The organism is Neorhizobium sp. S3-V5DH, from assembly GCF_004343065.1.
Classification (GTDB): domain Bacteria; phylum Pseudomonadota; class Alphaproteobacteria; order Rhizobiales; family Rhizobiaceae; genus Neorhizobium; species Neorhizobium huautlense.
Genome location: NZ_SMCL01000019.1, coordinates 57,672 through 110,432, shown reverse-complemented (window position 1 = coordinate 110,432; position 52,761 = coordinate 57,672). Strand labels below are relative to the sequence as shown.

Annotated in this window: 48 protein-coding genes (1 of these 48 cut by a window edge); 20 read left to right on the top strand and 28 right to left on the bottom strand. The window is 60.0% G+C overall.

Annotation, left to right across the window (positions count from 1 at the left end):
- Positions 1 to 149 precede the first annotated feature (149 nt).
- From EDE09_RS21780 to EDE09_RS21770, 3 genes are all read right to left on the bottom strand, one after another.
- Positions 150 to 629: a GNAT family N-acetyltransferase gene (locus EDE09_RS21780; protein ID WP_132412903.1), complete on the bottom strand. Its 480-nt coding sequence runs from the start codon at positions 627 to 629 to the stop codon at positions 150 to 152.
- A gap of 75 nt (positions 630 to 704) precedes the next feature.
- A complete protein-coding gene (locus tag EDE09_RS21775; protein WP_105373851.1) occupies positions 705 to 1,289 on the bottom strand; it encodes a J domain-containing protein in 585 nt (194 codons plus the stop codon).
- 123 nt (positions 1,290 to 1,412) lie between these two features.
- The gene (locus EDE09_RS21770) at positions 1,413 to 2,567 is read right to left on the bottom strand and encodes an MFS transporter (protein WP_165924253.1); all 1,155 of its coding nucleotides are present in this window, start codon (positions 2,565 to 2,567) and stop codon (positions 1,413 to 1,415) included.
- A 269-nt stretch (positions 2,568 to 2,836) separates the two neighbouring features.
- On the opposite strand from EDE09_RS21770, the gene EDE09_RS21765 reads away from it, so the two are divergent.
- Entirely contained in the window at positions 2,837 to 3,262 is a 426-nt protein-coding gene (locus EDE09_RS21765) for a DUF4864 domain-containing protein (protein ID WP_132412899.1), read from the top strand.
- Positions 3,263 to 3,286: 24 nt separating this feature from the next.
- Here the strand turns inward: EDE09_RS21765 and tgt are convergent, their stop codons facing one another.
- From tgt to coaD, 5 genes are all read right to left on the bottom strand, one after another.
- Positions 3,287 to 4,417: a tRNA guanosine(34) transglycosylase Tgt gene (tgt, locus tag EDE09_RS21760; RefSeq protein ID WP_132412897.1), complete on the bottom strand. Its 1,131-nt coding sequence runs from the start codon at positions 4,415 to 4,417 to the stop codon at positions 3,287 to 3,289.
- Positions 4,414 to 5,499, bottom strand: a complete 1,086-nt coding sequence (gene queA / locus EDE09_RS21755; RefSeq protein ID WP_132412895.1) for a tRNA preQ1(34) S-adenosylmethionine ribosyltransferase-isomerase QueA — start codon at positions 5,497 to 5,499, stop codon at positions 4,414 to 4,416. Before queA ends, tgt begins: the two co-directional genes overlap by 4 nt.
- Positions 5,500 to 5,565: 66 nt before the next feature.
- The gene (locus EDE09_RS21750; RefSeq protein WP_105373775.1) at positions 5,566 to 6,075 is read right to left on the bottom strand and encodes a peptidylprolyl isomerase; all 510 of its coding nucleotides are present in this window, start codon (positions 6,073 to 6,075) and stop codon (positions 5,566 to 5,568) included.
- Between the two features lie 58 nt (positions 6,076 to 6,133).
- Positions 6,134 to 6,706 carry a peptidylprolyl isomerase gene (locus tag EDE09_RS21745; RefSeq protein ID WP_105373776.1) on the bottom strand — a complete coding sequence of 191 codons (573 nt, stop codon included), beginning with the start codon at positions 6,704 to 6,706 and terminating at the stop codon, positions 6,134 to 6,136.
- Positions 6,707 to 6,733: 27 nt separating this feature from the next.
- A complete protein-coding gene (gene coaD, locus EDE09_RS21740; protein ID WP_112798067.1) occupies positions 6,734 to 7,228 on the bottom strand; it encodes a pantetheine-phosphate adenylyltransferase in 495 nt (164 codons plus the stop codon).
- A 432-nt stretch (positions 7,229 to 7,660) separates the two neighbouring features.
- On the opposite strand from coaD, the gene EDE09_RS28325 reads away from it, so the two are divergent.
- A complete protein-coding gene (locus tag EDE09_RS28325) occupies positions 7,661 to 7,816 on the top strand; it encodes a hypothetical protein (protein ID WP_157949089.1) in 156 nt (51 codons plus the stop codon).
- A gap of 33 nt (positions 7,817 to 7,849) precedes the next feature.
- Positions 7,850 to 7,987 carry a hypothetical protein gene (locus tag EDE09_RS28320; protein ID WP_165924251.1) on the top strand — a complete coding sequence of 46 codons (138 nt, stop codon included), beginning with the start codon at positions 7,850 to 7,852 and terminating at the stop codon, positions 7,985 to 7,987.
- Positions 7,988 to 8,105: 118 nt separating this feature from the next.
- Here EDE09_RS28320 and gyrA read toward each other — a convergent pair whose 3' ends face one another.
- Positions 8,106 to 10,922 (bottom strand): DNA gyrase subunit A, encoded by a 2,817-nt coding sequence (gene gyrA / locus EDE09_RS21735; RefSeq protein WP_132412893.1) that lies wholly within the window; start codon positions 10,920 to 10,922, stop codon positions 8,106 to 8,108.
- 226 nt (positions 10,923 to 11,148) lie between these two features.
- On the opposite strand from gyrA, the gene EDE09_RS21730 reads away from it, so the two are divergent.
- Together EDE09_RS21730 and EDE09_RS21725 are read left to right on the top strand one after the other, a co-directional pair.
- Complete coding sequence (locus tag EDE09_RS21730; RefSeq protein ID WP_105373780.1) at positions 11,149 to 11,778, top strand: MarC family protein; 630 nt, start codon at positions 11,149 to 11,151, stop codon at positions 11,776 to 11,778.
- An 82-nt stretch (positions 11,779 to 11,860) separates the two neighbouring features.
- Complete coding sequence (locus EDE09_RS21725) at positions 11,861 to 13,033, top strand: HPP family protein (RefSeq protein WP_132412891.1); 1,173 nt, start codon at positions 11,861 to 11,863, stop codon at positions 13,031 to 13,033.
- Between the two features lie 53 nt (positions 13,034 to 13,086).
- Here EDE09_RS21725 and EDE09_RS21720 read toward each other — a convergent pair whose 3' ends face one another.
- Positions 13,087 to 13,629, bottom strand: a complete 543-nt coding sequence (locus EDE09_RS21720; RefSeq protein WP_105373781.1) for a single-stranded DNA-binding protein — start codon at positions 13,627 to 13,629, stop codon at positions 13,087 to 13,089.
- 245 nt (positions 13,630 to 13,874) lie between these two features.
- On the opposite strand from EDE09_RS21720, the gene uvrA reads away from it, so the two are divergent.
- Together uvrA and EDE09_RS21710 are read left to right on the top strand one after the other, a co-directional pair.
- On the top strand, positions 13,875 to 16,796 hold the full coding sequence (uvrA, locus tag EDE09_RS21715; RefSeq protein WP_132412889.1) for an excinuclease ABC subunit UvrA: 2,922 nt from the start codon (positions 13,875 to 13,877) through the stop codon (positions 16,794 to 16,796).
- A gap of 26 nt (positions 16,797 to 16,822) precedes the next feature.
- Positions 16,823 to 17,641 carry a DUF72 domain-containing protein gene (locus EDE09_RS21710; protein WP_132412887.1) on the top strand — a complete coding sequence of 273 codons (819 nt, stop codon included), beginning with the start codon at positions 16,823 to 16,825 and terminating at the stop codon, positions 17,639 to 17,641.
- Here EDE09_RS21710 and EDE09_RS21705 read toward each other — a convergent pair.
- Positions 17,631 to 19,112 (bottom strand): NAD(P)H-hydrate dehydratase, encoded by a 1,482-nt coding sequence (locus tag EDE09_RS21705; RefSeq protein WP_132412885.1) that lies wholly within the window; start codon positions 19,110 to 19,112, stop codon positions 17,631 to 17,633. The two genes, EDE09_RS21710 and EDE09_RS21705, sit on opposite strands and share 11 nt — an antisense overlap.
- 342 nt (positions 19,113 to 19,454) lie before the next feature.
- Here EDE09_RS21705 and EDE09_RS21700 point away from each other — a divergent pair, with 342 nt between their 5' ends.
- The 3 genes from EDE09_RS21700 to hspQ all read left to right on the top strand — a co-directional run bounded on the left by EDE09_RS21700 (position 19,455) and on the right by hspQ (position 21,895).
- Positions 19,455 to 19,793, top strand: coding sequence for a P-II family nitrogen regulator (locus EDE09_RS21700; RefSeq protein ID WP_003515720.1), 339 nt, complete (start codon positions 19,455 to 19,457; stop codon positions 19,791 to 19,793).
- A 57-nt stretch (positions 19,794 to 19,850) separates the two neighbouring features.
- Positions 19,851 to 21,260, top strand: coding sequence for a type I glutamate--ammonia ligase (gene glnA, locus EDE09_RS21695; RefSeq protein WP_105373783.1), 1,410 nt, complete (start codon positions 19,851 to 19,853; stop codon positions 21,258 to 21,260).
- 305 nt (positions 21,261 to 21,565) lie between these two features.
- Positions 21,566 to 21,895, top strand: a complete 330-nt coding sequence (hspQ, locus tag EDE09_RS21690; RefSeq protein ID WP_105373784.1) for a heat shock protein HspQ — start codon at positions 21,566 to 21,568, stop codon at positions 21,893 to 21,895.
- A gap of 102 nt (positions 21,896 to 21,997) precedes the next feature.
- On the opposite strand, the gene EDE09_RS21685 is transcribed toward hspQ, so the two are convergent.
- On the bottom strand, positions 21,998 to 22,651 hold the full coding sequence (locus tag EDE09_RS21685; RefSeq protein WP_105373785.1) for an invasion associated locus B family protein: 654 nt from the start codon (positions 22,649 to 22,651) through the stop codon (positions 21,998 to 22,000).
- A gap of 288 nt (positions 22,652 to 22,939) precedes the next feature.
- Between EDE09_RS21685 and EDE09_RS21680 the strand changes: the two genes are divergently transcribed.
- Together EDE09_RS21680 and EDE09_RS21675 are read left to right on the top strand one after the other, a co-directional pair.
- Entirely contained in the window at positions 22,940 to 24,745 is a 1,806-nt protein-coding gene (locus tag EDE09_RS21680; protein ID WP_165924256.1) for an extracellular solute-binding protein, read from the top strand.
- Between the two features lie 35 nt (positions 24,746 to 24,780).
- Positions 24,781 to 25,452 carry a DsbA family oxidoreductase gene (locus EDE09_RS21675; protein ID WP_132412881.1) on the top strand — a complete coding sequence of 224 codons (672 nt, stop codon included), beginning with the start codon at positions 24,781 to 24,783 and terminating at the stop codon, positions 25,450 to 25,452.
- 82 nt (positions 25,453 to 25,534) lie between these two features.
- Here EDE09_RS21675 and mfd read toward each other — a convergent pair whose 3' ends face one another.
- The gene (gene mfd, locus EDE09_RS21670; protein ID WP_132412879.1) at positions 25,535 to 29,041 is read right to left on the bottom strand and encodes a transcription-repair coupling factor; all 3,507 of its coding nucleotides are present in this window, start codon (positions 29,039 to 29,041) and stop codon (positions 25,535 to 25,537) included.
- Positions 29,038 to 29,367 (bottom strand): succinate dehydrogenase assembly factor 2, encoded by a 330-nt coding sequence (locus EDE09_RS21665; protein ID WP_112798080.1) that lies wholly within the window; start codon positions 29,365 to 29,367, stop codon positions 29,038 to 29,040. The genes mfd and EDE09_RS21665 overlap by 4 nt, the downstream gene beginning before the upstream one ends.
- A 90-nt stretch (positions 29,368 to 29,457) precedes the next feature.
- Between EDE09_RS21665 and recG the strand changes: the two genes are divergently transcribed.
- Positions 29,458 to 31,566, top strand: coding sequence for an ATP-dependent DNA helicase RecG (gene recG, locus EDE09_RS21660; protein WP_132412877.1), 2,109 nt, complete (start codon positions 29,458 to 29,460; stop codon positions 31,564 to 31,566).
- A gap of 1 nt (position 31,567) precedes the next feature.
- Here the strand turns inward: recG and EDE09_RS21655 are convergent, their stop codons facing one another.
- The 4 genes from EDE09_RS21655 to EDE09_RS21640 all read right to left on the bottom strand — a co-directional run bounded on the left by EDE09_RS21655 (position 31,568) and on the right by EDE09_RS21640 (position 36,292).
- Positions 31,568 to 32,263: a DUF502 domain-containing protein gene (locus EDE09_RS21655; protein ID WP_112798084.1), complete on the bottom strand. Its 696-nt coding sequence runs from the start codon at positions 32,261 to 32,263 to the stop codon at positions 31,568 to 31,570.
- Between the two features lie 93 nt (positions 32,264 to 32,356).
- Positions 32,357 to 34,183 carry a glutamine--fructose-6-phosphate transaminase (isomerizing) gene (gene glmS, locus EDE09_RS21650; RefSeq protein WP_132412875.1) on the bottom strand — a complete coding sequence of 609 codons (1,827 nt, stop codon included), beginning with the start codon at positions 34,181 to 34,183 and terminating at the stop codon, positions 32,357 to 32,359.
- 122 nt (positions 34,184 to 34,305) lie between these two features.
- Positions 34,306 to 35,667 carry a bifunctional UDP-N-acetylglucosamine diphosphorylase/glucosamine-1-phosphate N-acetyltransferase GlmU gene (glmU, locus tag EDE09_RS21645; protein WP_132412873.1) on the bottom strand — a complete coding sequence of 454 codons (1,362 nt, stop codon included), beginning with the start codon at positions 35,665 to 35,667 and terminating at the stop codon, positions 34,306 to 34,308.
- Between the two features lie 214 nt (positions 35,668 to 35,881).
- Positions 35,882 to 36,292 carry a helix-turn-helix domain-containing protein gene (locus tag EDE09_RS21640; RefSeq protein WP_132412871.1) on the bottom strand — a complete coding sequence of 137 codons (411 nt, stop codon included), beginning with the start codon at positions 36,290 to 36,292 and terminating at the stop codon, positions 35,882 to 35,884.
- 152 nt (positions 36,293 to 36,444) lie between these two features.
- On the opposite strand from EDE09_RS21640, the gene EDE09_RS21635 reads away from it, so the two are divergent.
- From EDE09_RS21635 to EDE09_RS21625, 3 genes are all read left to right on the top strand, one after another.
- Positions 36,445 to 37,329 (top strand): SDR family oxidoreductase, encoded by an 885-nt coding sequence (locus tag EDE09_RS21635; protein WP_132412869.1) that lies wholly within the window; start codon positions 36,445 to 36,447, stop codon positions 37,327 to 37,329.
- 80 nt (positions 37,330 to 37,409) lie between these two features.
- The gene (locus tag EDE09_RS21630; protein WP_132412867.1) at positions 37,410 to 38,126 is read left to right on the top strand and encodes an aspartate/glutamate racemase family protein; all 717 of its coding nucleotides are present in this window, start codon (positions 37,410 to 37,412) and stop codon (positions 38,124 to 38,126) included.
- A gap of 58 nt (positions 38,127 to 38,184) precedes the next feature.
- A complete protein-coding gene (locus EDE09_RS21625) occupies positions 38,185 to 39,132 on the top strand; it encodes a helix-turn-helix domain-containing GNAT family N-acetyltransferase (protein WP_132412865.1) in 948 nt (315 codons plus the stop codon).
- On the opposite strand, the gene EDE09_RS21620 is transcribed toward EDE09_RS21625, so the two are convergent.
- Positions 39,129 to 39,881 (bottom strand): pyridoxine 5'-phosphate synthase, encoded by a 753-nt coding sequence (locus tag EDE09_RS21620; protein ID WP_132412863.1) that lies wholly within the window; start codon positions 39,879 to 39,881, stop codon positions 39,129 to 39,131. The genes EDE09_RS21625 and EDE09_RS21620 overlap by 4 nt on opposite strands.
- 333 nt (positions 39,882 to 40,214) lie before the next feature.
- Between EDE09_RS21620 and EDE09_RS21615 the strand changes: the two genes are divergently transcribed.
- Positions 40,215 to 40,901 carry a MerR family transcriptional regulator gene (locus EDE09_RS21615; protein WP_132412861.1) on the top strand — a complete coding sequence of 229 codons (687 nt, stop codon included), beginning with the start codon at positions 40,215 to 40,217 and terminating at the stop codon, positions 40,899 to 40,901.
- On the opposite strand, the gene EDE09_RS21610 is transcribed toward EDE09_RS21615, so the two are convergent.
- From EDE09_RS21610 to EDE09_RS21590, 5 genes are all read right to left on the bottom strand, one after another.
- Entirely contained in the window at positions 40,902 to 42,026 is a 1,125-nt protein-coding gene (locus tag EDE09_RS21610) for an ATP-dependent RecD-like DNA helicase (protein ID WP_132412859.1), read from the bottom strand.
- 130 nt (positions 42,027 to 42,156) lie between these two features.
- A complete protein-coding gene (locus EDE09_RS21605) occupies positions 42,157 to 42,528 on the bottom strand; it encodes a nitrile hydratase accessory protein (protein WP_132412857.1) in 372 nt (123 codons plus the stop codon).
- Positions 42,515 to 43,174 (bottom strand): nitrile hydratase subunit beta, encoded by a 660-nt coding sequence (gene nthB, locus EDE09_RS21600; RefSeq protein ID WP_132412855.1) that lies wholly within the window; start codon positions 43,172 to 43,174, stop codon positions 42,515 to 42,517. Before nthB ends, EDE09_RS21605 begins: the two co-directional genes overlap by 14 nt.
- Entirely contained in the window at positions 43,171 to 43,797 is a 627-nt protein-coding gene (nthA, locus tag EDE09_RS21595; RefSeq protein ID WP_132412853.1) for a nitrile hydratase subunit alpha, read from the bottom strand. Before nthA ends, nthB begins: the two co-directional genes overlap by 4 nt.
- Before the next feature lie 11 nt (positions 43,798 to 43,808).
- Positions 43,809 to 44,402 carry a LysE family translocator gene (locus EDE09_RS21590; RefSeq protein WP_132412851.1) on the bottom strand — a complete coding sequence of 198 codons (594 nt, stop codon included), beginning with the start codon at positions 44,400 to 44,402 and terminating at the stop codon, positions 43,809 to 43,811.
- A gap of 170 nt (positions 44,403 to 44,572) precedes the next feature.
- Here EDE09_RS21590 and EDE09_RS21585 point away from each other — a divergent pair, with 170 nt between their 5' ends.
- Positions 44,573 to 45,415 (top strand): aldo/keto reductase, encoded by an 843-nt coding sequence (locus EDE09_RS21585; RefSeq protein ID WP_132412849.1) that lies wholly within the window; start codon positions 44,573 to 44,575, stop codon positions 45,413 to 45,415.
- A gap of 6 nt (positions 45,416 to 45,421) precedes the next feature.
- Here EDE09_RS21585 and EDE09_RS21580 read toward each other — a convergent pair whose 3' ends face one another.
- Genes EDE09_RS21580 through EDE09_RS21570 form a run of 3 tightly spaced genes read right to left on the bottom strand, consistent with a single transcriptional unit; the run spans position 45,422 to position 48,886 of the window.
- On the bottom strand, positions 45,422 to 46,426 hold the full coding sequence (locus EDE09_RS21580; RefSeq protein ID WP_245505217.1) for a capsular biosynthesis protein: 1,005 nt from the start codon (positions 46,424 to 46,426) through the stop codon (positions 45,422 to 45,424).
- Between the two features lie 44 nt (positions 46,427 to 46,470).
- Positions 46,471 to 47,043 carry an acetolactate synthase small subunit gene (ilvN, locus tag EDE09_RS21575; RefSeq protein WP_105373805.1) on the bottom strand — a complete coding sequence of 191 codons (573 nt, stop codon included), beginning with the start codon at positions 47,041 to 47,043 and terminating at the stop codon, positions 46,471 to 46,473.
- A gap of 49 nt (positions 47,044 to 47,092) precedes the next feature.
- Positions 47,093 to 48,886, bottom strand: a complete 1,794-nt coding sequence (locus EDE09_RS21570; RefSeq protein ID WP_132412847.1) for an acetolactate synthase 3 large subunit — start codon at positions 48,884 to 48,886, stop codon at positions 47,093 to 47,095.
- Between the two features lie 395 nt (positions 48,887 to 49,281).
- On the opposite strand from EDE09_RS21570, the gene EDE09_RS21565 reads away from it, so the two are divergent.
- On the top strand, positions 49,282 to 51,375 hold the full coding sequence (locus tag EDE09_RS21565) for an ATP-binding protein (protein WP_132412845.1): 2,094 nt from the start codon (positions 49,282 to 49,284) through the stop codon (positions 51,373 to 51,375).
- Here EDE09_RS21565 and miaA read toward each other — a convergent pair whose 3' ends face one another.
- Positions 51,376 to 52,266: a tRNA (adenosine(37)-N6)-dimethylallyltransferase MiaA gene (gene miaA / locus EDE09_RS21560; protein WP_132412843.1), complete on the bottom strand. Its 891-nt coding sequence runs from the start codon at positions 52,264 to 52,266 to the stop codon at positions 51,376 to 51,378.
- Here miaA and serB point away from each other — a divergent pair, their 5' ends adjacent.
- Positions 52,267 to 52,761, top strand: partial view of a phosphoserine phosphatase SerB gene (gene serB / locus EDE09_RS21555; protein WP_132412841.1) — the 5' portion only. Its footprint extends 396 nt past the window's final position; 495 of the gene's 891 nt are visible here — the first part of the coding sequence; it begins with the start codon at positions 52,267 to 52,269; its stop codon lies off the right edge, out of view.

The window sequence follows — 52,761 nt, the reverse complement described above, 5'->3', positions numbered from 1 at the left end:
CGGCCCAGCCGGCCGGATCGGGGGCTGATCATCAGAGCCAGTGTCGCGCTTCTAACTGGATAACAGCGTCGCAGCCCTATTCAGCTTTGACATTGTATCATGCAGCGAGTGCGCGGCGAATGGCTTGCCCTCCTCGGGTTACAACGCTCTCAGCTGTTTGCGAAAGACCTCAGCCTGTCGCCGGTCAGCCGATAGCGAATCCACTCGTTCATCGGATCGGCGCCGATCGCTTCGTAGACACGGATCGCCGGCTCGTTCCAATCGAGCACGCTCCATTCGAAGCGGCCGCAGCCGTTCTCCAGTGCGATCTGCGCCAGCCGCTTCAGCATGGCCTTGCCGGCACCCAAGCCACGGGCCTTGGGCGTGACATAAAGGTCCTCGAGGTAGAGTCCGTTCCTGGCCTGCCAGGTGGAATAGCTGTAGAACCAAATGGCCATGCCGACCGGTTTGCCATGGTGTTCACATATCAAAGCGCGCGTCACCGATTTTGGTCCGAAGATCGATTCCTGGATTGTTTCGACGGTCGCGGCAACTTCGTGTTCGGCCTTCTCGTAGATCGCCAGTTCGCGAATGAAACCGAGAAGCGTCGCCGCATCTTCACGGACTGCCTCACGCAAGGTCAGCGTCATGGAAAATCCTTTGGAAATAACCAGCTAAAACTGTTTTTGGAAGCAAGGCACGATGTCAGGTCCGCCCGGCGAACATTACTCGGCGGCACTCTTGATCTCCGGCGCTTCGAGTTCGTAGGAATATCCGTCGAGCATGCCATAAGCCTGCTCGATATTCCCGATTTCCGTCTCCGCCTTGCTAATCGCATCGTCGATGGCTTCGCAGCGCGATTTCAGCATGCGCCCGAGGACGTCCGCATCCGGTTTTCTGCCGATACGGTCGATGTGGTTGCGGATTCTCGCCCTGTGCCGCTCCATTTCGAGAATATGGAAGCGCGCATTGACGATCTTGTCGGTCAGCTTTCGGCGCATGGCCGCGACCGGATCGAAACTGCCCGGTTCGCGTTCGTCCAGGATGATCTCATTGACCAGCGTCTCCAGGATCACAAGCCCCTGCAGGTCTTTGGTATCTGCAAGTTCAGGATCGTAGCCGGTATCGTCATAGACTTTGCGCCGGACCGGGTCCGACAGCAATTCATAGGACATGGTGAGCTTACTGAAGGCGTCGACGTCGCCGCCGGTATCGGGGTGGACGCTTTTCGCACGTCTGCGATAGGCCGATTTGATGGCAGCGCCATCCGCCTCGCGGGAAACACCAAGCATCTCATAAGGGTCGATCACAGTGTCACCTGCTTTCGGCAATCAATTTCATCGTCGTAACGGCTAAGGCCCACGGGCTCAACCCATTATCCATTCTTGTGGCCAATTTAGGGGCACCCGCGCCCTGCCCGCTTTTCCCACACTCTATTTGAACCGCCAAAGCCGCGATGGACGCCGGCCGTCAGAAACGGGTGCCATTAGGAAGCTTACGACAACGCAGGGCAACAGGACCAGGAATGTCGCGACGAGGCTGACGTGCTCGGCAATGAATCCCAGAAGCGGCGGGACACCGATGGTCGAGAGCATCAATGTCAGCGATAGCGCCGCGAGATTTTCCGAGGGCTTCCCCTTGCCGAGCGTGATAGTCGCCGAGACGGCCAAAGGAAAGGCGAGTGCCACACCGCAACCGATCAGAAAAAGCGCTATTCCTGCGGATATAGGGCCGAGCGCGGTCACCAGAAGCGCGATGCCCATGGCAACCAAAACAGCCGACGCCCGCACCAGGATGATGGGGCCGAAACGGTCCCTCAGCATATCCCCCGAGAGCCGGGTCAAGCCCATGCCGATCGTGAAGGCGGCGTAGAGCACGCCCGCGACTGCCGGATCGGCGCCAAGCTCCTCCCGGAGGAAGAATATCCCCCAATCGTAAATCGCGCCTTCGACGATGCAGAGACCGAACACCATCACGCAGATCAGCAGGATTGTACGGTCCGGCAGGACGTAAGCCGATCGTTTTCGGTCCGGTTGGGTTTCGGGAGAGACGTCTCTTGGCGTAACAGCGAATACCAGCAGACAGGCTACGATCACGAACCCAGCCGCCAGCGTCTGCTGGACAAAGGGCGTTATCGCCTTCTCGGCCAGAAAGCCTGAGCACAGGGAGCCGACCAGAAGCCCAACCGACCAGAAGCCGTGGGAGCGCGCCAGCACCTTCGTCCCGCTGCGCTGCTCTATACCCGCCGAAATCATGTTGGCCGCAACATCGAAAATCGTGCGAAAGAACCCGAAGAGAAAGAAGCACAGAACGAAACCGCCGACCGGCAGAATGGTCAGCGCGGGCGTCAGCAAGGCGCAAAGCGGCAAAGTGGCGAGCGCCGTCAGCCTCGGGGTGAATCTATCCGTGACGCGACCGGCGATCGGCAGCGCCAGAAACGTCCCGACGGGCGCACTCAACAAGGCAAATCCGAGAATAGCCTTGTCGATGCCCATCGAAGCCTGGATGGCCGGCAGCCGCGTAAAGAGCGAAATGAACAATATGGCGTTGCTGAAATAAAGCAGCGCGGGAGGCAAAAGAAACTTCATGAAATTGCTGTCCGGGCGAATCACAGATCCCGAACCATTCCTGCCAGCGGCGGAGGAAGCCGACAAGAACTGATAACGGAAGGCAGCCTTGCATCGGCAAGAGAAGAGGAAAATCGGCGAGAGGCTGATTAAGACTCCCTCGCCCGCAGCGGCCATCGTTTTGGGTTCGGCTGCTGTTTCCAAGGCTCTGCTTGAAAAATTTGCAGGCGCCATCTTCCCCTTCCACGGAAAGGCGCTACGCTTCTTATACCCGCACCTGGAGAGAGCCGATGTCCGTTCGATTTCTTGCCGTCGTTCTGAGTTTCGTTTTCTTTTCCTCCACCTCTCCCAGAGCGGAAGACCCAGTTGCGGAAGCTCAGGCCGTTATTTCCAACCAGATCGATGCATTGAAGAAAAATGACGCGGAGAAAGCCTATTCTTTCGCCTCACCCGGCATCCGCAGCCTTTATCCGAGCCAAGATCAGTTCCTGAATATGGTGCGCGAGACTTACGAGCCCGTCTATCACGCGGGCAACTATGCTTTCGGCCGCTCGAAAATGATCGGCGGCGGCGAGGTCGTGCTGCAGGAGGTGATGATCAGCGCCAAGGAAGGCAAGGACTGGACCGCCATCTACGAGATGCGGTTGATGGATGACGGAAGCTACAAGGTCAATGGCGTGCGGATGATCCGCAATACCGCAAGCCAGGGCATCTGATCCTTCCGTTCCTTGCCCGCAGCCTCACACCGGGTCGATATCGCCCTTTGCCCAGGTTTCCTGGGTCTCCGCATAAAAATCGCCAAAACGGCCTTCTGCAATCGACTGGCGAATGCCCTTCATCAGATCCTGGTAATAATGCAGGTTGTTCCAGGAGAGCAGCATGCCGCCGAGGGCTTCGTCGGAACGGACCAGGTGGTGCAGATAGGCGCGGGAATAGTCGCGTGCAGCCGGGCAGTCCGACTCCTCGTCCAGCGGGCGCAGGTCTTCCGCATGACGGGCATTGCGGATATTGACCTTGCCCCGCCGCGTGAATGCCAGCCCATGACGGCCGGAGCGGGTCGGCATGACACAGTCGAACATGTCGATGCCGCGGGCCACGGATTTCAGGATATCATCGGGAGTACCTACGCCCATCAGGTAACGCGGTTTTTCCGCTGGCAGCACTGGCAACGTGGTTTCCAGCATCTTCAGCATGACATCCTGTGGCTCTCCGACAGCAAGGCCGCCGACCGCATAACCCTTGAGATCCAGCTGCTTCAATCCCTCTGCAGAGCGGATGCGAAGGTCCGGCTGATCGCCGCCCTGCACAATGCCGAACATTGCCTTGCCTGGCTGGTCCCCAAAAGCGACGCGGCAACGCTCCGCCCAGCGCAGGGACAATTCCATAGCCCTTTCGATCTCCTTGGGCTCCGCCGGCAGGGCCACGCATTCGTCGAGCTGCATCTGGATGTCGGAGCCCAGCAGACCCTGGATCTCGATAGAACGCTCCGGGGACATATGATGCAGGCTGCCGTCCACATGACTCTTGAAGGTGACGCCCTTCTCATCGAGCTTGCGCAGGCCCGAAAGGGACATGACCTGAAACCCGCCGCTATCGGTCAGGATCGGATGGGACCAGCGGATAAGGTTGTGGAGGCCACCCAGACGTGCGACCCGTTCCGCGCCCGGACGCAGCATCAGGTGATAGGTATTGCCGAGTATGATATCGGCGCCGGTATCGCGTACCTGGTCCAGGTACATCGCCTTCACAGTGCCGACAGTCCCAACCGGCATGAAGGCCGGTGTCCGTATCGCGCCGCGAGGATTGGTGATCTCGCCGAGACGCGCGCCGCCATCGGTAGCCTTGAGATTGAACTGAAACGTCTCGGTCATTTTGAGGCCCGGAAAAGAAGGCTTGCGTCGCCGTAGGAATAAAAGCGGTAGCCGGATTGGATTGCGTGGGTATAGGCCGAGCGCATGGTCTCGAGCCCCGAAAAAGCCGACACCAGCATGAAAAGCGTCGACTTTGGCAGGTGGAAATTGGTCATCAGAATATCTACGGCCTTGAAGCGATAACCGGGCGTGATGAAAATATCCGTCGCTCCGCTCCAGGCGTGAATTTGGCCATCTTCACTCGCGGCGCTTTCGATGAGACGCAACGAGGTCGTGCCGACGCAGACGATCCGACCGCCCCTCGCCTTTACGGCATTCAGCCGCGCCGCCGTCTCGGCGCTTACGTGACCGATTTCCTCATGCATCTTGTGATCAGCCGTATCATCGGCTTTGACCGGCAAAAATGTACCGGCGCCGACATGGAGCGTCACGAAATGTCGCTCGATACCTGCAGCGTCCAGCACCGCAAACAGCTCCGGCGTGAAATGCAGGCCAGCGGTAGGAGCTGCTACGGCGCCTCTCTCCCTGGCATAGATGGTCTGGTAGTCCTTCCGGTCGCGATCGTCCTCGGGCCGCTTGTCAGCGATATAGGGCGGCAGCGGGATGTGCCCTACGGCCATGATCGCCTCGTCGAGCGCAGGTCCGGTGAGATCAAACAGCAAGGTGATTTCACCCCCCTCGCCCTTTGCCTCGACCGTTGCGTTCAAAGTCCCGAGCAGACAGGCATTGCCGGTATGGCCGAAGGCGATGCGGTCGCCGACCTTGATACGCTTGCCAGGTCTGGCAAATGCCTTCCAGCGTTCGGGGCCGGCACGCATGTGAAGGGTCGCAGACACCGGAAGTTCGTTGCCACCCTCCCTGATCCGCTGGCCTTCGAGCTGCGCCGGGATCACTTTCGTGTCGTTGAAAACCAGCGCGTCGCCGGCCCTGAGGAAGCGCGCCAAGTCGGACACGCAGTGATCGGCAAGCAGCGGCTCGCCATCGGGCCGGACGACGAGCAGCCGTGCACTGTCGCGAGGGCTGGCAGGCCGCAGCGCAATATTCTCCTCCGGCAGATCGAAATCGAACAGATCAACGCGCATTGAAAAATCCAGAAAAGCGAAACCCGCCCCGCCGAAAAGGCAGAGCGGGCCTTCGTTCGATTGATATCAGACGTCTGCAGCGACCCGCAGCGAAACGATCGAATCCGGATCCTTGACGGGCTCGCCCTTCTTGATCTGGTCGACGAAGTCCATGCCTTCGATAACCTGCCCCCAGACCGTGTACTGCTTGTTGAGCCACGGAGCATCCGTAAAGCAGATGAAGAACTGCGAGTTTGCCGAGTTCGGGTTTTGCGAGCGAGCCATGGAGCAGGTGCCGCGGACATGAGGCACGGCGGAAAACTCAGCCTTCAGATCCGGCTTTTCGGAGCCGCCCATGCCGGCACGTGCCGGGTTGAAGCTCTCGCCCCCCTGCTTGCCGAACTTCACGTCGCCGGTCTGGGCCATGAAATCCGGGATGACGCGGTGGAATACCACGCCGTCATAGGCATTTTCGCGAGCAAGCTCCTTGATGCGCGCGACATGGCCGGGAGCCAGATCCGGCAGGAGCGAGATGACGACCTTGCCCTTGGTCGTTTCCATGATGAGAGTGTTTTCCGGATCCTTGATCTCGGCCATGTGCCTTCTCCTTTATACGGCGCCCGGGACGTTCGTCCGCGACTGGGCGACCTTTTGCTTACTTCTTGCCGACGGTGACCTTGATCATCTTGTCGGGGTTCGTCACCTCGCCGTTGCGGCCCTGGCCACGCTTGATCTTGTCGACGAATTCCATGCCGGACACGACCTTGCCGACCACCGTGTACTGTCCGTTCAGGAACGAACCCTCATCGAACATGATAAAGAACTGCGAATTGGCGGAATTGGGATCCTGTGAACGCGCCATGCCGACGGTTCCACGCTGGAACGGCACCTTCGAGAATTCGGCCGGAAGGTCCGGAAGGTCGGAGCCGCCGGTGCCGGCGCGCGCCGGATTGAAGTTCTTGCCATCCTGCTTGCCGAACTCGACGTCGCCGGTCTGCGCCATGAATCCGTCGATCACCCGGTGGAACACGACATTGTCGTATGCTCCCTTGGCAGCAAGCGCCTTGACCTGGGCCACATGTTTGGGCGCCGTTTCCGGCATCAGCTGGATCACAACCGGCCCGTCCTTGAGTTGGACGGTCAGAAAGTCGTCAGGTGCTGCCGAAGCCGGCAGGATCATCGAAGCAAAGGCGAAAGCGCCGGCGATAGCGAGACGAAACAGTTTCATGACAAATACTCCGGATTTCGGAAACGATCAGCGTTTCAGCTTGTTGTTCAGCGCGTTAAGGACCGCCGCGGGAACGAAGGCACTCACATCGCCGCCCATGGAGGCGATCTGCCGGACCAATGTGCCGGTAATGGGGCGAGTGGCGACGCCAGCCGGCAGAAAGACGGTCTGGATATCCGGCGCCATCTGGCGGTTCATGCCGGCCATCTGCATTTCATAATCGAGATCAGTGCCATCACGAAGGCCGCGGATCAGGAGCCCCGCACCGTTGGTGCGGGCAGCATCAACGACCAGCCGGTCGAAGGAGACGATGGACAGGCTGTCGGCACGCCCCGGCAACACCTCCTCGAGTGAGGCCCGGATCAGGTCCGCTCTTTCCTCGAAGGAGAACATCGGCGCCTTGCCCGGATGAATGCCGATCGCGACAATGAGTTTATCGGCAACGTTCAACGCCTGCACAAGCACGTCCAGATGGCCGTTCGTCATCGGATCGAAGGAGCCGGGATAAAAAGCGGTCGTCATGCTTTACGTCTTGGCCTGTTTCAACAGAATTTCCTGCGCCTTTTGTCATGGAAGCGGGGCATCCGCAAGCGCCTCCCCCTTTCTGAACAGGAGATGAATGGCCCGTTCAAGCGCGTTTCACAGCGAGTATGGTCTATAGGCATCGTGACGGAGACAATCCGTCCATACCGAGGGAGAAACGAAGGGAATGCTGGCAGTCATGGTATTGACCGCGGTTGTTCTTGCCTTGGCTGCGGAAGCCATAGTCGTTGCTTACGAGACGAGCTGGGCCTGACGAACCCAATTCTGAACGCCAGATGAACAGAGCGTTCAAGGATGCTTCAGAGCGGCCTAGGTAAGTTTCTCTCAAAATGCCGTGGAACCTGTTTGCGCCAGGCGCGTTCAGGCAAACGAGAAGGACAGACGGAGATGATCGCGAAAAGGAAAACGGTCATGCCTGACAAGATCACCATGATCAACCTGGTGTGGACGGCAATGATCGCTGTAATGCTGACGGCAACAGTCACCCTTTATCAAGATAAATCCGATTTGGCAGATCTGAACTATCCGCAGGTGACCGGTCGTTACAACGACCTCTCCTATTACTGAGCGATACGCTCGCGAGAAAGGATGACCATGTTCGTGACGTTGACTGTACTTGCAGGCTTGATCAGCATCATGTTCGTGGCATCCGTGGCCTCCACGATTTCCGAGCTTCGCCGCGAGCGCGACGATATGAAGGATTTTCGGGACTTCGCAAAACGGCACAGCGCGTTCTGACGATTTGACAGTAGCGAACTGAGCTTTAGCAGACTCCCGTCGCAGTCGGTTCAAAGAAAAGCCGGAGGATCCTTGATCCTCCGGCTTTTACTTTATTCACTTTCCGGGACGGGCCGGCCTATTCGGCCGCACCCTCGTCATTTGCCGGATTTTCATCCGCAGCGGAGCCGAGATCGCCGGTTTCGGCGGTTATCTCTTCCGGCAGGCCGTTGCCATTTTCGTCGTCGCTTTCCGGCTCGCTGATGCGCTCGACCGAGACGACCTTTTCATCCTTGGCGGTCGAGAAGATTGTCACGCCCTTGGTCGCACGGCTGGCGATACGGATGCCGTTGACCGGCACGCGGATCAGCACACCACCATCGGATACGAGCATGATCTGATCGGCGTCCTCGATCGGGAAGGCAGCCACGAGCTCGCCGATCTCCGCCGTCTTGGAGGTATCGGTGGCGCGGATGCCCTTGCCGCCGCGGCCCGAGGTGCGGAAGTCGTAGGAAGACGACCGCTTGCCAAAACCCCTCTCCGAGACCGTGAGCACGAACTGCTCGCGCGCCTTGAGCTCCTCATAACGCTCGTCGGAAAGCTGCCCTTCCTCAGTGACTTCCTCGCCCACGAGAGCGATATCCTCTTCATCCACACCAGCGGCGCGACGTTCGGCTGCAGAGCGCTTGAGATAGGCGGCACGCTCCCAGGGCTCTGCGTCCACATGGCCGACAATGGTCATGGAGATGATGCGGTCGTTATCGCCGAGCGTGATGCCGCGTACGCCGATCGAGTTGCGGCCGGCAAAGACGCGCACATCGCCGACGGGGAAGCGAATGCACTGGCCGAGAGCGGTGGTCAGCAGCACGTCGTCCTGATCGGTACAGGTCTCGACCGAGAGGATTTCGTCGCCCTCTTCCTCGAGCTTCATGGCGATCTTGCCGTTGCGGTTCACCTGAACAAAATCCGACAGCTTGTTGCGGCGAACGGTGCCGCGAGTCGTCGAGAACATCACATCCAGGTTATCCCAGGTGGATTCATCCTCAGGCAGCGGCATGATCGTCGTGATGCGTTCGCCGGGTTCCAGCGGCAGCATGTTGATCAGCGCCTTGCCGCGCGATTGCGGTGTACCGATCGGCAGACGCCAGACCTTTTCCTTGTACACGATGCCGCGCGAGGAGAAGAACAGAACCGGTGTATGGGTGTTCGCGACGAACAGGCGCGTGACGAAATCCTCGTCGCGCGTCGCCATGCCGGACCGGCCTTTGCCGCCGCGGCGCTGAGCACGATAAGTGCCTAGCGCCACGCGCTTGATGTAACCAAGATGGGAAACGGTCACGACCATGTCTTCACGGGCGATGAGATCCTCATCGTCCATGTCCGGACCGCCTTCCATGATTTCAGTGCGGCGCGGCGTGCCGAATTCGTCGCGCACCTCGGCCATTTCGTCCTTGACGATCTGCTGGATGCGCAGTCTCGACGACAGAATGTCCAGATAATCGCTGATCTCGGCCCCGATCTTGTTAAGTTCGTCGCCGATTTCGTCGCGGCCGAGCGCCGTCAGGCGGGCCAGACGAAGCTCGAGGATGGCGCGGGCCTGTTCCTCGGACAGATTATAGGTGCCATCGTCATTGATCCGGTGGCGCGGATCGTCGATGAGGCGTATCAGCGCCTCGACATCCTGAGCAGGCCAGCGGCGTGTCATCAACTGCTCACGCGCAGTCTGCGGATCGGGCGCGCGGCGGATCAGAAGAATGATCTCGTCTATATTGGCGACGGCAATGGCCAGACCGACCAAGACATGCGCACGTTCACGCGCCTTGCGCAGCAAATACTTCGTGCGGCGGCTGACGACCTCCTCGCGGAAGGACACGAAAGCCCTCAGCATGTCGATCAGGGTGAGCTGTTCCGGCTTGCCGCCGTTGAGAGCCACCATGTTACAGCCGAACGAGGTTTGCAGCGGCGTATAGCGATAAAGCTGATTGAGTATCACTTCCGCATTGGCGTCGCGCTTCAGCTCCACCACGACGCGATAGCCCTGGCGGTCGGACTCGTCACGCAGATCGGAAATGCCTTCGATACGCTTTTCGCGCACCAGTTCGCCGATTTTTTCGACCATCGCCGCCTTGTTCACCTGAAAGGGAACTTCGGTGATGATGATCTGCTCGCGGTCGCCGCGCATCGGCTCGATCGTGGCACGGCCGCGCATGATCACGGATCCGCGTCCGGTTTCATAGGCCGACCGGATTCCGGAGCGTCCAAGGATCATCGCGCCGGTCGGGAAATCGGGACCCGGGATGATCTGCATCAGCTCGGGTAGTTCGATCGCCGGATTGTCGATCAGCGCGATACAGCCGTCGATAACCTCGGAAAGATTGTGCGGCGGTATGTTGGTCGCCATGCCGACGGCGATGCCGCCTGCACCGTTGACCAAAAGATTCGGGAATTTCGCCGGAACCACGACAGGCTCGGAGAGCGTGCCATCGTAGTTGTCGCGGAAATCGACGGTTTCCTTGTCGAGATCGTCGAGCAGGGCGTGGGCGGCTTTCTCGAGGCGGCATTCGGTGTAACGTTCGGCCGCCGGCGGGTCGCCGTCGATCGAGCCGAAATTGCCCTGACCATCGATCAGCGGCAGGCGGAGAGACCAATCCTGCGCCATGCGCGCCAGCGCGTCATAGATCGCCGAGTTGCCGTGCGGATGGAATTTACCCATCACGTCCCCGGTCACGCGGGCGCATTTGACGTATTTCTTGTTCCAGTCGATGCCGAGTTCCGACATGCCGTAAAGGATGCGCCGGTGGACCGGTTTCAGTCCGTCGCGCACGTCTGGAAGTGCGCGGCTGACGATCACGCTCATGGCGTAATCGAGGTAGGACCGCTGCATCTCTTCCATAATGGAAATGGGTTCAATGCCTGGAGGCAGCTTTCCGCCGCCGGGTGTGCTTTGCTCAGTCAAATCGGATCACGATCTCTGTTCGGAATCAGTTTCTTTTTTATAGCGGAAAGCGGTTCCGAGCGCCAATTTCCACCGTCGTTTTGAACAGCTTTTGCGGTCTTTTCCAGGCATTTCTCCTGGGACGCGACGACGGCGGAAAGCCGTGAGGCGGGCTTTCCTAAACCGTGCGCCTGTCCTAACAATCTTCAAGTCCAACTGCAAGGATCGCAGAGGTCCAGGAGAAGATATGGCAAGCCCCGATATGCTGGTCAATGCGTTGACCACGATGCTCGTAACGCTCGATCCACCGGGGCTGGCGCCGGTCTTTCTCGGCCTGACGGTCGGCATGACGGGAATCCAGCGCCGCCACGTCGCCTTTCGCGGCTCCCTGATCGCGTTCGGCATCCTGGCGCTCTTTGCGCTGTTCGGATCGAACGTCCTGGGTCTGCTCGGAATATCGATCGGCGCCTTCCGCATTGCGGGCGGTTTGCTGCTTTTCTGGATATCCTTCGAAATGGTCTTCGAAAAGCGCCAGGAACGGAAGGAGAAGACGTCCCAGGCCGCAATCACGATCGACCACCTTCACAATATCGCTGTCTTTCCGCTGGCTCTTCCGTTGATAGCCGGGCCTGGTGCGATCTCCGCCACCGTACTGCTCGCCGGCGCCTTCCCGGGCCCACTCGACCGGACCCTGCTGATCGGCGTCATCGCACTCATTATGGGGCTCGTCTACGTGACGCTTCTGGTCGCGGAACGGCTCGACCGTTTCCTCGGCGTGACCGGCCGAGCAATTCTCACGCGCCTGCTCGGCGTCATCCTGGCCGCTCTCTCGGTGCAGTTCGTGCTCGACGGCGTTCGCTCGGCCTTCAATCTGTAATATTTCGAAAACGTCATATGGCGCGACATTGCAGGTTTTTCTGCTAAAAGCCGCGGCAAAGAGAATCAAAGAAGGTTTTGCCATGCGGCGTGTGTTGCGGCGGCTTTTTCCCGAAGCCACCTCCATCAGTGTGAAAGAACGGTTGCGCGCAGCCTCGGGAGCCCTGGCCGGGATCCTCGCAACAGGTTTGCTCGGCAGTCTGGCGCTGCGAGCCGACGCCTCTCTTCCGGCGCTGATCGCGCCGATGGGAGCCTCCGCCGTCCTTTTGTTCGCGGTCCCGTCCAGTCCCCTCGCCCAACCCTGGTCGATTCTCTGCGGCAATATCGTTGCCGCATTTGTAGGAGTCACCACGGCGCTCGCGATAGAGGACCCGTTCCTGGCGTCCGCGATCGCCATTGGCGTCGCAATCGCTGCGATGATGGCACTGCGATGCCTGCACCCGCCAAGCGGAGCCATCGCGCTGACCGCCGTTCTGGGCGGGCCTGCCATTCATGATCTGGGATACGGTTTCGTATTCTGGCCGGTCGCCGGCAACTCGCTCGCCCTGCTGCTTCTTGCCCTGGTCTTCAACAACCTGACGGGGCGCCCCTACCCTCATTCCATAAAGCCGCCGGCAACCGATCACGGTACCGCCGATCCCGCTCCGATGCAGCGGATCGGCTTTACTTCAGCCGACCTCGACGATGTCCTGAAGGAATACGATGAGTTTCTGGATATCGACCGCGAAGACCTGGAGACTATCCTCAGAAGAACCGAACTGCGATCCTACCGGAGACGCGCAACGCATCTCGACTGCGCCAGCATCATGTCTCGCGATGTAGTGGCGGTCGCGCCCGACAATTCGCTGAAAGAAGCGCAGGACGTGATGCGCAGCCACCATTTCCGGGCGTTGCCGGTCACCAACGACCGTGCCGAGGTCGTGGGCATTGTCACTCAGACGGATTTCCTGGATAAGGCGACCTGGACCACGGGGCGCCCGAGAATTGGCTTTGCTCAGCGGATTCGGCTTATGCTGTCCGGGGCAAGCGCCCCGAACGACACCGTCAAGGATATCATGACCACACCGGTCCGGACCGTTGCGCCCGACACGCCCATTGCCGACGCGATCGTCATCTTTGCAGAAGAAGGGCTGCACTATCTGCCGGTGACCGGCGGAACCAACAAGCTGGTGGGGATACTATCGCAGTCGGACGTGCTGGTGGCGATGCTCGCAGACAGCGCGAACCAGAATACGGAAACACGCCTCTCCGCCTAATGGCGGTCGGACGGTTGCCCGCGGGCATACCCGCCCGGCGAGTGCCGCTTGGATCAGAACGGAATATCGTCGTCGAGATCGCGGGAAAAATTGCCGCCGGCAGGCTGATTGCCGCCGCGGCTCGAGCCGCTGGAACCGCCCGAGGACCGGCGGTCATGATCATTTCCACCGCCATAGCCGCCGCCGAAGTCGTCACCGCCGAAGTCATTGCCGCCGCGGGCTCCGCGGTCGCCACCGCCCTCACCCCGGCCGTCCAGCATCGTCAGCGTCGAGTTGAACCCCTGCAGCACGATTTCGGTCGAATACCGGTCGTTGCCGGTCTGATCCTGCCATTTGCGGGTCTGCAGCGCGCCTTCGATATAGAGCTTTGCGCCCTTCTTCACATACTGCTCGACGACCTTGCAGAGGCCTTCGTTGAAGACCACGACGGTGTGCCATTCGGTCTTTTCCCGCCGCTCGCCGGAATTGCGGTCGCGCCAGGTCTCGGAAGTCGCGATGCGAAGATTGGCGATCGGCCGACCGTCTTGCGTGCGGCGAATTTCCGGATCGGCGCCTACATTTCCAATCAGGATCACCTTGTTCACGCTACCAGCCATAACTTTCACCTCATCCGCCGCCTGCTTTGCGGCCTTGAAACCAATCGTATCACTTTAGCCCATCGACATGCCCGGTTGGGCATTCATGAATTTTAATCCACAGGCAAATTGTTCTTTATTTGTTCTATTTTATTCCTATAGTGCTGTCAACCGACTCGGAACGGTCCGCAATCGCAGCAGTTTCGTCTCGACAGGCACGGATCAATCACTACATAAGGACCTCGATCCTCCCAAAGAGCATGATGATGAGTGAACTCAAAACCATTTCCATACGTGGCGCGCGCGAGCATAATCTTAAGGGCATCGACCTCGATCTGCCGCGCAATTCGCTGATCGTCATGACGGGCCTTTCGGGGTCGGGCAAATCGTCGCTTGCGTTCGACACGATCTATGCGGAAGGCCAACGTCGTTATGTGGAGAGCCTATCGGCCTATGCGCGCCAGTTTCTGGAAATGATGCAGAAGCCGGATGTCGATCAGATAGACGGCCTTTCGCCGGCAATTTCGATCGAGCAGAAAACGACCTCGCGCAACCCGCGCTCGACGGTCGGCACGGTCACCGAGATCTACGACTATATGCGCCTGCTTTTTGCGCGCGTCGGCGTGCCCTATTCGCCGGCAACAGGCCTGCCGATCGAAAGCCAGACCGTCAGCCAGATGGTCGACCGCATCCTCGCCTTCGAGGAGGGCACGCGCCTTTACATTCTGGCGCCGATGATCCGCGGCCGCAAGGGCGAGTACAAGAAGGAACTCGCCGATCTGATGAAAAAGGGCTTTCAGCGCGTCAAGGTTGACGGCCAGTTCTATGAGATCGCCGATGTTCCCGCGCTCGACAAGAAATATAAGCACGACATCGACGTTGTTGTGGACCGCCTCGTGGTGCGCTCCGACATTTCCGCACGCCTGGCGGACAGTCTCGAGACCTCGCTGAAACTGGCCGACGGGCTGGCGGTCGCGGAATTCGCCGACAAGCCGCTGCGCGCCGAGGATACCGCAGCCGGTGGCTCCGCCAACAAGTCGCTCAACGAGACGCACGAGCGGGTGCTGTTTTCTGAAAAATTCGCCTGCCCCGTTTCCGGTTTTACCATTCCGGAAATCGAGCCTCGGCTGTTTTCGTTCAACAATCCCTTCGGCGCCTGCCCGACCTGCGACGGCCTCGGTTCGCAGCAGAAGGTGGATGAGGCGCTGATCGTGCCGGAACCCGCCCGCACGCTGCGCGACGGCGCGATTGCGCCATGGGCGAAATCAACCTCACCCTATTACAACCAGACGCTCGAAGCGCTCGGAAAAGCCTTCGGTTTCAAGCTGTCCAGCCGTTGGAACGAGCTTTCCGAGGAGGCTCAGAAGGCCATCCTGGAGGGCACTGAGGAAAAGATCGAGTTCCACTATGCCGACGGCGCCCGTTCCTACAAGACGATCAAGAACTTCGAAGGCATCGTGCCGAACCTCGAACGCCGCTGGAAGGAAACCGACAGCGCCTGGGCGCGCGAAGAGATCGAACGCTACATGTCGGCCGCTCCCTGCCCGGCCTGCAACGGTTTTCGCCTGAAGCCGGAAGCTCTCGCGGTGAAGATCAATAAGCTGCATATCGGACAGGTCACGGATATGTCGATCCGGCTTGCGCGCGACTGGTTCGAAGTGCTGCCGGAACAGCTGAACGCCAAGCAGAACGAGATCGCCGTCCGCATCCTCAAGGAGATCCGCGAGCGTCTGCGGTTCCTCAATGACGTGGGCCTCGATTATCTCAGCCTCTCGCGCAATTCCGGCACGCTTTCGGGCGGCGAGAGCCAGCGCATTCGGCTCGCCTCGCAGATCGGTTCCGGCCTCACGGGCGTGCTTTACGTATTGGACGAACCGTCGATCGGCCTGCACCAGCGGGACAATGCGCGGCTGCTCGATACGTTGAAGCACCTGCGTGACATCGGCAATACCGTGATCGTCGTCGAGCATGACGAGGACGCTATTTTAACGGCGGACTATGTGGTCGACATCGGCCCGGCCGCCGGTATCCACGGCGGTCAGGTGGTGGCACAGGGCGCGCCGAAGGACATCATGGCCAATCCCAAGTCGCTGACCGGCAAATATCTGTCGGGCGAACTCGGCGTGCCGGTTCCCATGGAGCGCCGCAAGCCCAAGAAGGGCAAGGAGATCAAGGTTTTCGGTGCTCGCGGCAACAATCTCAAGAATGTCACCGCGGCCATTCCGCTCGGTGTCTTCACGGCCGTTACCGGCGTTTCCGGCGGAGGCAAGTCCACATTCCTCATCGAGACGCTCTACAAGGCTGCCGCGCGCCGCGTCATGGGTGCGCGCGAAATACCTGCCGAACACGACAAGATCGACGGTTTCGAGTTTATCGACAAGGTGATCGATATCGACCAATCGCCGATCGGACGTACGCCGCGTTCCAACCCGGCGACCTATACCGGAGCCTTCACGCCGATCCGCGACTGGTTCGCGGGTCTGCCGGAAGCCAAGGCACGCGGCTACCAGCCGGGACGGTTCTCCTTCAACGTCAAGGGAGGGCGCTGCGAAGCCTGCCAGGGCGACGGCGTCATCAAGATCGAGATGCACTTCCTGCCGGATGTCTACGTCACCTGCGACGTCTGCCACGGCAAGCGCTACAATCGCGAGACGCTTGACGTGCATTTCAAGGGTAAATCGATCGCCGACGTGCTGGACATGACGGTTGAGGAAGGGGTGGAGTTCTTCTCCGCGGTGCCGGCGGTGCGCGACAAGCTGCAGTCGCTCTTCGATGTCGGCCTCGGTTATATCAAGGTGGGGCAGCAGGCCAACACGCTTTCGGGTGGCGAGGCGCAGCGTGTCAAGCTAGCCAAGGAACTGTCGAAACGCTCGACCGGACGTACGCTCTACATCCTCGACGAGCCGACGACGGGCCTGCATTTCCACGACGTGGCCAAGCTCCTAGAAATGTTGCATGAGCTGGTGAACCAGGGCAATTCCGTGGTGGTGATCGAGCACAATCTCGAGGTCATCAAGACGGCCGACTGGATCATCGATATCGGTCCCGAAGGCGGCACGGGCGGCGGTGAAGTGGTCGCGTCCGGCACGCCCGAGCAGATCGTCAAGGAAAAGCGGTCCTATACCGGCCACTTCCTCAAGGAACTGCTGGATCGCCGGCCAGCGAAGAAGGTGGAAGCGGCGGAATAGCAGTATTGCGTCATGGAGGGGAATTCATGAAGAAAGCCGGCACTATTCGCACAGGCATCGGCGGCTGGACCTTCGAGCCTTGGGAAGGCACGTTCTATCCGGAAAAACTGGCGAAGAAGAAACAGCTAGAATATGCGGCCAGCAAACTGAAGGTGATCGAGGTCAACGGAACCTATTACGGCTCGCAAAAGCCCGAGACTTTTGCCAAATGGGCTTCCGAAGTGCCGGATGGTTTCATCTTTTCGCTGAAGGCGAGCCGCTTCACCACCAATCGCAAGGTTTTAGCGGAGGCCGGAGAGTCCATCGAAAAGTTCCTGACCCAGGGTCTGACGGAACTCGGCGATCATCTCGGGCCGCTGCTGTGGCAATTCGCGCCGACCAAGAAGTTCGAGCCCGAGGATTTCGAGGCTTTCCTGAAATTGCTGCCGAACAAGCTCGATGGCTTGAAGCTGACCCATGCCGTCGAAGTCCGCAACGACACATTCAAGGTGCCGGAATTCATCGCGCTGCTGACGAAATACAATATCGCCCCGGTTTGTGCCGACCATTTCGACTATCCCATGATCGCCGATGTGACCGCCGATTTCGTTTATGCCCGGCTGCAGAAAGGGTCCGACGATATCAAGACCTGTTATCCCGAAAAGGACATGAAGGCGTGGGCGCACCGGCTTGAAATATGGGCGGAAGGCGGCGTGCCGGACGATCTGCCGCTGATCGACGAAAGCCACAAGCCGAAGAAGGAGCCGCGCGACGTCTTCGCCTTCTTTATCCATGAAGGCAAAGTCAACGCCCCCTACGGCGCAATGGCCATGAGCGAACTTCTGGAAACCAAAACTAACCGGTGAGTGTGACACTCGCATTGGCGGCCAGATCTTCAGCCGTCATGCCCCTGCCGGCGCGCTTTGCCGCCTCGGCATGGAGGTAGACGCCAGCGGCGGCCGCTTCGAAGGCGGGCATGCCTTGCGCCAAGAGGGCGCCGATCATGCCCGCCAGCACATCGCCGGAACCCGCGGTCGCCAGCCATGGCGGTCCGTTGGCGTTGATGCAGGCACGGCCGTCCGGGCCCGCTATCACCGTATCCGCCCCCTTGTAGACAATCACCGCGTGAGCGCGCTCGGCCGCTCTTAAGGCCTTCTCGACCTTGCTCTGATCCTGTTCGGGGGCGAGGTCGGGAAATAGCCGGGAGAATTCGCCCTCGTGCGGCGTCAGCACCAGGCGTGTTTCACCCCCGGCAAACGCATCGAACAATTCCGAGGGACGTTCTTTAAAGGACGTAATGCCATCGGCATCCAGCACCAATGGTCGATCCTTGAGCGCCAGGACGAATTGACGAGCCTTCTCGCCAACGCCAAAGCCGGGGCCGAGCACGAAGGCGGAGAGTTTTGCCGAAGCCGTCCAATTCTGCAGGTCGTCCAGGTCGTCGATCTGATGCAGCATGACGGCAGTGAGCGAGGAGGCATTGACGGGCAAGGCATCGGCGGGCGATCCAACGGTCACCAGTCCGGCCCCGGCTTTCAGGCCCGCTGTGGCGGCAAGCCGGGCGGCCCCCGTCTTCGTCCCCTCCCCGGAAAAGACAACCAGATGTCCGCGACGGTATTTATGCGTTGCCGCTTCCGGCGCCGGAACCAGATCCCGCCATAGAAGCGGGCTGTTTTCGCAGATCCTGCCCGCGACGGAACGGATGATCCGAACCGGAATACCGATATCGAAGACTTCGATGTCTCCGCAGAGTGACCGTCCCGGTAAAAGCAGATGTCCGGGCTTGCGGGCCATGAAGGTGACCGTATGTCGGGCTGTGAAAGACGCGCCGAGCGGCACGCCGCGGCGGCCGCAGAGGCCTGAGGGCAGATCGACCGCCAGGACCGGGACTTTGGCTCCGTCCACCTTGCCGATCACCAGTTGCACCGCTTCAGGTACGTCCCGCGCCAAGCCGGCACCGAAAAGGGCGTCAACGACGATGTCACCCTGCTCGGGTCGATAGCATTCGAGCGGCTCGGAGGGTCCGCTCCAGAGATGGCGTGCGTGGCGCGCATCTCCCTTCAGTCCCTCCGGGTCGCCAAGATGGAAGACATCGACGGAAGCACCGGCCTCTACCAGTGCGCGGGCGGCCACATAGCCGTCGCCGCCATTATTGCCCGGCCCACACAGGACGGCGAAGCGCAATGCGCCGGGAAAATTCCGCAGGGCCGACGCTGCGACAGCTCGCCCTGCCCTTTCCATCAGATCGAACGAGACAATACCGGACCGGGCAGCGGCGGTGTCGGCTGCGGTCATTTCGTTCGGCGTCAGCAGTAGATGATCGATGGGAAAGCTCATACTGCTATTGAATGGAAACGTGGTCAGAAAACAAGCGGCGATGTCGGCTCTCGATAGCATATTTAATATGCATTTGCCTAAATAATAATCTCTACGGCGCTTCTATTTACATCTGCTTACATTCCGCAAAAACGAGACAAAACGCTCATTCCTGCACCGCACCGCACAAGAATCAGAAAAAATGGAAGCATTTCGGCCACGGAACACGCCGTTCTGCGGGGATTTCGCTCAAAAACACATTATTTTTTTGAAAGTCCCTTCCGAGTTTGGCACGATAACTGCATTGGCATGGCCGAGCGGGTAAAGGCCTGCTTCAAGCGAGAAGCGGAGAGATAGTTTCTCATGAAAAAGATCGAAGCGATCATCAAACCTTTCAAGCTGGATGAAGTGAAGGAAGCCCTTCAAGAGGTCGGCTTGCAGGGAATCACCGTCACCGAGGCAAAAGGTTTCGGGCGTCAGAAAGGCCATACGGAACTCTATCGCGGTGCGGAATATGTTGTTGACTTCCTGCCGAAGGTTAAGGTGGAGGTTGTCCTGGCGGACGAGAACGCGGAAGCGGTCATCGAAGCGATTCGCAATGCCGCGCAGACTGGACGGATCGGGGATGGCAAGATATTCGTCTCCAATGTGGAGGAGGTCATCCGTATCCGCACTGGTGAAACGGGCGTAGACGCCATCTAATCCGCCCCGCGGCCGCCGGCCCGGGCTCAATCGTCATCTTACATCGAGGAAGGTCATATGACGAGCGCAAGCGAAATCATGAAACAAATCAAGGAAAACGACGTCAAGTTCGTGGACCTGCGCTTTACCGACCCGCGCGGCAAGCTGCAGCACGTCACCATGGACATTGCGTCGGTCGATGAGGACATGTTCGCCGACGGCGTCATGTTCGACGGTTCCTCGATCGGTGGCTGGAAGGCCATCAACGAGTCCGACATGGTACTCATGCCTGACCCGGCCACTGTCCATATGGACCCCTTCTTCGCGCAGTCGACGATGGTCATCTTCTGCGACATTCTCGATCCAATTTCGGGCGAAGCCTATAACCGCGACCCGCGCGGAACTGCCAAGAAGGCTGAAGCCTACCTGAAGGCATCCGGCATCGGCGACACCATCTTCGTCGGGCCCGAGCCGGAATTCTTCGTCTTCGACGACGTCAAATACAAGGCCGACCCCTATAACACCGGATTCAAGCTGGATTCGTCGGAATTGCCGTCCAACGACGATACCGACTATGAGACCGGCAACCTCGGCCACCGTCCGCGCGTCAAGGGTGGCTATTTCCCGGTTCCGCCGGTCGACAGCCTGCAGGATATGCGCTCCGAAATGCTGACCGTGCTTGCCGAAATGGGCGTGGTCGTCGAAAAGCATCACCACGAAGTCGCCTCCGCCCAGCACGAGCTCGGCGTCAAATTCGACACGCTGGTGCGCAACGCCGATAAGATCCAGATCTACAAATACGTCGTGCATCAGGTCGCCAATGCCTATGGCAAGACCGCGACCTTCATGCCAAAGCCGGTGTTTGGCGACAATGGTTCGGGCATGCACGTGCATCAGTCGATCTGGAAGGACGGGAAGCCGACCTTTGCGGGTGACGAATATGCCGGCCTCTCCGAGAGCTGCCTTTATTACATCGGCGGCATTATCAAGCATGCCAAGGCAATCAATGCCTTCACCAACCCGACGACCAACTCCTACAAGCGTCTCGTTCCGGGTTATGAAGCGCCGGTGCTGCTCGCCTATTCGGCGCGCAACCGCTCTGCTTCGTGCCGCATCCCGTTCGGGACTGGGCCGAAGTCGAAGCGGGTGGAAGTTCGCTTCCCCGATCCGCTGGCAAACCCCTATCTCGGCTTCGCCGCCATGCTGATGGCCGGTCTCGACGGCATCAAGAACAAGATCCATCCGGGCAAGGCCATGGACAAGGACCTTTACGATCTACCGCCGAAGGAGCTCAAGAAGATCCCGACTGTCTGCGGATCACTGCGCGAAGCGCTCGAAAACCTCGACCGCGACCGTAAGTTCCTGACCGCCGGCGGCGTGTTCGACGACGATCAGATCGACGCCTATATCGAACTGAAGATGACGGAAGTCATGCGCTTCGAAATGACCCCGCATCCGGTCGAATTCGACATGTACTACTCGGCCTGATCCGGCGATTCTGCCACTGGCGTTTTCGAACGGCGAGCTCAGGCCCGCCGTTCTTTTTTGGCGCGGCATCGCCTCAGCGGCAGGGAATACCGGGGCCATAGCGGCGATCCGGTTTGACGGCAGGATTCTCGATTATTGCCGGACCTTGGAATGCTCAGCCGTCGCAGGAAGTAATTTTGCGATTCCAGATCCGTCGGCCACAGATGACGCAAGTCTATCCTTGGAACAATGAAGGGCGGTGCGCATTACTCTCTTGATGTCAGAGAATTCTATTCCCACATTAGGATGCGAAAGGACATCGCACCATGAAACAACGCAACGCTAAGTTTACAATCGGAGAGGTGGTCCGCCACAAGGTCTTTCCGTTTCGGGGCGTCGTGTTCGATGTGGATCCGGAATACGCCAATTCTGAAGAATGGTGGAATGCCATTCCGGTCGAAATCCGGCCAAACAAGGACCAGCCCTTCTATCACCTGCTCGCCGAAAACGACGAGACGGAATATGTCGCATACGTTTCGGAGCAAAACCTGGAGCATGACGAGAGCGATACTCCCTTGCGCAATCCTCAGGTCTACCAGATCTTCGATCGCGGTCCATCAGGCCAGCTGAAACCCAAGGTCATCCTGGCCCACTGACTGGCGGCGACAATCAAAAAAAGACGCCTGCATCTCCCGGCGTCCTGCCTACAAAAAAGCCGGCATCTCTGCCGGCTTTTTCTCAGATGAACATCAAGACGGTTACTGGCCCTGCTTGGCCGCGTTCTGTGCGTCTTCCAGCTTCTTGCGGGTTTCTTCCGCCTTCTTCTGCAGGCCTTCTTCCAGGCTGCGCTGGCTCTGGGCGATCTGCTCCTGCGGCATTGCCGGGCCATCGAACACACCGGTAAAGCCGGAGAGCGAAACCTTGATCGGGTTCGGCGCGCGGCGGAAGTTGATTGACGTGAAGACGACGTCGTTACCCTTCTTGAGGCTGGCGATCATCGCGTCCGTCAACGGCACTTCCGCAGTGCATTTATCCGGCAGGCAGACGACATAATCCAGTTTCTGGCCCTTGCCGCCATCGATCTGCATGATGACGCCCGGCGGCACGAGGCGCGCGGTCGGAACCGAAACCTGCAGGATCTTGCGGTTTACCTTGCCTTCGACGGTGATCAGGCCGACAGCCGTGACCAACTGCCCGTTCTGGGCGGCGATGATGTTCTGCACGACGCAGATGTCGCTGTCATCCTGCTTGCTGCAAGTCTTGAACCAGCCGAGCGGCGGTGCACCCGGAGCGGCGGCGGCAGGTGCCGCGGCATCCTGTGCAAGGGCTGCAGCCGGCAGCGCACTTGCGCCAACCGAGAGAGCGAGAACGGACATTGCCGTCCGCAGAACTTGGGTTGCCTTAAGCATCATAACGAGATCCGTCTCCTGAAATCCGTGGGGCGGCAAGACGCCGTTCAAATCCCTCGGGGTGTCCTACTGCCCGTCACCTGTCGGCGAAATGAGGCATTTGAATGACCCGCCCGTCCGGCAAACCTGTTACATCGCGACGGCCACGATATCCAGCCCCCTCTTTCGTATTTTTTCACAAGGCGTTAACGCGCCTGTTCAATCTTTCGCGGGCGGTGCCGGGTTGGTCCCCCTAGGGGTATGCGTTATCTTGCCTTCGAATCAGCGAGGACATCTCCCACCATGAGCTCGATGCGACGCTTTGTTCCCCTTATCGCGGCCCTTTTGATCGGCGGGCCCGCAACAGCCGAGCCCCTGCACGGGATCGCAATGCACGGATCGCCGGCCCTGCAACGAGACTATAAGCACTTTTCTTACGTCAATCCGGAGGTCAAAAAGGGCGGCAGGGTGGCCTATGGGGTGGTCGGCACATTCGACAGCCTCAATCCGTTCGTCCTCAAAAGCATGCGCACGACCGCACGCGGCCTCTGGGACACCATCTTCGGGCATCTCCTCTACGAACCCCTGATGACTCGTTCCAGCGATGAACCATTCACGCTTTATGGTCTGCTCGCCGAGAGCGTCGAATGGGATGAAGACCGCACCTTCATACAGTTCAACATCAACCCGAAGGCAAAGTGGTCGGACGGCCAGCCGGTGACCCCGGAGGACGTGATCTTCACGTTCGAAATTCTGCGCGACAAAGGCCGAATTCCCTTTTCCAACCGGCTTGCGCCCGTGGAAAAGATGGAAAAGGTGGGCGAACGCAGCGTACGTTTTACCTTCAACGACAAGGCTGACCGCGAGTTCCCGCTCATCCTCGCTACCTCCACCCCAATCCTGCCGAAACACGTCATCGATCCTACGACTTTCGACCAGTCGACTTTGAAGCCCCCTGTGGGCTCGGGCCCCTATCTCGTCAAATCCGTGTCACCCGGCGAACGCATCGTTTATGAGCGAAATCGGGATTATTGGGGCAAGGACATTCCCTCGAAGATCGGCTTCGATAACTACGATCAGATCTCGGTAGAATATTTCCTGCAGGAAAACACTCTCTTCGAAGCCTTCAAGAAGGGTGTGATCGATGTCTATCTGGAAGGCAGCCCGACTCACTGGGCTCGTGCTTATGACTTTCCCGCTGTACAGAAAGGCGAAGTCATAAAAGACGCCTTCAAGCCGCAGCTTCCAACGGGCATGCTCGGCTTCGTGTTCAACACCCGTCGTCCAGTCTTTGCCGACGTCAACGTCCGTGCCGGCCTGTCGCTGGCCCTGGATTTCGAATGGGCCAACAAAAACCTCTTCGAAGGCGCCTATACCCGTACGGAAAGCTATTGGCAGGACTCGCCGCTCTCTTCTCTCAGCAGACCGGCAGATGAGCGCGAACTTGCCATTCTCGGACCGGCCAAGGAGAGGATCGAACCTGCGGTTCTCGACGGCACCTATCGCCTGCCGAAAACAGACGGCTCCGGCGCCGATCGGAAGGTGATGAGAGACGCTGTCGACCTTCTGAAAAAAGGCGGCTACACGATCAAGAACGGCAAGATGTCCGATGCCAACGGAAAACCGCTCGTCTTCGAGGTGATGACGCAGACCCAGGACCAGGAAAAGCTGGCGATCGCCTATCAGCGCACGCTGAAGATGATCGGCGTCGACATGGCGATCCGCACTGTCGACGACGCACAGTACCAGGCCCGCTCCGGCAGTTTCGACTACGACATGATCGTCAAATCCTATCCGTCGACGCTGTCACCCGGCATCGAGCAGGTTGGCCGCTGGGGATCCTCTTCGCGCGACCGGCCGGGCAGCTTCAATTTCGCTGGCGTCGCCGACCCGGATGTCGACAAGCTCATCGGGTCCATCCTCTCCGCCCGTAGCAAGGAGGATTTCGAAGCGGCGGTGCGCGCCTATGATCGGTTGCTGATTTCCGGTCACTACATGGTGCCGCTTTATCACATACCGGAGCAATGGCTGGCGCGCCGCAGCTACATCAGCTATCCGGAGAAACTGCCGCTTTATGGCTACCAGCTCAACACCTGGTGGGACAAACGGGCGCAATAGCCGAATTCAGGTCGATCAAGTAAAGGAAGCCCGTCATGGAGCGCGTGACCATAGACATCGTTTCGGACGTCGTTTGCCCCTGGTGCTATCTGGGAAAGGCGCGGCTGGAGCTCGCCATCGCCGAAGTGCAGGACGAGATCGGGGTGGACATCAACTGGCGCCCCTATCGGCTCAATCCGGACCATCCGCCGGAAGGCGTCGATCACCAGAGCGATCTGGCCCGCAAGCTTGGGGGTAAGGACGCGGTGGATCGCGCCCATGCCATGCTGCAAAAGCTCGGCGAGGACGTTGGCATCCGCTACAATTTCGAGGCAATCAAGATCGGGCCGAATACGCTCGATGCACATCGGATGCTGCATTGGGCGATGACCGAGGGGCGCGAAGTTCAGGACAAGGTCGCAACAGCCCTCTTCAAGGCAAATTTCGAGGAAGGACGAAATGTCGGCGATCCCGCAGTGCTGGCAGATATTGCCGAGCAATCTGGCCTTGACCGAAAGGTGATCGAAAACCTTCTGGCGACGGATGCGGACAAGGACACGGTTCTTTCCGAGATCGACGCGGCCCAGAAGATGGGCGTCACCGGCGTTCCTTTTTTCATCATCGACGGACAATATGCGGTGAGCGGGGCGCAGACACCGGATGTCTTCGTCAACGCCTTGCGCGAGATTGCCAAGCTCAAGGCCGATGCCCGCAAAGGCATGATTTGATCCAGGGTCCCCTCGCCCGCAGACCAAAGGGGCTCGCAAGGCCCGATACCCGCGACACCCGATCCATTCGTAACGTGCAGGATCAGGCTTTCGCCAGCTCCGCGAATTGTGTCATCACCTGCGCTGCAGCCGTCAGCCTTTTTTCCGGCGTGGGAAGCTCCCGCGTCAGGAATACACTCTGATCCGGCCGAATCTTCGCGAGCGTTCCCTGCTTGGCGATATATCCCACGAGCGCTGCAGGATTCGGGAACTGCTTGTCGCGGAAGGTAACGACCACGCCCTTCGGCCCTGCCTCCAGCTTCTCGACATTTGCCTTCCGGCAAAGGGACTTGATGTAGACGACCTTCAGAAGGTTCTGCACCTCCGGCGGCATCGGGCCGAAACGATCCACCATTTCCGCGCCGAAACCGTCGATCTCGGAGAGTTCGGAGACCTCACCAAGACGGCGATAGAGCCCCATGCGCAGATGCAGATCCGGCACATAAGATTCCGGGATCATCACAGTGATGCCAGCGGAAATCTGCGGTGACCAGCCGGTATCGACGATCTCGTCGTCGCCCTTCACTTCCGCCACCGCCTCCTCCAGCATCTGCTGGTAGAGCTCGAAACCGACTTCCTTGATATGACCGGATTGTTCTTCGCCGAGCAGGTTTCCGGCGCCGCGGATATCAAGGTCGTGGCTTGCAAGCTGGAATCCGGCCCCGAGAGTGTCGAGCGACTGCAGCACTTTCAGGCGACGTTCCGCCGTCGTCGTGAGCGGCTTGTTGACCGGCAGGGTGAACAGCGCGAAGGCGCGCACCTTGGAGCGGCCAACGCGGCCGCGAAGCTGATAGAGCTGCGCCAGTCCGAACATGTCGGCGCGATGCACCACCAGCGTATTGGCGGTCGGCACGTCGAGACCGGATTCGACGATGGTCGTCGAGAGAAGCACGTCGTACTTGCCGTCGTAGAAGGCATTCATGATGTCTTCAAGCTCACCGGCCGGCATCTGACCATGGGCGACGGCCACCTTCAGCTCCGGAACGTCCGACTGAAGGAAAGCTTGAATCTCCGGCAGATCGGCGACCCGGGGACAGACATAGAAACTTTGGCCGCCGCGGTAATGCTCGCGCATCAGCGTCTCGCGGATGACGAGCGGATCGAAGGGCGAGATGAAGGTGCGGACCGCCATGCGGTCGACCGGCGGGGTGGTGATGAGCGAAAGTTCGCGAACACCCGTCATAGCAAGCTGCAGCGTGCGAGGGATAGGCGTCGCCGAGAGCGTCAGAACATGCACGTCGCTCTTTAGCTCCTTCAGCCGCTCCTTGTGCTTGACGCCGAAATGCTGCTCTTCGTCGATGATCAGCAGGCTGAGATTGGCGAACTTGATGCCGGCGCCGAGCAGTGCGTGGGTGCCGACTACGATATCCACCTTGCCCTCGGTCAGAGCTTTCTTGGTTTCCGCCAGTTCCTTGGCAGATACGAGACGGGATGCCTGGGCAACGGTGATCGGCAAGCCGCGAAAACGGTCGCGGAAGGTCTTGTAGTGCTGGCGGGCAAGCAGCGTGGTCGGCACGACGACTGCGACCTGCGCGCCGTTCATCGCCGCAAAAAACGCCGCCCGCAGCGCAACCTCGGTTTTACCAAATCCCACATCCCCGCAAACCAGACGATCCATCGGCCGGCCCGCTCCCAGGTCGTCCCGCACGGCGTCGATGGCATTCGCCTGGTCGTCCGTCTCGTCGTAGGGAAAACGTGCGGCGAATTCGTCGTAGAGCCCTTCCGGCGTGGTCAATACAGGCGCACGGCGGGTGATGCGGGTCGCGGCAATGCGGATAAGCGCATCCGCCATGTCCAGCAGGCGCTTCTTGAGCTTGGCCTTGCGGGCCTGCCAGGCGCCGCCGCCGAGCTTGTCCAATTGCGCTTCGGCGGCATCCGAACCATAGCGCGACAAGAGATCGATATTTTCGACAGGCAGGAAGAGCTTAGCCTGATCGGCATAGTGCAGTTCCAGGCATGCCCGCGGCGCGCCGGCTGCCTCGATGGTCACGAGGCCGACGAAGCGGCCGATGCCGTGTTCTGCGTGGACGACCAGCGAACCTTCGTCGAGGCCCGCCACTTCCGTCAGGAAATCCGCTCCGCGCTTGCGGCGTTTGCCGCGGCGGACCATGCGGTCGCCGAGGATATCCTGCTCGCCGATGACGGCGATCTTGTCGGTTTCGAAGCCCGCCTCCAGGCTTAGCACTGCCGAGGCCGCTTCACCTTTTTCGAGTGTATCGAGATCGGAGAGCTTCTCGATCTGTTTGATACGCTTCAGGCCGCGCTCGTCGAGCACCTGCAACAGACGATCGAGCGAACCGGCCGACCAGCCCGTCACCAGCACCTTGATGCCGGCCGCCCGCTTGTCGGCAATATGCTTGACGACCAGGTCGAACACATTGATGCGCTCGTCTCGCTCCTTGTCCTCGGTCTGCGATTTGGCCCAGCGCGGCCCGGCATGCGCATCGAGCGTCACCACCCGGCGACCTTCAGTGTCCGCTTCATTGAATGGCGTAAGCCGCAGCGCGTTGACCGCAGCGAGAGCAGAGGCGAAAGCCTTGCCGTCGAGGTAGAGCTGGCCGGGAGAAACCGGCTTGTAAGGCGCGGCCTGCGCCGCGGCTCCCTTGCCCTGCGTCCCGCTGTCGCGCCGCGCGTCGTAATAGTCGAGGACAAGCTTGGAACGCTCGTTCGCAGCCTCTTTGGCCGTGTGATCGGTAACGATGCGAAAACCGTGGAGATAGTCGAAGGCCGTCTCGAGCCTCTCGTAAAAGAGAGGCAGCCAATGCTCCATGCCGGCATAACGCCGTCCTTCCGAGACCGCCTGATAGAGCGCATCGTCGCGAGTGGCTGCGCCGAAAAGGGAGAGGTAGTTCTTCCGGAAGCGGCTGATCGTGTCCGGCGTCAGCGTCACCTCGCTCATGGGATTGAGATCGAGAGAACGGGTCTGGCCGGTGGTCCGCTGGCTGGCAGGGTCGAATGAACGAATCGATTCCAACGTATCCCCGAAGAAATCCAGCCGCACAGGCTCTTCCGTGCCCGGCACGAAGACGTCCAGAATGCCGCCGCGAACGGCGAATTCGCCCACTTCGCGCACGGTCGCAACGCGCTCGAAGCCGTTGCGCTCCAACCGAGCAGCAATGTCGTCCATGCGGATCTGATTGCCAGGCCTCGCCGAAAAGGCAAGGCTCTCGATAATCTCCGAGGGAGCGATCTTCTGCAGCATCGCATTGACCGTCACCAGTACGATCGCGGCATGAGGCTTCTTGCGATGCGAGATCAGACCAGAAAGGGCCGCAAGTCTGCGGGCGGAGACATCCGCGCTTGGTGAAACCCGGTCGTAAGGCAAACAGTCCCAGGCAGGCAGCGTGAGCACCGGAATTTCCGGCGCGACGAATGACAGCATCTGCTCGAGATCGGGCATGCGCTGGCCGTCGGACATGATATAGGCTACGGGCTGGCCCGCCCTTGCCAGTTCGGCCAGCACCAGCGGCTCCATGCCGGGAGGCACATTGCCGATGCTCAGCGGAGCCTGCGCCGCCGCTATTTTCTTCGCATCAAATCCTGGAATCATTGCGTCGGCCCGCGCCTTGCTTCGAGCGAAGCTTTGGTGACAGGATCAAAATCAGGCTTATAGGCCGCAACCCGAGCAAAAAGCGGCGTCTGCCTGTGCTCCGGCAGCGGCTTGGCTCCTGTGATCCAGGCATGCAGATCATGATCGTCTTCGCCCATGATCGTCTCGAATTCGTCGAGTTCTTCCTCCGACAGCCGGGCGATCTCGGCCTCCGCAAAGCTTCCGAAAACGAGGTCCATTTCGCGGATGCCGCGATGCCAGCAGCGATAAAGGATGCGGCGGCGGCGCGGGTCGAGATCCGCGCTGGTGCGCGATAGTCCTGTCATATCGGTGTCCTTGTTCCGCGGTTCATATAGGACGGAAATACAGCCTCGTCACCTTGCCAAACGGCTAAAATTCATCGCATTTTGCGCGCCATGCGTCCTGCCGTCCTCGATCCGCTCTTCTCACCGGTCGCCTCGCTTGCGGGCGTAGGGCCGAAGCTTGCAGACCTGATCGCCCGCGTGACAGGCCGAGAGGACGCGGACGACTGCCGTGTCGTCGACCTGCTCTTCCATGCCCCCCATTCATTGATCGACCGGCGCAATCGGCCGGGAATCGCCCTTGCGCCGCAAGGCGCAATCGTGACGATCGAAGGTCGTGTCGACCGGCACCAACCGCCGCCAAGGGGCAAACCCAACCTGCCCTACCGCGTTTTTCTGCACGATGATACCGGCGAGCTGGCGCTGACATTCTTCCGCGCCAAGGGCAACTGGCTGGAGAAATCCCTGCCGATCGACGAGACGGTCATGGTGAGCGGCAAGGTCGACTGGTTCAACGGCCGGCCATCCATGGTGCATCCGGACTTCATCGTGAAATCTTCGGAAGCCGAGAACCTGCCGCTGATCGAACCCGTTTATCCGCTGACGGCAGGCCTTTCCCCGAAGCTCTTGCGCAAAGCCATCGACGGGGCGCTCGCGCGCCTGCCGATCCTGCCGGAATGGGTGGACGTCAATCTGGCGTTACGTCAGGGCTTTCCTTCCGTTACGGATTCCTTCCAAAGGCTGCACGATCCGCGCGACGAGACGGATGTCGAATCACAATCACCCGCCCGCCGGCGGCTTGCCTATGACGAATTCCTGGCGGGTCAGGTGTCGCTTGCTCTCGTCAGGCAACGCATCCGCAAAGTGCCCGGTCAACCGATCCGCGTGAAGGGTGATCTGGCGGCAGAGATCATAGCCCACCTGCCTTTCTCGCTCACCCCGAGCCAGAAGAAGGCGGTTGACGATATTCTGAAGGACATGGCGGGCGAGGACCGCATGCTGAGGCTGCTGCAAGGCGATGTCGGTGCCGGCAAGACGCTGGTCGCCCTGCTGGCCATGGCGGCTGCCGTCGAGGCCGGCGGCCAGGCGGTTCTGATGGCGCCGACGGAAATCCTCGCGCGCCAGCATTTTTCTACCATCTCGAGGCTTGCAGGCGCCGCAGGCGTGACCGTCGAAGTGCTGACAGGTCGAACGAAGGGCCGCGAACGCGATCAGATCGTCGAACGCATCGCATCCGGCGAAGCCCAGATCGTCATCGGCACCCATGCCCTTTTTCAAGATGCGATCAGCTATCATAATTTGTTGCTGGCCGTTGTGGACGAACAGCATCGCTTCGGTGTTCATCAGCGCCTGCGCCTGACCGCCAAGGGCATCTCGCCGCATATGCTGGTGATGACCGCGACGCCCATCCCGCGCACACTGGTGCTCGCCGCCTTTGGCGACATGGATGTCTCCAAGCTGACCGAAAAGCCAGCCGGCCGAAAACCTATCCAGACGGTTACCATTCCTACGGAGCGCATCGGGGAGATCGTTTCCCGCCTTAGAACGGCGATCGCCGACGGAAAGAAAGGCTACTGGATCTGCCCGCTCGTTGAAGAATCGGACGTTTCAGACCTGATGTCGGCGGAGGAACGTTATCAGGTGCTGGCGCAGGAACTTGGCCGCGACAATGTCGGTCTGGTGCACGGACGCATGAGCGGACCGGAAAAAGATGCGGTCATGAGTGCCTTCAAGAACGGCGAACTGCGGTTGCTGGTGGCGACGACGGTGGTGGAAGTCGGCGTCGACGTTCCGGATGCGACCATCATGGTGATCGAGCATGCCGAACGTTTCGGACTTGCCCAGCTCCACCAGCTTCGCGGCCGGGTCGGGCGCGGCGACGACGCATCGACCTGCATCCTTCTCTACAAGGGTCCCTTAAGCGAGACCGGCCGCGCACGGCTGTCGATATTGCGCGACAGCGAAGATGGGTTTCTGATTGCGGAAGAGGATCTGCGCCTGCGTGGCGAGGGAGAGCTTCTCGGTACGCGGCAATCCGGCACGCCCGGTTTTCGCATTGCGAGCCTCGAAGCGCACGCCGACCTATTGGACATCGCCCGCAAGGACGCAACCTATCTGCTGGAACGGGACCCGGAGCTCACCAGCGAGCGTGGGCAGAATATGCGCGTGCTACTCTACCTCCACCGCCGCGACGAGGCGATCCGCTTCCTGAGAGCCGGATAATTCACCCCTGAACGACGGGCGGCGGCAAAACCGCAGTCGGCGCTCCGGCACTCGGCCTGTAGTCCGGCGCAATCAGGCCGCCGGAAATCAGGAGCTTGGCGCCCTCTTCCGGCGTCATGTCCAGCATGATGACCTTGCTTCGCGGGACAAACATCAGAAAGCCCGCTGTCGGCACCGGCGTCGGCGGCAGGAAGACCCCGACCATTTCCTCGCCGTCCGCATTGAGCTTCGCCGCGATCTCGCCCTGCGCATCCCCGGAAATGAAGACCAGCGCCCACATGCCGGGACTGGGAAACTCGATCAGTCCGCATTTCTTGAAGGAGGTGGACTGTTCCTTCAGCACGGTCTCCAGGATCTGTTTGACGCTCCTGTAGATGGTGCGGACTAGCGGCATGCGATGCAGGATCGATTCGCCGAAATTGACGATGGAGCGGCCGATCAGGTTTTTGCCGAGAAAACCGATAATGGTAATCAGGACCACCGCCATCACCAGCCCGGTGCCGGGAATGGTGATGTTGAAATAGTATTGCGGGTCGTAGCGTTGCGGAATGTAGGGCGTGACCCAGCTATCGGCCCAGTCGATAAAGGCGAAGGTCAGCCAGATGGTAATGGCCAGAGGCGCGCAGATGATGAGCCCGGTCAGGAAGTTGTTCCGGAGGCGGCCGGCCAGCGATATTCGCTCTGGACTGTCGCTCATTCCGCTTCCTTGAATCACCTAAAGCACTGCCGCATTCATTTGAATGCGACAATGCAGGATGCGATGGTGCGATGCAAGGAAAAGCGGCGGATATCACTCGACGGTGACGGATTTCGCGAGGTTGCGCGGCTGGTCGACGTCAGTCCCCATGAAGACTGCCGTGTGATAGGCCAGCAACTGGATCGGCAGCGAAAAGATCATCGGCGCAATGATCTCATCGACATTCGGCAGCGCGATTGTCGCCATGGTCGGCAGTCGCGACGCGGCGGCGCCCTTTTCGTCGGTGATGAAAATGATCTTGCCGCCGCGGGCCGCCACTTCCTGCATGTTCGAAACGGTCTTTTCGAAGAAACGGTCATGGGGCGCAATGACGATTACCGGCATGTTCTCGTCGATCAACGCGATCGGCCCGTGCTTGAGCTCCCCGGCAGCATAACCTTCGGCATGGATATAAGAGATTTCCTTAAGCTTCAGCGCGCCTTCCATGGCAAGCGGAAAGCTCGTGCCGCGGCCGAGATAAAGCACGTCCTTGAAACGTGAGAGATCGCGCGACAGGACCTCGATCTGCGGCTGGATCTCGTTCAGCACCCGGCTCATGATGCGCGGCATCTCGGCGAGATGCTTGACCATCGCCCTTTCGTCGCCGGCCGTCACGGTGCCGCGGGCACGACCGGCGCCAATGGAAAGCGCGGCCAGCACCGCAAGTTGGCAGGTGAAGGCTTTGGTGGAGGCGACGCCGATTTCCGGCCCTGCCAGGATCGGGAAGATCGCGTCCGATTCACGCGCTATTGTCGATTCCTTGACATTGACGACCGCGCCGATCTTCAGCCCCTGGTCCTTGCAGTACCGAAGCGAGGCAAGCGTGTCCGCCGTCTCGCCGGATTGCGAGATGAAAAGCGCCGCCTGCCTTGGCGACAGCGGCAGTTCGCGGTAGCGGAATTCGGAGGCGACGTCGATCTCGACCGGCAGGCGCGCATAACGTTCGAACCAGTATTTGCCGACCAGACCGGAGAGATAGGCCGTGCCGCAGGCGGAAATGGCGAGGCCGGAGACCTTGCCGAAATCGATCGCCGTTTCATTCGACTTCACCGTATGGGAGGCGAAATCGATATAGTGGCTGAGCGCGTGGGAAATGATCTCGGGCTGCTCGTAGATCTCCTTCTCCATGAAATGGCGATGGTTGCCCTTGTCGACCATGAAGGCGGAAGCCTGCGAAATCTGGCTTGGCCGCTTCAGGGGTTTGCCCTCGTAGTCGATGATCTCGACGCCCTTGTGGGTCATGATCGCGCAGTCGCCATCGACGAGATAGGTGATCTCGTTCGTGAAGGGCGAGAGCGCTATGGCATCCGAACCCAAAAACATCTCGCCGCGACCGTGGCCGATGGCGAGCGGCGGCCCGAAGCGGGCTGCCATGATCGTGGCCGGGTCGTCCTCGAAAATCACCACCAGCGCATAGGCGCCGGAAACGCGGTTCAGCATCGCGAGCATGGCCTCGCGGTGATCGAGCCCCTGGCGGACATATTTCGCCAGAAGATGGGCAACGACTTCGGTATCCGTCTGGCTCTGGAAAACCGCGCCTTCAGCCAGCAGTTCATCCTTCAGCTCGGAAAAATTCTCGATAATTCCGTTATGGACGACGGCGACGCCTTCGACGAAATGCGGGTGGGCGTTGGTCTCGTTCGGCACGCCGTGGGTCGCCCAACGGGTATGGGCAATGCCTATGGCGCCCGGCAGAGGCTCCGCATCAAGCTTCTTTTCGAGGTTGAAGAGCTTTCCTTCGGCGCGACGGCGGTCCATTTTTCCGTCGTGGATGGTCGCGACGCCGGCGGAATCATAACCGCGATATTCGAGTCGCCGCAGCGCATCGACCAGGCGCGCCGCCACCGGTTCTTTTCCGACGATCCCGACAATCCCGCACATAAACCACCCTCTTCGTTTCGTTGGAACCCGCGCAGTCCTAGCCGATTGCCGGCCCGACGCAATCGGCCCGGCGGTCACTTTCGATGTCGGAAAGTAATGCTCGGCGGTTAAGGCGCAATTGTTTATTTCGTTGCCTTTTTAGCGGCCTTGAACGCAAGGGCGCGTTCCCGGATCACTTTGGCACGCTCGAGCTTTACTTCCTGGCGTGCCCGACCGAATGCCAATGCGTCCGCCGGCACGTTCTCGGTAATGACGCTGCCGGAGGCGACGTAAGCGCCGTCGCCGATCGACACCGGTGCGACGAGGGCCGAATTCGAGCCAATAAAGGTGTTCGCGCCGATGCGCGTTTCGTGCTTGTTCACGCCGTCGTAGTTGCAGGTGATGGTTCCTGCCCCGATATTCGCATGCGCGCCGATCACGGCATCGCCGATATAGGTCAGGTGATTGACCTTGGCCCCCTCGCCGATTTTACCGTTCTTGACCTCGCAGAAATTGCCGACCTTGGCGCCTGCCGAAAGCTCTGCTCCGGGGCGGAGGCGTGCAAACGGTCCGACAGTCGCTCCGGCACTGACATGCGCGCCTTCAAGATGCGAGAAGGCATGGATCACTGCACCAGATTCCACAGTCACGCCCGGCCCGAACACGACGTTCGGCTCGACCAGCGCGTCCTGGCCGATCTCGGTATCGTAGGAGAGGAAGACCGTCTCCGGCGCGATCATGGTGACGCCCGAGACCATCAGTTCGTGACGACGGCGCTCCTGCCAGAGCTTTTCCAGAAAGGCGAGTTCGGCGCGGTTGTTGCAGCCGGCAACTTCCGTTTCCGGAGCGTCGACGGCCACGACCCTGCCCCCGGCGGCACGGGCGATTTCCACGATATCGGTAAGGTAATACTCACCCTTTGCGTTGTGGTTGTTGATCTTTTCGAGAAAGGACAATGCCTTCCGGCCGTCTATCGCCATCAACCCGCTATTGCACCAAGTGATTTTCCGCTCTTCCTCGGTGGCGTCCTTCTCTTCGCGGATCGCGATCAGCTCGTCATTTTCCACCAGGAGGCGACCGTAGCCGGTCGGCTTGTCGGTGCGGAATCCGATGACCACGACATCGGCACCTTGCGCCAACTTTTCGCGCGCCGCAGCAAAGGGCGCCGATGTCACGAGGGGAACATCACCATAGGCAATCAGAACGTCATCGTAGCTGCGGGCAATCGCCTGCTTTGCCGTCAGCACTGCATGGCCCGTTCCAAGACGCTCGGTCTGGAGGAATGTCTCGACGGAAACACCGTCCACCGCGCCGGCCCTGGCGACCGCCTCCGCGTCCCGCCCGACGACAAGAGCAGCATCGGAAACGCCGGTCGATGCGATAGCCGCCATGACATGCGCGATCATCGGCCGGCCGGCGACCGGGTGCAGCACTTTCGACATCGACGATTTCATCCGCGTGCTGTCGCCAGCTGCGAGGATGACGGCAAGGCAAGAACGGCTCATCGGAAATCTCCTTCCATGCGATTGCACGGGCTTTTAGCAGCAAGATTGTTGAAGCGCGATAAACGGCTTGTGTGCAAGCGCAACAAAAAGAGCTAGCGCCCGGCGCGTATCGAACGTCCGAGGCTTACTGGCCAACCGAGGCTTTTCGAGAATATTCGGTAGTCTCACGCGGGCTTGGCTGTTGGTAAGGAAACATCCGCCCGCCCCTCTTAAATCAAGCCAATTCGTTCTCGTCGTACTGCACGCGGGCGGCTTTGACCAAGGAGTGATTCTCTTCGGCCCATCGGAGGACCTTGGAGAGCGGCTCGAAGAGCGAGCGACCAAGATCCGTCATCCGGTATTCGACGCTCGGCGGCTTTGTCGGAAACACTTCCCGTTCGATATAACCGTCCCGTTGCAGATCGCGCAGCGTCTGGGTGAGCATGCGCTGGGAAATATCCGGCACCAGCCGCCGTAACTCCCCGAACCGATAGGGCCGACGCGACAGCGCTTCCAGCAGCAACGTCGACCATTTGCCGGCGATGCGGTCGATCACGTCGCGCACCGGACAATTTCCTGCATCCCACCCGGACATATCGCATTCCTGACCGTCGAGGACACGCTTATGCGCCGCCTTGAACACCATGACGGTGGTTCCCTTCAGATAACCATCTCCCCCAAAACTGCCTTCTTTACAGTCAGTCGTCAATTCCTATTTTAGCGCTAGTCTCTTTTTGAGACCAACATTTACACCCGCGCTAGAGCGCCGGTTTCATCGATAGAAGGATAAGATTTGAGATGACCAGACTTCTCGTCACCGGCGCCGCCGGACAACTCGGTCGCGCCGTCCTGCGTCACCTGACGCAGACCTTCAAAGTCGCGCCTGGCGATATCGTCGCGGCAAGCCGCGATCCTCAAAAACTGGCCGGGCTTGCAGCCGAGGGAATTGAAACCCGCGCTGCCGACTTCGACGATGAGGCAGGTCTGGTAAAGGCCTTCACGGGCATCGACCGCGTGCTGATCATCTCGACGGACGAACTCGCTGTCCCGGGAAAGCGACTCAACCAGCACAGGAACGCCGTCGCTGCTGCAGCCAAGGCCGGCGTGAAGCACATCGTCTACACCTCAATGCCCAACCCGGACAAATCGCTCGTCACCTTCGCTCCGGATCACCTCGGGACCGAAGAGGCGATCAAGGCGAGCGGCGTCGCCTATACGATCCTGCGCAATTCCTGGTACAGCGACAACTACCTCATGTCGATGCCGCACAATCTGCAGGTCGGACGGTGGTATACGGCCATGGGCGCCGGCAAGGTGGCGAACATCAGCCGCGACGATTGCGCGCGCGCTGCAGCCGCTGCGCTCGCCAATCCGCCCGCCGGCAATCAGACGCTGACGCTTACCGGTCCCGAATCGCTGCCGGCCGAAGACATCGCGGCACGCGTTTCAAAGGCTGCCGGAAAGCCACTTGAGGTCGTTCACGTCACGGATGAGCAACTCTCTCACGGTCTTGCCGGCGCTGGCCTCCCGCCCTTTGTCGTAGAAATGCTGGTTTCGGCGGACGCCAACATTCGAGCCGGTAATTTCGACCTGCTGACGGACGCCTTCGAAAAGCTGACGGGAGCCGCGCCGCAACCGCTTGCCGCCTATCTGGAAACGCAGAAAGCAGCGTTATCAGGCTAGCTCAATGCCAAGGATTGCAAATCTCCAAAATTCGAGATAATTAGATGGAGTTACTAAATTCTATCTGATTTGGAGAAAAAATGCGCGCGATTGGCTTGATTGGTGGGATGAGCTTCGAAAGCACCGCGGTCTATTACCGGCTCATCAACGAGATGGTCCGCGACCGCCTCGGCGGTCTTGCGTCAGCCAACGTTTTCCTCCATTCGGTCAATTTTGCCGAAGTCGTCGACATGCAGAAAGCCGGCCGCTGGGATCTGGCGGCCGAGCATCTCGCAAACAGCGCAAGCAGCCTCCAGAGCGCTGGCGCCGAATGCGTCCTGATCTGCACCAATACCATGCACCTCGTCGCGCCAGAGGTCCAGGCAGCAGTTGACGTACCCGTCATCCATATCATCGACGAAACGGCCAAAGCGCTGAAATCGCTGGGCCTGTCGCGTCCGCTTCTGCTCGCGACCCGATACACCATGGAACATGGATTCTACGGAGAGCGCATGAAATCGCTCGGCATCGACGTCATGGTTCCGGACGCCGATGACCGCACGGATATCCATAACATCATCTTTAATGAACTGTGCGCCGGGACCGTTGCCGAGGCGTCCCGCCACCGCGCGATTGCCATGATCGAAAAGGCCAAGGCCGAGGGCGCAGACAGCATCATCCTAGGCTGTACTGAAATCTGCCTCCTTCTCGATCCGGAAAACCTGCCGCTTCCGGGCGTTGATTCCACAACAGTCCACGCAAAAGTTGCCGTGGATTTCGCTCTCGGCGACGCGACAGCAAGTCAGGCCGCAGCTTAATTAGTTGACTCAGTCAAATATTTGGTGGACAAAAATCTCTTGATCGGAGGTTTTTGCCATGACTGACCTTGCCTTCCTGGACACCGTTCGCGCCTTCAACCGATTTTACACGAACAAACTCGGCTTGCTCGCGAAGGGCTATCTCGAGTCTCCTTACACGCTGACGGAAGCGCGCATCCTTTACGAGATGGGGTCGCGCAGGCGCGTATCCGCCACGGAACTCAACCATGATCTCGGCCTCGATCCCGCCTATCTGAGCCGGGTGCTAAAAAAGTTTCGAGAGTTAGGCTTTATCGACAGCCAGCCCGACCCTGCAGACAAGCGAAGCCAAGTATTGGCTATCACAGCGAAGGGACGAGCCGAATACGAAATGCTCGCCGAGCGTTCGCGTCGGCAGATCGAAAACGATCTTGGCCATGTGGACGAGACCGACCGCGAAAAGCTGATCGACTCCATGCAGGCGATCCGGATGATCCTCGACCCGAAATCGGCGACACCCCCGCCGCCTGTGGTCATTCGGCCGCACCGGATAGGCGATATAGGATGGCTCATTGAAGCCCAGGCGACCGCCTATGCCCGCGAATACGGCTGGAACGAAAAATTCGAGGGACTGATCGCAGACGTCGCCGGCAAGTTCATCGCCAACTTCAATCCCGAGCGCGAGCGCTGCTGGATCGCGGAACGCAACGGCCGAAGGGTCGGCTCGGTGCTGGTGGCCGATGGTGGCGACGGAGTCGCGAAACTGCGCCTTCTCTATCTCGACCCGGCTGCCCGCGGCCTCGGCCTCGGCCGGACGCTGGTGGATCAATGTATCAAGTTTTCAACCTTAGCCGGCTATCGAAAACTGTCCCTCTGGACCAATGATGTGCTGTCAGCCGCCATCCACATTTATGAGAAGACAGGCTTCAAACTTGTCTCCGAGGAGAGACATGTGATGTTCGGGCCGGAATGCACCGGCCAGACCTGGGAACTCGAACTCGGCGAGGCAAAGCTCTCCGCCGCTTAATTTGTCTGTCCACATGCGCGGCGGAAACGGCGCACGGTTTCCGCCATGCCATATTCCAAGGCATCCGCGGTCAATCCGTGGCCGATCGAAACTTCGGCCAGGTGTGGGATCCGCCTCACGAGCGCGGGCAGATTGGCGACCGTCAGATCGTGGCCGGCGTTGACCCCGAGCCCTTCGCTCAATGCCGCGTCCGCAGTACGCCCGAGCATTTCAAGGATCTCTGCGCCGCGCTGCGGGTCATCGAAGCAGCCGCCGTAAGGGCCGGTATAAAGCTCGATGCGATCGGCTCCCGTCGCCTTCGCCAGCTTGATCGCCTCCACGTCTCCATCGCCATCGGCAAATAGCGAAACCCGCATTCCTTTCCTCTTGAGGCGCGCGACAATCGGCTTCAGCATTTCACCGGTGGCACGGAAGTCAAACCCGTGGTCCGACGTCGCCTGGCTCGGATCGTCCGGCACAAGGGTCACCTGTTGCGGTTCGGTCTTCTCGCAGAGCGCCAGAAAGTCTTCGCTGGGATAACCTTCGATGTTGAATTCCGCCGTGGGGAATTCGTCGTCGATCAAAGCGCGGATTACCGGCAGGTCGGAAAAACGGATGTGCCGTTGATCAGGACGCGGATGCACGGTCAGCCCGGCCGCTCCCGCCTGAAGCGCAATCCGCCCCAGTCCCTCGACGCTTGGCCAGGGAAGGTCCCGGCGGTTGCGCAACATGGCGACGGCGTTGAGATTTACGGAGAGCTTGGTCGGCATGGCAATATCCGTTTTTCAGAGGAGGTGCCGAGCTTTTAGGGCATGGATCGCGCGAACGCCACCGGCTTTGAGGAATTACACCTATAAAGAGTTTTCATCGACGAGAATCCACGTGGCTTGAGGGGCTATCATTTTCGAAAATTTTACATAATGTATTGCTAACAGAATTCGCCGGCCGGACCGAAGGCGGCGGGATACAGGGCTTGCCGGCGAATTCTGTTAGCCAATCATATCGGGTCCGCGTTTTCAGTACCGAGCGCTCAACCGAAGACGCGCCATGCGCGTGCAACTCTGGGGTGAGCTCTAGATAGACGCCATTCGCAGGGAGGCCCGATGCGAAGCGACGCCAGATACCCGACAGCCGGACTCAATGCAGTGACAGCCGGTGGACAGACCAAGTTTCTTCCCCAGGTTTCCTTGCCCTTCGAATTACCGGAGGAACCGCTGGCGATTGCCGAGATGGCAGACCTCTTCGGCGTCACCCATCGCACCTTGCACTTTTACGAGGAAAAGGGACTGATCACCGCCGAACGGTCAGGCACCATGCGGGTCTATGGCAGCGAACATATCCAGCGCATGGCGGTGATCAATGCCTGCCGGGAGATCGGCATGTCGGTCGCGGTGATCCAGGAATTGATGGATGAACTGGCCGGCGCAGCCTCCCAGGCGGAAGCGGACGAACTCTTCCAGAACATGCTGTCGCGGCGCAAGCGAGAGTTGACCGCGGACATATCCAATATCCGCCGGCAGATGCAGCAGATCGAAAGCCTTCTTTCGACGGAAGATGAGGATGACACGAGTGAGGCGGCGCGCCCCATGTCGCTGGTCTTGTCCGACATCGAGAAACGGTGTCTGGCGCTGATGGCCGAAGGTTATTCCGCACCACGCCTTGCCCGCACCCTCGATCTGCCATTCGAAGAACTCCGCGAGATGGAAGACGGCATCATCCGGAAATTTCAGGCCACCAACCGTTTCCAGGCTGTCGCGAAGGCGCTGCTGCTCGGCATGGTGCCGAATTGATCAGCGCACAATGGTCAATGTCTCGGCCGCACGGGTGATCGCGGTATAGAGCCAGCGCTCGCGCGTATCGCGGAAGGCAAAGCTCTCGTCGAACAGCACGACATTGTTCCATTGAGAGCCCTGCGCCTTGTGAACAGTCAGAGCGTAGCCGTAGTCGAACTCGTCGTAGCGCTTGCGTGTCGACCAGGGGATTTCCTCGTCGCTTTCGAACGCCTGCTTGAGGAGTTTGATCTTCGCCGCACCGCGATCCATGTCGTCGTCTTCGGGCCGGATCATGAGATTGATCCCGGGCTTTACGGTCTCCCGGGAGGAGCTCATCACCTGCCAGAGCGAACCGTTGAGCAAGCCCTTCACCTGATCGTTGCGCAGGCAGACCAGCTTGTCGCCGGATTGGGGGTAGTCTGCCGTAAAGCCCTTCAGCTCCCGGAGCCTTTGGTTGTAGCGCTTGCGGGTCTTGTTGGTGCCGACCAATACCTGGTCCGCCTCCAGCACCAGCGGCTGGGTCACCTCGTCGCGTGAGATTACCTTCGCCGTCCCATAGTCGCCATACATGATCTCCTTGCCTTCGCGCACATTCATGGCGAGCTGGATGATCGGGTTGTCGCGAGCCTGACGGTGGATATCGGTAAGCAGATAATCCGGCTCCTGCTCGGTGAAGAAACCGCCCCCTGAAACCGGCGGCAGCTGGCCTGGGTCGCCGAGCACCAGGATCGGCGTACCGAAGCTCATCAAATCCTTGCCCAAAGCCTCGTCCACCATCGAGCATTCGTCGATGATGATCAGTGCAGCCTTGGCGACCGGGCTCTGGCGATTGATCGAAAACATCGGCGCGATGGAGGTCTTGCCGGTTTCCTCATCCTCCACGGCCTCCTCGCCGCGCGGGCGGTAGATCAACGAATGGATGGTCTTTGCATTCCGCGCACCCTTGGAACGCAGCACCTGAGCGGCCTTGCCGGTGAAGGCGGCGAACGGAACGTCGCCATCGACATTTTCGGCAAAATGCTTGGCGAGCGTCGTCTTGCCTGTGCCGGCATAACCGAACAGCCGGAAAATCTGGCTACGGCCGTCCTTCAGCCAGCGGGAAACGGCTTTGAGAGCCTCGTCCTGTTGCGGTGCAAATTGCATGGGCGCGACTTGGCAGGATTCGAGGAGGAATCGCAACAGAAAAAGAACGAAAGTAGATCAAGCTGAGGCGAAGACGTTCAACTGCTAGCAGATACATGCCGCGTAGACGGAAAATTCCGAGCCTGGGCCTTCACCGCAGCGGGTCGTTCTCAAGCTCAATCGGTCGGCCATGCGGTGTCGCTTCCGCCGCCCGCTGCCAGCTTTTCTGAAGAGAAAGAATGGCATCGGCGTCCGCAATGCCTTTATCGACCAGAAGACCGGACAGCGCGGCCACCCAGCAGTCGAAATAGTCACTGCCGTCCTCGGCGCGACCGGGCTTGTGCACCTCTGTGGAAAGCGCCTCCGCCCATTCGCTCCAGGTAAAGACGCCCCTCTCGTGCAGATACACGGCCATTGCGAAGGCTTCCGCGGCCCAGGGTTCGGGAAAGGTCGGATCTCCCTCCGGCGACTTCGGCAAACCGGGCGAACGCGCAAGCGGCGACGGAATTTCACAGGCGCTCAAGGTAACTCTCCCAGGCGTCGACGGAGATGGTCAATGTCGGATCGGCGCCCTCGCCCCAGATCTCGCCAGCGTCGAAGACGACCGTATAGACCCATTGGGGGTTCTCGCCGTTACCGTGGGCGTTGTCATCCGGAAAGACGTATGATCCCTGGACCGCCTCCACGATACCGGTTTTGGCGCGGGCGTAGCGCGGCAAACGCGTATGGGTCTGCGGATTGAAATTCTTCGTCCTGACCTTTTCGCCCGGCCGGAAGAGCGGCTCGGTCTCCACCGGGCGGTCGCAAGGTCCGCCGCGGGCGAGCACTGCCGGCACCATGTCGGCCTTCAGAATACGCTTCGGCGTTGCCGGCTCCATCTGCTTTACGCCTGCGTCGATCTCGCCTCTTGTGGCAAAACCATGCCTTTCGAGCAGCACTTCCAGCGCCCGCGTCCAAATCTCGTAATAGCTGGCGGAGAGATAATCCGCCGGCGGGATGTTTTCGCGCGCATGGCGGCTTTCGTCGATAGTCCAGGCACCGAAGGCGCCACAGGAGAGCGTAATCCCGAGTGCCCGCTTTTCCCACTCGGCGTGAAAATAGGGCTCGTCCTTTTCGGGCGCTACGGGGCCGAAGCCCATCTGCCCACCAAGATCATGGGGGCCGTTCATGCCGGCACCCCCGCAATCGCCGTGCCGATCATCGCGTCGCGGCTGACGAGTTTCGCAAGCTCCTCCTCGCTCATGTTCTCGGTGCCGTCCGGCCGTTCGGGAATGACGAGATAGCGAAGTTCGGCGGTCGAATCCCACACCCGTATCTTCTTGTCGTCCGGCAGGGTCAGCCCGAATTCGGTAAGCACGCCGCGGGGATCGATGACCGCACGAGACCGGTAGGCCGGCGCCTTGTACCAAACGGGCGGAAGGCCAAGCACCGCCCAGGGATAACAGGAGCAGAGCGTGCAAACCACGAGGTTATGCGTTTCCGGCGTGTTGAACACCGCCCGCATGTGTTCGCCCTGGCGGCCGGCATAGCCCAGACTCGCGATTGCAGCTGTCGCGTCCTCTTTCAGCCACTCGGCGAATTGCGGATCGCTCCAGGCCTTGGCGACAACGTGAGCGCCATTGCGAGGCCCGACCTTTGTTTCGTAAGTCTCGACGATCACATCGATCGCCGCCGGGTCGATCAACCCCTTTTCCGTCAGGACGGTTTCCAGCGCCCTGACCCGCGCCTGCATGTCGCTATAGCGGTTGTCGTGGTGATGATCATGGTGATGGTGATGATGGTCTGCAGACATGCCCATTTCCTTCATCGCAGCATCGGCCAGAGGCTTGCGACGAGCAAGACGGCCATCGTGATATTGAACCATTTCAGCCTGACCGGCACGGACAGCCACTCCCGCAAGGCAGATCCGAAACCTGCCCATGTGGATACGCTCGGCACGTTGACGGCGGCAAATGCGAGCCCCACCAGGAGCACGGTCGGTACATAATATTCGGGATTGGTGTAGGTTGCCATGGCGGTCACTGCCATGACCCAGGCCTTCGGATTGACCCATTGAAAGGCTGCGGCACCGAAAAAGGTCATCGGCCGCGCGCCGGTCTTGCCCTCCGAGAGGCTGCGCGAAGTCCCGATCTTCCAGGCGATCCACACCAGGTACAGCCCGCCTGCGAATTTCAGCGTGGTATAGACGACCGGGACGGTCTGCAGCAGCGCCCCGAGCCCCAGCCCGACGGCGATCAGCAGCGAAAGAAAACCGACGCCGATGCCCAGCATGTGCGGGATCGTTCGCGCAAATCCGAAATTCACACCCGACGCGAAAAGCATCATGTTGTTCGGCCCTGGCGTGATCGAAGTGGTGAAGGCGAACAGGACAAGGGCCAGAAAAGTTTCCAGCGGCATAAGAACTCCCGAGCGCCAATCCGATCCCGTTATCTGCGTCGCCTCCTCTGCGGGAGGCCTTATGCCGGTGATAGGATCGTTCCGGTCGATCCGCAAGCGGAACTTGGAAGCTTGGGTTAAAGCTATATCTGAATAGCACGAACGCCCGCAATCGATAGGCCGAGGTCCCAATGCCCGATATCCCTACAGTCACTCTGCCCTCTGGCGTCTCCGTGCCGGCCCTCGGCCTTGGCACCTGGAACATGGGGGAGGACATCCGCAAGGCAAATGCCGAGATCGAAAGCCTGAAACGCGGCCTCGATCTCGGGATGACCTTGATCGACACCGCCGAAATGTATGCCGAAGGCGGAGCCGAGAAGATCACCGGCGCAGCCATTGCCGGCCGCCGCGACGAAGTATTCCTGGTCAGCAAGGTCTATCCGTGGAACGCAAGCCGCCAGGGCGTGATCGATGCCTGTGAACGCAGCCTGAAACGGCTGAGAACCGACCGTCTCGATCTTTATCTTCTGCACTGGCGCGGCGAACATCCGCTTGCCGAAACCGTCGCCGGTTTCGAGGAACTGCGCCGAGACGGCAAGATCGGCGCCTGGGGCGTCTCGAATTTCGATGTCGCGGATATGGAAGAACTGATGATCGTACCGGAGGGCAAGAATTGCGCCGCCAACCAGGTCCTCTATAATCTCTCCCGCCGGGGCATCGAATACGACCTTCTGCCCTGGTGCCAGCAACGCGGAATCGCCATCATGGCCTATTCGCCGATCGAGCAAGGGAGGCTCGTCCGCAACGACACCCTGATCCACATTTCCAAGGCCTATCAGGCGACGCCGGCGCAAGTGGCTCTAGCCTTCCTGCTGGAGCGCGAGGGTGTGATCGCCATCCCCAAATCCGCCCATCCGGATCGGGTTGCCGAAAATGCCGCCGCCGCGGAGCTGGAGATCAGCGACGAGGACTGGGCAGCCCTCGATGCCGCCTTTCCACCGCCAACGGAAAAAAGACCATTGGCGATGATCTAGACGTTCTCAGTCCAGATCGAGCGCCTTCCGCTCGGCGGCCAACGCATCCACCGCCCGGAAGACGTCGATCTCCACCCATGTCCGTGTGTCGCGGTAGCTGGGATAGAGCGCGAAGGTCGCGGCGATCAGTTGATCGATACTCGGCCGCGCCCGCCGTCGTGGCAGCATTGTCCTCGAAAATTGGCTCAACCTGTCTTCTGTCAGGCCCCAGCCGGAGTAGAAAGGCGCTCCATAACACCGCACAGGCAGGCCCCGCAGCAAGGCATCGAGCCCGAACTGACTTGAAACGGTCCAGACCTCGTCCACTGCCGCCAGTATGGAAGACACCGAGACCGCGTCCGAGAGCAGGATCACGCCCGGCGTCCGGGCTGCTTTTTCCGTCAGATAGCCCTTGCGGAAACCGGCCATCACATCCGGATGCGTACGCACCACGCATTGAGCGCCGCTTGCCACGGCATCATCGAGCATCCGTGCGAAGCTTTCCGGCGAGCCGCCGGACATCGGAACGGAAACGTCACCGAACACCTGGTCCACCAAGAGAATACGACGCTTCGTCGTCCGCTCGAGCTTAACCTCCCGGTGCGGCAGGTTGTTGTATTTCGAGAGCCTGTTTTCCACGAGCACATTGCGGATATCCGACCCAAGCGCCCCCACATCCATCTGCGCCGAACCCGCGATCAATTGCTCCAGACGAGACGCCCTGGAAGCATCCACCGGCATGCCCAGATCGTCGACAGCGATGGAAATCGGCAAGGTATTCTCCTTGCCGAGTCCCACGGAGCGAATGTACCCATCTTCGAGATACCAATAGGGCAGCCTGCGGACCAAGGCTATGCGGCGCGCCAGCTGGGCGGTGGATCGTCCACCCCAGAACACGATACCCCTGATCCCCGGCGTAAATGCAGACTCCAATTTCTGTAAGCCGAAATAGTGCTTCAGCCATGGAGCAGATCGCGTCACGTAATGGGTGGCGCCGAGGCGCATGCCGACAGGAGGGTACCAATCTTTCATGAAATCGATCCCGACCCTCTCCCCGAACATTCCTGAACGGCTGCTCACATTCCCTGGGGACCGCGGTTCATAGCGGCAATGCCGGTACGGCAGACCTCAACCAGGCCGAGCGGCTTCATGACCGCGACGAACTGATCGATCTTGGAGGACTTGCCGGTGATCTCGAGGATGAAATGCTCGACCGTGGCATCGACCACCTTGGCGTGGAAGGCGTCCGCGAGCCGCAAGGCCTCAGCACGATGCTCTCCCCGACCGACGACCTTGACCAGCGCGACCTCGCGCTCGATCGGCCGCTCCTGACCGAGTTCGCGAGCGCGCACGGTCAGATCGACGACGCGATGGACCGGCACGATCCGTTCCAGCTGTGCCTTGATCTGCTCCAGAACCGTCGGCGTGCCGCGCGTCACGATGGTGATGCGGGAAAGATGGGCCTCGTGTTCAGTTTCCGAAACCGTGAGGCTTTCGATATTGTAGCCGCGCCCGGAGAAAAGCCCGATCACCCGGGCAAGCACGCCCGGCTCATTGTTGACGAGAACGGAGAGCGTGTGGCTCTCCGCCTTAGCCGTTTCCGGCGCAATGAAATAGGCAGATCCGGTTGGTTGCTGATGCGCATTCATGGTATTGGGTCCGTTTCCTCAGAATTCAGTTTAAGGTTCGCAGCTCGCCTCAGACGAGCTGGCGGCCCTTCGCATCGATCGCATTGGCAACCGCTTCGTCACTTGCTTCGTCCGGCAGCAGCATCTCGTTATGCGCCTTGCCCGAGGGAATCATCGGGAAGCAGTTGGCGAGATTGGCAACGCGGCAGTCGAAGATGACCGGCTTCTTGACCGCTATCATCTCCTCTATCTTACCGTCCAGCCCCTTCGGATCGTCGCAATACATGCCAACGGCGCCGTAGGCTTCAGCAAGCTTCACGAAGTCCGGCATCGCTTCCGTATAGGAGTTCGACAGGCGGTTGCCGTGCAGCAGCTGCTGCCACTGGCGGACCATGCCCATATACTGGTTGTTCAGGATGAAGATCTTGACCGGCAGATTGTACTGGATCGCCGTCGACATTTCCTGGATGCACATCTGGATCGATGCGTCGCCGGCAACGTCGATGACGAGTGCATCCGGATGCGCCACCTGGACGCCGATTGCGGCGGGGAAGCCGTAGCCCATGGTGCCGAGGCCACCGGAGGTCATCCAGCGATTGGGTTCCTCGAAGTCGATGAACTGCGCCGCCCACATCTGATGCTGGCCGACCTCGGTGGTGATGTAGGTATTGCGGCCTTTCGTCAATTCATGGAGCCGCTGCAGCGCATATTGCGGCATGATGACATCGTTGGAGTTCTTATAGGAGAAGGACTTGCGGGCCCGCCAGCGGGCGATCTCCTGCCACCATTCTTCCGTCTGCGCTTTCGCCGGCTTCTTTGGCAGAGCCCGCCACAACCGAACCATGTCCTCCAGGACGCTGCCGACATCGCCGAGGACCGGGATATCGACGTGAACATTCTTGTTGATCGAGGACGGATCGATGTCGATGTGAACCTTGCGCGAGTTCGGCGAGAATGCGTTGAGGCGGCCGGTGATGCGATCGTCGAAACGGGCGCCGATGCAGACCATCACGTCGCAATCGTGCATCGCCATGTTGGCCTCGTAGGAGCCATGCATGCCGAGCATGCCGAGCCAGTTCGTGCCGGACGCAGGATAGGCGCCCAGTCCCATCAGCGTGGAGGTGATCGGGAAACCGGTGAGCTCGACCAGTTCGCGCAGCAGGCGCGAGGCCTCCGGTCCGGAATTGATGACGCCGCCGCCGGTATAGAGGATCGGGCGGCGCGCTGTGGCCATCAGATCGATCGCGGCCTGGATGGCCTTCAGATCGCCCTGCGTCCTCGGCTGATAGCTGATATTGGCAGCCATTTCGGGCTTCGGCGTATAGGTGCCCGTCGCGAACTGGATGTCTTTCGGGATATCGACGACGACCGGACCCGGACGGCCGGTCTGGGCGATCCGGAAGGCTTCGTGGATGATGCCGGCGAGTTCGTTGACATCCTTGACCAGCCAGTTGTGCTTGGTGCAGGGGCGCGTAATGCCGACCGTATCGCATTCCTGGAAAGCATCCGAACCGATGAGCGTGGTCGGTACCTGGCCGGTCAGGCAGACCAGCGGCACAGAATCCATCAGTGCGTCCTGAAGCGGCGTGACTGCATTCGTCGCACCCGGGCCTGACGTCACCAGCATGACGCCGACCTTGCCGGTGGAGCGGGCGTAACCTTCAGCCGCGTGGCCGGCGCCCTGCTCGTGACGCACGAGAATGTGCTGAACCTCCTCCTGCTGAAAGATCTCGTCATAGATCGGCAGAACGGCACCGCCGGGATATCCGAAAATGTGCTCGACGCCGTTGTCCTTCAGCGCTCTCAGAACGATCTCTGCGCCAGTCATCCGGTTATCTGGCATCTGGTTATTGCTGTCCGTCATTGTCTTGGTCCATTCGCTGCTGGATTTTTACCGGCGGCTCCTCCGAGCCGGATTTAAGGCACAAAAAAAGGCCCCTTGAGGAGCCTGTCTTTCCGCGCATGGGTGGCTGTCGCCGGATGGTTACACCATCCTGCCCATGCGCGTTCCCACCACAATAAGAGCGATCGATATTTTCATGGCGCGAAGTGTTAGCCAGATAAATTGCTTTCGTCAACGCCACCTTGCACCAAAAAAAGCCATCCGCCTGATTTTGCTGACCGTTACGCATTCGAGGCGACATCCCCCTATACCAGTTGTTAAGCCGGGACACCTATATTCGACATGTTGGAGGGTTACGACCCGGCCGACGGATGAGTCATGACCCAACCTGCCACCCCAATGATAGGGGGTTACGTTTGCCGAACAATGATCCCCTCCGTTCCTCCTCTGCGGGAGAGCAGGATCGCCGCGATCTCCATAAACCGGGCAATCGCTTGCTCGGCCGTGTGGTCGCGTGCAACGGCGCTCATGCCACTATTTCAGCGATCGCCGAAGGTGGTGAGACCGACCTTACCAAGCTCTGGTCAGTGGGCCGGCTGATCTCGATCAGCGTTGGCGAAAACCGCGTCGTGGCATTGGCCTATGCCATGGAAACTGGCAGTCGTGGCTGGCGCGAGGGGGAAGACACAGGGTTCCAGATCGAAGCCGAACTGCTGGGCGAAGTCCGCAAGGGACCGAACGGCCGGGATGAGTTCTCCCGCGGCATCTCCCGTTATCCCTATCTCGGCGCCGTAGCGCACCGCATCCGGGCTGCCGATCTCCTGCGCATCTACGATACCGGCAAGGACGACACCTGCGCGATCGGCAAGCTCACGCAGGACGAGAACATCGACGCTGCAATCCACATCCCCTCGATGTTGTCGAAACACTTCGCTATTGTCGGCTCCACCGGGGTGGGCAAGTCGACGGCAGTCTCGCTGCTTCTCCACAAGGCGATCGAGGTGGACCCGAAGCTGCGCGTCCTGATTCTCGATCCGCATAACGAATTCGCCTCTGCCTTTCCCGAGCACGCCGTCGTCATCGACACGGATACGCTCGACCTGCCCTTCTGGCTGATGCGGCTTGAAGAGTTTTCCGAAGTAGTCTTCCGTGGCCGCCCCGCCGTGCCTGAAGAGCTCGACATCCTCCGCGACCTCATTCCGGACGCCAAGCGGGCCTTTCGCGGAAGCGATTCGTCGCTGATGCGGCGCACGACCGAAAAGAGTTCCGTGACCGCCGATACCCCCGTGCCTTACCGCATGGCGGATCTTCTGGCGCTGATAGACGAACGCATAGGACGCCTGGAAGGCCGGAACGAGAAGCCGTACCTGCGTTCACTGAAGATGCGCGTCATGTCGGCCATCAACGACCCGCGCTACCACTTCATGTTCTCCAACAACACGATCCATGACACGATCATGGAGACGATCGCGCATATCTTCCGCATTCCAGGCGGGGATAAGCCGATCTCCACCTTCCAGCTTGCGGGCATCCCCTCGGAAGTGGTCAATTCCGTCGCCTCGATTCTGTGCCGCATGGCGTTCGAACTGGCGCTCTGGAGCAACGGCGCCATTCATATGCTGGTCGTCTGCGAGGAAGCGCACCGCTACGTGCCAGCCGATCGCGAGCTCGGTTTCTTCCCGACGCGCCAGGCTATTTCCCGCATTGCCAAGGAAGGCCGAAAATACGGGGTCTCGCTCGGGATCATCACCCAGCGCCCCGGCGAACTTGATCAGACGATCCTGTCGCAGTGCTCGACCCTCTTCGCCATGCGCCTTTCCAACGACCGGGACCAGGAAATTATCAAGTCGGCCATTCCGAACTCGTCGATTTCGACCACCAGCTTCCTTTCCTCGATCGGAAACGGCGAGGCGATCGCCTTCGGTGAGGCCATAGCCGTGCCGATGCGCATGAAGTTCGCGCGTGTCGAGGAAAGATATCTGCCGAAGGCCAATGGCGTTGCCGACAAGGGCTGCGAAGACACACCTGATACGGTCGATCTGCGCGCCGTGGTCGCGCGCCTGCGGTCCGTCAGCGGACCTGATATCGCCGCGTTCCAGCAGAGCTACGCTGCCGCCAACCCTGCATTCGGCGACAACGCACCGGCGCCCGACGACGAAACGGATACCGACTTCCCGCCGGCAGATGAAGCCGAACTGGAACGATGGGCGCAGGAAATCCGGACCAACGGCCACGTCGTGATAAACCGCACGCCGCCTCTCGACGACCCGCAGCCCGAACCCTACAGGCCGGATATGCTGCCGCGCCCGACTTTGTCGGAGCCACCGATGCCGCGCCCGGATCGTTTCGCCGATCTGCGCCGTGAACGCGGCGGCGAGCCTCCGCAGCCGATATTTCAACGCCCGCCCGCATCGGAAAACCCGCGTCCAAATCCGCTTCTCCGACGCGAAGGATCGCTCCGCGAGAGTTTGCTGAAGAAACCGCTCAGCAGCCTCTACGATAAAGACTAGTCAACAGATCCTCTCCCAGCTTTCGTCCATCTGGTTGCGGAACCAGGTCATTTGCCGCTTGGCATACTGGCGCGTCAAAGCAGAGCCGCGTTCTATAACCTCCTCCCGGCTCATTCGGCCTTCGAGCATCTCCGCGACCTGTGCCACGCCGATCGCCTTCATGACCGGCGCGTCAGGAGCGGGATGGAGCGCCATCAGCTCCCTCACCTCATCGACGGCGCCGCTATGGAGCATCTTCTCGAAGCGTCTGTCGATCCTTTCATGGAGGATGTTGCGGTCCGGCAGGACCACGAGCTTTTTCGCCCGTGCAGGGTCGATCACCTTCGGCCCCTGCTTTCCCTGAAACTTGGAAATCGACTGCCCGGTTTCTTCCAGCACTTCCAGCGCCCGGACAATTCGCTGGCCATCCCTTGGCTCAAGGCTTTCAGCAACCGGCAGGTCGCGGCGCGAAAGTTCCATGTAGAGCGGTTCCGGTCCCTCGTCCTTCAGCCGCAGCCGCAGCCGGCAACGGACGTCCTGGGAAATGTCAGGCATATCGGAGAGGCCACCCGTCAGCGCCTTGAAATAAAGACCGGTGCCGCCCACGAAAACCGGCAGGCGTCCCTCGGCTCTGAGCTTTGACAGAAGTGCCGTTACGTCGCGCAGCCATTCCCCGGTCGAATAGGTGCTCGTCGCCGGCACGTGCCCGTAAAGCAGATGCGGCACTCCCTCCATCTCTTCTTCCGAAGGCCGAGCGGTCAGGACCCTTAGAGTATCGTAGACCTGCATGCTGTCGGCATTGACGACGGCACCATTCGCCTCTCGCGCCAGCCGAAGAGCAAGGGCCGACTTGCCGCTCGCCGTCGGCCCGGTTATCAGGATCGCGTCCAAATCATCCATAAGGTCTGTCATATGGCTTTCGTTGCCACGCTCATTGCCCATCCGTCAAACCCTGTTCTTACGTCGAAGCTCGGAGAGCAGGCGGCCGAGGCGGCGAAAGCCTCCGGTCTCTACTGGCTGGCGGATGGCGTCGCCTGCGATATCGCGCTTCGTGACGATACCGACCCGCGGGCCGCCGAGGCTAATCTGCGCGCCGTGATTACCGGCGCGCCCATCGATGTCGTCGTGCAGGAGGCCGAGACCCGGCGGAAGAAGTTTCTGATCGCCGACATGGATTCCACGATGATCGGCCAGGAATGCATCGATGAGCTCGCCGATGTGGTTGGCTTGAAGGATAAGGTCTCTGCGATCACTGCTCGGGCCATGAACGGCGAAATCGCCTTCGAGCCGGCATTGCGGGAGCGCGTGGCGCTTTTGAAGGGCTTACCGATCACAGTGGTGGACGATGTCATCGCCCAACGCATCACTCTTACATCCGGTGGACCGCAGCTGATCGCCACGATGAAA

Excerpts from the sequence above, each read along its gene's own strand:
- EDE09_RS21780 (WP_132412903.1), bottom strand. The coding sequence starts at position 629 with ATGACGCTGACCTTGCGTGAGGCAGTCCGTGAAGATGCGGCGACGCTT.
- EDE09_RS21770 (WP_165924253.1), bottom strand. The coding sequence starts at position 2,567 with ATGAAGTTTCTTTTGCCTCCCGCGCTGCTTTATTTCAGCAACGCCATA.
- EDE09_RS21765 (WP_132412899.1), top strand. The coding sequence starts at position 2,837 with ATGTCCGTTCGATTTCTTGCCGTCGTTCTGAGTTTCGTTTTCTTTTCC.
- tgt (WP_132412897.1), bottom strand. The coding sequence starts at position 4,417 with ATGACCGAGACGTTTCAGTTCAATCTCAAGGCTACCGATGGCGGCGCG.
- queA (WP_132412895.1), bottom strand. The coding sequence starts at position 5,499 with ATGCGCGTTGATCTGTTCGATTTCGATCTGCCGGAGGAGAATATTGCG.
- EDE09_RS21750 (WP_105373775.1), bottom strand. The coding sequence starts at position 6,075 with ATGGCCGAGATCAAGGATCCGGAAAACACTCTCATCATGGAAACGACC.
- EDE09_RS21745 (WP_105373776.1), bottom strand. The coding sequence starts at position 6,706 with ATGAAACTGTTTCGTCTCGCTATCGCCGGCGCTTTCGCCTTTGCTTCG.
- coaD (WP_112798067.1), bottom strand. The coding sequence starts at position 7,228 with ATGACGACCGCTTTTTATCCCGGCTCCTTCGATCCGATGACGAACGGC.
- EDE09_RS28325 (WP_157949089.1), top strand. The coding sequence starts at position 7,661 with ATGCCTGACAAGATCACCATGATCAACCTGGTGTGGACGGCAATGATC.
- EDE09_RS21730 (WP_105373780.1), top strand. The coding sequence starts at position 11,149 with ATGGCAAGCCCCGATATGCTGGTCAATGCGTTGACCACGATGCTCGTA.
- EDE09_RS21725 (WP_132412891.1), top strand. The coding sequence starts at position 11,861 with ATGCGGCGTGTGTTGCGGCGGCTTTTTCCCGAAGCCACCTCCATCAGT.
- EDE09_RS21720 (WP_105373781.1), bottom strand. The coding sequence starts at position 13,629 with ATGGCTGGTAGCGTGAACAAGGTGATCCTGATTGGAAATGTAGGCGCC.
- uvrA (WP_132412889.1), top strand. The coding sequence starts at position 13,875 with ATGAGTGAACTCAAAACCATTTCCATACGTGGCGCGCGCGAGCATAAT.
- EDE09_RS21710 (WP_132412887.1), top strand. The coding sequence starts at position 16,823 with ATGAAGAAAGCCGGCACTATTCGCACAGGCATCGGCGGCTGGACCTTC.
- EDE09_RS21705 (WP_132412885.1), bottom strand. The coding sequence starts at position 19,112 with ATGAGCTTTCCCATCGATCATCTACTGCTGACGCCGAACGAAATGACC.
- EDE09_RS21700 (WP_003515720.1), top strand. The coding sequence starts at position 19,455 with ATGAAAAAGATCGAAGCGATCATCAAACCTTTCAAGCTGGATGAAGTG.
- glnA (WP_105373783.1), top strand. The coding sequence starts at position 19,851 with ATGACGAGCGCAAGCGAAATCATGAAACAAATCAAGGAAAACGACGTC.
- hspQ (WP_105373784.1), top strand. The coding sequence starts at position 21,566 with ATGAAACAACGCAACGCTAAGTTTACAATCGGAGAGGTGGTCCGCCAC.
- EDE09_RS21685 (WP_105373785.1), bottom strand. The coding sequence starts at position 22,651 with ATGATGCTTAAGGCAACCCAAGTTCTGCGGACGGCAATGTCCGTTCTC.
- EDE09_RS21680 (WP_165924256.1), top strand. The coding sequence starts at position 22,940 with ATGCGACGCTTTGTTCCCCTTATCGCGGCCCTTTTGATCGGCGGGCCC.
- EDE09_RS21675 (WP_132412881.1), top strand. The coding sequence starts at position 24,781 with ATGGAGCGCGTGACCATAGACATCGTTTCGGACGTCGTTTGCCCCTGG.
- mfd (WP_132412879.1), bottom strand. The coding sequence starts at position 29,041 with ATGATTCCAGGATTTGATGCGAAGAAAATAGCGGCGGCGCAGGCTCCG.
- EDE09_RS21665 (WP_112798080.1), bottom strand. The coding sequence starts at position 29,367 with ATGACAGGACTATCGCGCACCAGCGCGGATCTCGACCCGCGCCGCCGC.
- recG (WP_132412877.1), top strand. The coding sequence starts at position 29,458 with ATGCGTCCTGCCGTCCTCGATCCGCTCTTCTCACCGGTCGCCTCGCTT.
- EDE09_RS21655 (WP_112798084.1), bottom strand. The coding sequence starts at position 32,263 with ATGAGCGACAGTCCAGAGCGAATATCGCTGGCCGGCCGCCTCCGGAAC.
- glmS (WP_132412875.1), bottom strand. The coding sequence starts at position 34,183 with ATGTGCGGGATTGTCGGGATCGTCGGAAAAGAACCGGTGGCGGCGCGC.
- glmU (WP_132412873.1), bottom strand. The coding sequence starts at position 35,667 with ATGAGCCGTTCTTGCCTTGCCGTCATCCTCGCAGCTGGCGACAGCACG.
- EDE09_RS21640 (WP_132412871.1), bottom strand. The coding sequence starts at position 36,292 with ATGGTGTTCAAGGCGGCGCATAAGCGTGTCCTCGACGGTCAGGAATGC.
- EDE09_RS21635 (WP_132412869.1), top strand. The coding sequence starts at position 36,445 with ATGACCAGACTTCTCGTCACCGGCGCCGCCGGACAACTCGGTCGCGCC.
- EDE09_RS21630 (WP_132412867.1), top strand. The coding sequence starts at position 37,410 with ATGCGCGCGATTGGCTTGATTGGTGGGATGAGCTTCGAAAGCACCGCG.
- EDE09_RS21625 (WP_132412865.1), top strand. The coding sequence starts at position 38,185 with ATGACTGACCTTGCCTTCCTGGACACCGTTCGCGCCTTCAACCGATTT.
- EDE09_RS21620 (WP_132412863.1), bottom strand. The coding sequence starts at position 39,881 with ATGCCGACCAAGCTCTCCGTAAATCTCAACGCCGTCGCCATGTTGCGC.
- EDE09_RS21615 (WP_132412861.1), top strand. The coding sequence starts at position 40,215 with ATGCGAAGCGACGCCAGATACCCGACAGCCGGACTCAATGCAGTGACA.
- EDE09_RS21610 (WP_132412859.1), bottom strand. The coding sequence starts at position 42,026 with ATGCAATTTGCACCGCAACAGGACGAGGCTCTCAAAGCCGTTTCCCGC.
- nthB (WP_132412855.1), bottom strand. The coding sequence starts at position 43,174 with ATGAACGGCCCCCATGATCTTGGTGGGCAGATGGGCTTCGGCCCCGTA.
- nthA (WP_132412853.1), bottom strand. The coding sequence starts at position 43,797 with ATGTCTGCAGACCATCATCACCATCACCATGATCATCACCACGACAAC.
- EDE09_RS21590 (WP_132412851.1), bottom strand. The coding sequence starts at position 44,402 with ATGCCGCTGGAAACTTTTCTGGCCCTTGTCCTGTTCGCCTTCACCACT.
- EDE09_RS21585 (WP_132412849.1), top strand. The coding sequence starts at position 44,573 with ATGCCCGATATCCCTACAGTCACTCTGCCCTCTGGCGTCTCCGTGCCG.
- EDE09_RS21580 (WP_245505217.1), bottom strand. The coding sequence starts at position 46,426 with ATGAAAGATTGGTACCCTCCTGTCGGCATGCGCCTCGGCGCCACCCAT.
- ilvN (WP_105373805.1), bottom strand. The coding sequence starts at position 47,043 with ATGAATGCGCATCAGCAACCAACCGGATCTGCCTATTTCATTGCGCCG.
- EDE09_RS21570 (WP_132412847.1), bottom strand. The coding sequence starts at position 48,886 with ATGACGGACAGCAATAACCAGATGCCAGATAACCGGATGACTGGCGCA.
- miaA (WP_132412843.1), bottom strand. The coding sequence starts at position 52,266 with ATGACAGACCTTATGGATGATTTGGACGCGATCCTGATAACCGGGCCG.